The organism is Bowdeniella nasicola (genome assembly GCF_900107735.1).
GTDB classification, from domain to species: domain Bacteria; phylum Actinomycetota; class Actinomycetes; order Actinomycetales; family Actinomycetaceae; genus Bowdeniella; species Bowdeniella massiliensis.
Genome location: NZ_FNQV01000001.1, coordinates 55,970 through 113,640 on the forward strand (window position 1 = coordinate 55,970; position 57,671 = coordinate 113,640).

The following is a 57,671-nucleotide window of genomic DNA, read 5'->3' on the forward strand; positions in this document are numbered from 1 at the left end:
TTGTCCGATCGCTCACGCTTTCCGTGCGCAACGCTGAGTACGTTACGGCAGCCAAGTACATGTCGGTGCCTCCGATGACCATCATTTTTCGGCACATCTTGCCGAATATCTCGTCGCTCCTCATCATCGATGCGACGCTCGGAGTGGCCTCTGCCGTGCTTTCTGAAACGGCGCTGTCCTACTTCGGGTTTGGTGTTCAGTCACCGAACGTCTCGCTCGGTACGTTGATCGCGGAAGGCCAGCGTGCTGCTCTGACCTTCCCCTGGATCTTCCTTGCTCCAGCCACCGTGCTGACGTTGATGTTGATTTCTGTGAACTTTATTGGCGATGGCGTGCGCGATGCGCTTGATCCTTCGTCCAAGTCGGGAGGCAAGGCATGAGCCGCGAAGACCGCAAGACCAAGGGAATCCCGAAGGACATCCCTACCCCGAAGACCGGAGTGCCGGTCCTCGAGGTCAGTGATCTGAACGTTACGTTCCCCTCGGAAGATGGACTTGTCCACGCCGTACGTGGCGTCAACCTCACGGTTAATCGTGGCGAAGTCCTTGGCATCGTCGGTGAATCTGGTTCCGGTAAGTCGGTCACCTCAACTGCGGTGATTGGTCTGCTGGAAGAATCCGCTCGGGTCAGTGGATCGGTGCGCCTGCACGGGGAAGAACTTCTCGGTCGCTCTGATGGCTGGATGTCCCACGTTCGAGGCAACCAGATGGCAATGGTCTTCCAGGACCCGCTATCCGCACTCACCCCGGTGTACACCATCGGTGATCAGCTCGTCGAAGCGCTCAAGGTCCACCGCAATATCTCCGATAAAGCGGCCTGGCAGCGAGCCGTCGAGCTGTTGGATCTCGTGGGTATCCCCAACCCAGATATTCGAGTCAAAGCCTTCCCGCACGAATTCTCCGGCGGTATGCGCCAGCGAGCGATGATCGCTATGGCCATGGCTAATGAGCCGGACCTCATCATCGCCGACGAGCCGACCACTGCGCTGGACGTGACCATTCAGGCGCAGATCCTCGACGTCCTGCGCACTGCGCAGAAGGAAACGGGCGCCGGCGTCATCATGATCACGCACGACCTTGGTGTGGTCGCGGGTCTCGCCGATCGAGTGGCCGTGATGTACGCGGGCCGGATCATCGAGCAGGGTGCGGTCGATGACATCTTCTACAACTCGAAGATGCCCTACACGATCGGACTTCTCGGATCACTGCCGCGTCCGGACCAGTCGCGAAACGAACCGCTCGCGCCGGTAGAAGGCAACCCGCCATCCCTGCTGGATCTTCCCCCGGGCTGCCCATTTGAACCTCGCTGCCCGATCTCTATTCCCGAGTGCTCCCAAGCCGAGCCGGAGCTCATGCGGGTCGACGAGATCCCGGGGCACCTTGCAGCCTGTATTCGTTCGGATTATGTGGCTGAGCAAGGCTCCCACTACTCCGCGATCTACCCGGTGCCAGAGGTCCCAGATCGTGTCTTTGCCGAGGTCCCGCGCGAAGAGCGTGACGTGATCCTGCAGGTCGAGAACATGAAGAAGTACTTCCCCCTCACCAAGGGTGCGGTCTTCAAGCGCCGGGTGGGCACTGTCCACGCGGTCGACGACATCAGCCTGGAAGTTCGCACTGGCGAAACACTTGGACTGGTAGGGGAGTCGGGCTGTGGCAAGTCCACCACGCTCCTGGAAGTCCTGGACCTCAAGGCGCCGCAAGAGGGCCGCATTGTCGTCCTGGGTCGCGATACGAAGGACATCAAGCGTAAGGAGCGCAAGGAGATCCGTGGCGATCTCCAGGTAGTGTTCCAGGATCCGATGGCCTCACTCGATCCCCGCATGCCGGTCTACGACATCATTGCGGAGCCGCTGAAGTACGGCGGTTGGCCGAAGAAGGATATCTCTAACCGCATCGAGGAGCTCATGGCCCTGGTCGGGTTGGAGCCGTCGCACGCGAACCGCTATCCGCGACACTTCTCCGGTGGCCAGCGCCAGCGCATCGGCATCGCACGAGCACTAGCACTCGAACCGAAGCTGCTCGTGCTGGACGAGCCGGTGTCCGCGCTCGACGTGTCCATCCAGGCGGGCGTGATCAATCTGCTGGATGAGCTTCGCGCAACGATGGGCCTGTCCTATCTGTTTGTGGCGCACGATCTGTCTGTGGTGCGACACATCGCCGATCGAGTCGCCGTGATGTATCTCGGCAAGATCGTCGAGATTGGTGATGTCCAGGATGTCTTCGACAATCCCCATCACCCCTATACGCAGGCACTCCTGTCCGCGATCCCGGTGCCGGACCCCCACGTCGAGCGGGCTCGCGAACGAATCGTGCTGAAGGGCGACATGCCGTCACCGGCGAATCCGCCCTCCGGCTGCAGATTCCGTACACGGTGCCAGAAGTTCCCCCTCCTTACCGAGGATGAACAACGCAAATGCATCGAGGTCATTCCGGAGCAGCAAGTTCTGGAAAACGACCACGCAGCAGCCTGTCATTACCCTGAGAGCACACGAGTGTTCTAAGACGCATCGCGCAAAGCGGCGGTGAAACGGGATTCCCTAGAGATCTGTTTCACCGCCGCTTTCGTCTCACTCGGTTGCATAACGTTTTCAAGTCGAAAGTTCCCCAAAGGTAACAAAATGATTCCAAAAGGGCTTTTGCGTTGATCTTGCCGTTCTCGGCGATCCGAAATGTGGTTAGGTAAATGTGTCATCGACCTCAATTGTGAGGTCCCCCCAATCAGGAGGTAACCCTGTGCGAAAGATTACTCGCGCAATGACCGCCATGGCAGCAGCGGGCGTCATCGCCCTGGCTGGCTGCTCCGGCGGCTCCGGCGGCAGCGGCGGCGGTGGAACCGGCGGCGGCTCGGGCACCGGAGCCCCGGCCGACGACACCAGCACTCAGATCAACGCTAAGGATCGCAGCGAGCTCCAAGAGGGCGGCACCCTTAAGCTGTCGTTCGGTGAGATGCCGCCAAACTGGAACCCGATGAACCTTGAGGGCAACCTCGTGGACGTCTCCAACATCATGGGCTTCACCATGCCCAGCAACTGGATCTACCAGCCGGATGGCACCTTCGAGATCAACAAGAACTTCCTCGAGTCCTATGACGTCACCGACGCGACCGACGATTCCCCCCAGGTTGTGACGCTGAAGCTGAACAAGGATGCGAAGTGGAACAACGGCGACCCGATCACCTGGGAAGACTACGCACAGACTGCTATCCCGTGTAACGGCGAAAACGCCACGTCAGACCCGGAGTCCACCGACGCCTACATCTGCCCGTCCACCGACGGCTGGAGCGAAATCGCTTCCGTTGAACAGGGTGCCGATGAGTTCGAAGTTAAGGTGACCTTCAAGTCCGCTTACCCGGACTGGTCGAGCGTCCTCAGCGGCCCCATGAAGAAGGACTCGATCATCGACGTCGAGACCTTCAACAAGGCGTGGAAGACCGAAGCTCCGAACAATGACTGGATGGCCGGCCCGTTCAAGATCGACAAGGTCGATAAGGCTGCGCAGCGCATCTACATGGTTCCGAACGAGAACTGGTGGGGCGACAAGCCGATGCTCGAGAGCGTTGAGTGGCGCGGCCTGAAGTCGGACGCTATCCCGAACGCCTTCGCCAACAAGGAAATTGACGTCGTCTCCTACATCATCGACGCCAACACCTACCAGACGGTTCTGAAGCGCGACGACGCCGAGGTCCGCATGGGCACCGGCAAGCAGTGGCGTCACTACACCTTCAACTCCAAGGCCCCCGTGCTGAGCGACGTGAAGGTTCGCCAGGCGATCGCCATGGGTCTGGATCGCGTCCAGACCACCAAGTCCGACCTCGCCGGCATTGACATGATCAAGGCCGACGAGCTGGTTCTTGGTAACCACTTCTTCATGCCCGGCCAGGAAGGCTACGTCGACAACTCCGTTGACACCACGCCGTTCGACCCGGAGAAGGCGGCTGCGCAGCTGGATGAAGCCGGCTGGAAGCTGGAAGACGGTAAGGAATACCGCACCAACGAAGAGGGCGAAGAGCTCAACGTCAACTACCTCGCTATCACCGGTGTTGCCACCTCGGAAAACGAGGGCAAGATGATGCAGGATCAGATGAAGAAGATCGGCGTGAAGGTCACGATGGTTCCGTCGTCCTCCGCCGAGTTCTTCGACAAGATCTTCGCGGGTGAGTTCGAAGTTGCGACCTTCACCTGGCAGGGTACGAACTACCCGATGGCCAACGTGGACCAGATCTACGGCTCGAAGGGCGGCTCCAACTTCGCGAAGCTGGAGATCCCGAAGGTTGACGAGCTTGTTCCTCAGATCGCCGTTGAGATGGACCACCAGAAGCGCATCGACATGACCAATGAAGCCGACAAGGCTATTTGGGAAGCCGTGCACACGGTGCCGATCTACCAGCGCGCGGAGCTCACCGCGGTTCCGAAGAACCTCGCCAACTACGGCGCCTTCGGTCTCGCCTCCGGCAAGCCGGAAGACATCGGTTTCGTCAAGTAAGGCCTAGCCTTACCTGAAGCCACAAGCGGGCCTCGCCTTCGGGCGGGGCCCGCTTTCATGCAAGAATGGCGATCATGCGCCCCACGATTATCGTCCGATCCAAACTTGGTCGGGTCGGGTTTTATGCCGTAGCCGCGCTGTGCCTTTTCCTCGTTGGGCAAGCGTTTTGGGTGGCGGGGTTCTCCGCTGCGCTACGCCTTGCCGCATACCCGGTACTGGTCCTCGTCATCGTTTGGCTCCTGTGGTTCCATCCTCGAGTCCAGATCTCCGATACGGGTGTTGCTATCGCCAACCCGTTGCGTTCTGCTTCGATTCCCTTCTCGGCTATCACGGAGACAACCTCGCGCGGAGCGCTACGTGTTGTGACGGAACGCCAGAAGTACACCGCATGGGCAGCCCCCGCACGTGGCGGATATCGGGAATCCACTCGCCCACCGGCAGCTTCGCCCACTATCGCCGAGGGGACAGACCTCCTTTCGATCTCGGCTGATGCCGCAACGACGGCACGACTGATCGATGAAGAAAAGCTTGAGCGCACGACGTCGATTTATCGCCGCGAAGCAGTATCGAGGGGTGGCGAGAACATCGGGCAGGAAACTGGCTGGCGTTGGAACGTCCCGATCCTTGGCCTCCTCTTGGCTGCCGTGAGTTGGGTAGTGTTTTCCGCTACTTACTGAGCCGCAGCTCTTGTCTCGGGCGAGCCAGGCGATAGGATGGACCGTTGCCCGCCTCTTCGCGGCCACCTTCGAAATCCACGACCGGAAGTAACCTCTATGCCGCAGCGCCTAGATTTGCGCAATGTCGCCATCGTCGCCCACGTCGACCATGGCAAGACCACTCTCGTTGATGCCCTGCTGTGGGCATCCGGGTCGTTCGGTGAGCACGAGCATGTCGACGAACGGGCGATGGACTCCGGTGACCTCGAACGCGAAAAAGGCATCACCATCCTCGCGAAGAACACCGCGGTACGCTATCGCGGACCCGCCGCAGAAAAAGCCGGCGCTTCCGAAGGCGTGACGATCAACGTTATCGATACTCCCGGACACGCCGACTTTGGCGGGGAAGTTGAGCGTGGCCTGTCCATGGTCGACGGTGTTGTGCTCCTCGTTGACTCCTCCGAGGGCCCGCTTCCGCAGACTCGTTTCGTGCTGCGTAAGGCGCTCGCCGCATCGCTGCCCGTAATCGTGGTGGTAAACAAGGTTGACCGACCGGATGCCCGGATCGATGAGGTCGTCTCCGAAACCACCGACCTCTTGCTCTCGCTTGCCTCGGACCTTGCCGAAGACCATCCGGATCTCGACCTCGACGCGGTCTTAGATGTGCCGGTGATCTATGCATCCGCCAAGGCTGGTCGGGCTTCGCTCACGCAGCCCGCCGACGGTTCCTTGCCCGATGAAACCGATATGGAGGCCGTCTTCCAGACGATTCTCGAGCGGATCCCGGCGCCCACCTACGATGAGGGCGCTCCGTTGCAGGCTCATGTCACGAACCTCGATGCCTCTCCGTTCCTTGGCCGCCTTGCGCTGTTGCGCGTGCACAACGGCACCATCGCCAAGGGCCAGCAGGTCGGGTGGGCCAAGCGTGATGGCACGGTTGCGCCGGTAAAGATCTCCGAGCTGTTGAAGACCGAGGCCCTGACCCGCGTTCCCGCCGAATACGCTGGACCCGGCGAGATTGTCGCCGTCGCGGGCATCGAGAACATCATGATTGGCGAATCGCTCGTCGACCTTGAGGATCCGCGGCCGCTGCCCCTCATTACCGTTGATGAGCCAGCGATCGCGATGACCATCGGGATCAACACCTCGCCGCTAGCCGGCCGCGTTCGCGGTGCCAAGGTCACCGCGCGCCAGGTCAAGGAGCGCCTGGAGCGAGAGCTTATCGGCAACGTCTCGTTGAAGGTCTTGCCGACAGAGCGCCCCGACGCCTGGGAGGTTCAAGGACGCGGCGAACTCGCACTCGCCATCCTCGTCGAACAGATGCGCCGGGAAGGATTCGAGCTCACGGTCGGCAAACCACAGGTGCTGACCCGGAAGGAAAACGGTCAGGTGCTCGAACCCATGGAGCGCATGACGATTGATATTCCTGATGAGCACCTGGGCGCCGTCACCCAACTGATGGCCGCGCGCAAGGGCCGCATGGAGACCATGACGAACCATGGCACCGGGTGGATTCGCCTCGAGTTCCTCGTGCCGGCGCGCGGGCTGATCGGATTCCGCACCCGCTTCCTCACCGAAACACGTGGCACCGGCATCGCAGCCTCGATCTTCGAAGGCTGGGAGCCGTGGGCCGGAACGATCGCCGCCCGTACGACCGGTTCACTCGTTGCCGACCGCGCCGGGGCCGTGACGCCCTACGCGATGATCAACCTCCAAGAGCGCGGTTCGTTCTTCGTGCAGCCGACTTCGGAGGTTTACGAGGGGCAGGTCGTAGGCGAGAACTCGCGCGGTGAGGACATGGACGTGAATGTCACGCGCGAGAAGAAGCAGACCAACATGCGCTCTGCCAGCGCGGACGCCTTCGAAAACCTCGTCCCGCCGCGTCAGCTGACCCTGGAAGAATCCCTCGAATTCGCGGCCGCGGACGAGTGCGTTGAAGTCACGCCACATGATGTGCGGATCCGCAAGGTCGTCCTGCCGGCTACGGAACGCTTCAAGATTGCCGCGGCGCGGCGCCGCGCCGAGAAACAGGCGGACTCGTGAAGTCGCTCGCGATACGAGCCCTAGCCTGGGCACTCTTCCTTGGTCTCGTCATCGGCTATATGGCGCTTATTGTGCACCGTGGGCGCAGCGGACAGGTGCCCTGGGGAATTGGCCTGAGCTGGCTCCTCGCCGCCGCTGGCGGTATCAACGTGGGGGCGGGCAAGGGGTCGATACCGGGGATCGTCTACAGCGTCACGGTCGTCGCGGTTCCCGCGCTCTTCCAGCTCTTCGGCTCGACCTCGGTCATGTTGACGGCCAACGATTGGCGCAGCCTGACCTGGTACATCGGGCTCATCGTCGTGGTCACCCTCACGGCGCTATTTAGCTCGCGGGTAAGGCCGGCGAAAGAAAAACCGGAACTGCCGCCGTATGATGAGAAAAGCCAGAACTGATTCTATGCGAGTGACTATAGGTACGGGGGCACCATGACCTCATCGGAGTTCGACCAGACAGCAGGGGACTACCCGCCACCACCGGCAGCAAAGCCGTGGTATCGACGGACGCCGGTCATCATCGGCGCCATCGTCGCAGTCTTGGTCGCCGCCTACCTCATCCTCGCCGCAGTCATGGGCGACCGCGTACCGCAGGGCACCAAGGTTGCCGGCGTTGACGTCGGCGGCATGACGAGCAGCGAAGCCGATGCTGCGCTGCATCAGGCCTTCGATTCCCGTCTCGCCGAACCCCTCAAGGTCACGATGGGGGACAAGGACGGGGAACTCGTGCCCGCGGATGCGGGCCTAGGGGTCGATATTGACGCGACGGTCAAGAAGCTCACCGGCTTCACCCTCGACCCGCGCATGGTCTTTGCCCACTTCGTCGGCGGCGCCACGATCGATCCGCGGCTCGCCATTGACGACGAGAAACTCTCCTCAACCCTGACCGCCATCGGGGACTCACTCGCGACGGCCCCGGTGGATGCCAACGTCGTATTCACCGATGGCAAGGCCGAGATCACCGTGCCGAAGGCCGGAACCAAGCTCGATGTGGAAGCGGCAAGCTCGACAGTCCGAGATAACTTCCTGTCCGCGAGCGAATCCATCGATCTACCGACGACGGCGATCGAGCCCGAGATCGGCGCCGACCAGCTGGATGCGGTCAAGCGAGACATCATTGACCCCCTGACCGCCGGCCCCGTTACGGTTAGCGTTGGAGACATCAAGGTCGAGCTCGCCGTCCCCGAGCTCACCGCGCTCGCATCGGTCGACATGGTGGGCAACAAACTGACGCTCGACAGCGACGCGCTCAAGGAGCTCGTGATCGAGAAATCGCCCGAGCTGGGCTCCTCCGGCAAGGACGCCCAGATCATCATGGAGGGCGGCAAGCCCGTCGTCGTGCCCTCCCAGCCCGGCCGCGCCCTGAACAGCGATGATCTCACCGCTAAGGTGACGACGGCCGCGCAGTCGACGGAAAAGACAGCGAACGTCGAACTCACCGAGGCTGAAGCCGAGTTCACGACGGAAGACGCGAACAAGCTGGGCGTGAAGGAAATTATCGGCGAGTTTGATACGCCGCTGACCGCCGATCGGGTCCGCACGAAGAACCTCATCGTGGGTTCCAAGATCATCTCGAACACGCTGATCAAACCGGGCGAGACCTTCTCGTTGCTCAATGCGCTGGGGCCCGTGACCTACGAACGCGGCTTCGTCGACTCCGGCGTCGTCGAGTCGGGCTTTGCCACGAAGGCGCTCGGTGGCGGCCTCTCGCAGCTGTCGACGACGACCTTCAATGCGGCCTTCTTCGGCGGCATGGATCTCGTCGAGTTCCGTCAGCACACCCGCTACTTCTCGCGTTACCCCGAGGGCCGCGAGGCCACGCTGTGGGGACCGAGCCTGGACATGAAGTGGAAGAATCCCACCAACTATGGCGTCCTCGTCGATGCCTACGTCGCGGATAACCGGGTCCACGTGCGCCTCTGGTCCACTAAGACCTTCGAGGTCAAGAGCTGGACGTCGCCGCGCCGCAACCTGACCAGCCCGCAGGTCGTGTACAACCAGCGGCCGGACTGCAAGCCGGAATACGGCACCACCCCGGGCTTCACCGTCGACTTCGGTCGGGAGCGTTACAAGGGTGGCCAATTGCACGACAAGAAGTCGTGGACCTGGACCTACAACGCCTGGCCGATCGTCAAGTGCGGCAAGCCGGAATAGGATAGAGCCACGACCGTTCGGTTCTAAGGAGGACCAGTGACCTACATCATTGCCCAGCCGTGTATCGACATCAAGGATCGCGCGTGCGTCGATGAGTGTCCGGTCGACTGTATCTACGAGGGCGAGCGGATGCTCTACATCCACCCCGACGAATGCGTCGACTGCGGTGCCTGCGAGCCCGTGTGCCCGGTGGAAGCGATCTTCTACGAAGATGACGTGCCGGAAAAGTGGAGCGAATACTACGACGCCAACGTCCAGTTCTTCGACGACATCGGATCGCCCGGTGGCGCCGCCAAGCTCGGCGTCATTCCGAAGGATCACAAGATCATCGCGGACCTGCCGCCCCAAAACCAGGACTAGCGGGTGACCCTGTACGGGGATAGCCTGCCGGACTTCCCCTGGGACAGCCTGGCACCCGCTAAGGAGCGGGCAAGCGCGCACGGATTGATCGACCTATCGATCGGTACGCCCGTCGACCCTACCCCCGAGATCGCCCAGCGCGCCCTCATCGCCGCTGCCGATGCCCCCGGATACCCGACGACCATCGGCACCAGCGAGCTTCGCGAGGCCATCGTCTCCTGGTGGGCTCGGCGGCGCGGAGCCAGCCATCTCAGTGCGGACAATGTCCTACCGACGATCGGCAGCAAAGAGATGGTGGCGCTGCTGCCCGCCCTCCTCGGGCTCGGGAAAGGCGACGTCATCGTCCACCCGGCAACGGCCTATCCTACCTACGACGTGGGCGCACGCCTTGCGGGCGCAACCCCGCACCCGAGCGACGGTGGGCCGGAGACCTGGCCCGCCGCAACACGGCTCGTATGGGTCAATTCCCCGGGAAACCCGCACGGCCACGTTCTTGCGGTCGAGGAACTGCGCGGCATCCTGCGCGTGGCCCGCGAGCGCGGCATCATCGTCGCGTCCGATGAATGCTACGCGGAGCTCGCGATGGCCGAGCCCTACCTGAGCGCCGGCGTACCATCGATCCTTGCCGACGAGGTGTGCGGCGCAGATGCGAGCGGCCTCCTTGCCCTATATTCGCTGTCGAAGCAGTCCAACCTCGCCGGCTACCGCGCCGCCTTCATCTCCGGGGATCGCGGCCTCATCGCCCGTCTCACCCACATTCGCAAGCACGCCGGCTTCCTCGTGCCCGCCCCCGTGCAGCACGCGATGAGCGCGGTCTTGCGCGATGATGCGCACGTCGAAGCCCAGCGCGAAACCTACCGCCGGCGCCGCGAACTGCTCGCGCCAGCAATCGAGAATGCGGGCCTTGCGATCGATCCCGACTGCGTTGCGGGACTCTACCTGTGGGCCCGCCGCCCCGAGGCGGAACCCACCGAGCGCGCGAGCCTGGATCTCGTCAACGAGTTTGCGGATCGCGGGATCCTCGTAGCGCCCGGCTCGTTTTACGGCGCGGCCGGTTTCGGATTCGTCCGAATCGCCCTAAGCGCAAGCGATGAGCAGCTCGCAACCGCCGTCGAACGCTTGAGGTGAGATAGCCCACGGTTTACGTTCCCAGATAGTGGAGCCTCAGCATTACAGACTAGGACTTCTGGCCTACGCTAGAAGGGTGAAGTTGCGCCGAAACCTGGGCGCTGAGCTGTTCCGAGGAGGGAACTGAATGACTGACTCCGAGCTGACACCGGCTACTTTCTCGGTGGACGATAAGACGCTGGAGTTTCCACGTATGAAAGCCACCGAGGGCAACGACGGGGTTTTGATCAGCAACTTGCTGAAGGACACCGGCCTCGTCACCCTCGACAGCGGCTTCGTAAACACCGCATCGTGCGAATCGAAGATCACCTACATCGACGGCGCCGAAGGCATCCTGCGCTACCGCGGTTATCCGATCGACGAGCTGGCGAACAACTCCCGCTTCCTCGAGGTCGCCTACCTGCTGATCTACGGCGACCTGCCGGACATGGACACCTACGCCGCCGTCGTGCGTCGCATCAAGCGCCACCGGCTCCTGCATGAGGACTTCAAGGCCTTCTTCACTGCGTTCCCGTCCAACGGCCACCCCATGGCAATCCTGCAGGCTGGCATCTCGGGCCTGGCCACCTACTACCAGCACACCTTGGACCCGAAGGATCCCTACCAGATCGAGCTCTCGACGGTCCTGCTCATGGCCAAGGTCCCGACGATGATCTCCTACATCTCCCGGCGCGCCCAGGGCCTGCCGCTGATGTACCCGGATTCCTCGCTGCAGTACATCGAGGACTTCATCCGCATGACCTTCGGCATGCCGTATGCCAACCACGATGTGGATCCGATCCTCACCGACGCGCTGAACAAGCTCCTCATCCTGCACGCCGATCACGAGCAGAACTGCTCGACCTCGACGGTGCGCATGGTGGGTTCCTCCGAGGCCAACATTTACGCTTCGGTAGCCGCGGGCGTCGGCGCCCTGTCCGGCCCGCTGCACGGCGGCGCAAACGAAGCCGTGCTGCGCATGCTCTCGAAGATCCAGGAATCGGATATGACCGTCCAGGACTTCGTGAACAAGGTCAAGAACAAGGAAGACGGCGTCCGCCTCATGGGCTTCGGACACCGCGTCTACAAGTCCTACGACCCGCGCGCCTCGATCGCCAAGCAGTCGGCGCACGACGTGCTGGAAAAGCTCGGCAAGTCGAACGAGCAGCTTGACATCGCGATGGAGCTGGAAGAGATTGCGTTGAAGGATGACTACTTCATCGAGCGCAACCTCTACCCGAACGTCGACTTCTACACCGGCCTGATCTACAAGGCGATGGGCTTCCCCGAGGAGATGTTCACCCCGCTGTTCGCGCTGGGCCGCCTGCCCGGCTGGATCGCGCAGTACCGCGAGATGATCACCGACCCGGCCACGAAGATCGGCCGCCCGCGTCAGGTCTACACCGGCGAGACCGAACGCCACTGGATCCCGCGCTCCGAGCGCTAATCCGAGAAAAACCGGGCCACCGTATGCGGTGGCCCGGTTTTTTCGTGCCACACTGAATCCATGCCCGCCATTCTCGTCGTCGATGATGAAGCGACCCTCGCGCAACTGCTTGCGGCAGCGCTGCGCTATGAGGGGTGGGAGGTGGCTACTGCCGCCGACGGATATGAAGCCCTGCGGGTCTTTGACGCGGGCCAGTTCGATGCCGTCGTCCTCGACGTGATGATGCCCAACCTCGACGGGATGCAAACCCTTGCCCGGCTGCGCACACGCGATCCGGCACTACCGGTCTTATTCTTGACCGCGCGCGATGCCGTCGCCGACCGTGTGGCAGGCCTGCGCGCGGGCGCCGATGACTACGTGACCAAACCCTTCGATCTGGATGAGGTTGTCGCTCGAATTGAAGCGCTCCTACGCCGCGCGGGACGGGCGCCAGGTGCTGACGCGAGTCTCATCGTCGGTGAGCTTCGGCTCGAGACCGACTCCCGTGAGGTGTTCGTTGATGGGCAGCTCCTGACGCTCACCCACACCGAATTTGAACTCTTGCGCTATCTCATGGTGAATGAGGGAATTGTGGTGTCCAAGGCGCAGATTCTTGACGCCGTGTGGGAATACGATTTCGGGGGCAGCGGTAACATTGTCGAGCTTTATATTTCCTATTTACGAAAAAAGCTCGCTGGCCATGACTCCTATATCCGTACGGTGCGCGGGGACGGATACATGCTGCGGGCCCCACGATGAAGCGGCGCACGTTGACGAGCCAGCTCGTTGCCGCCGTGCTCGTCCTCATTGCGCTCACTGCCCTTCTCATGGCAGGAGCCGCTCGCGGATCGGTGTCCTTCCTGTTGCAGCGCGAACTGGACGCGAGCGTGCGTCTCGAATTGGCGACGGCGCTCGCCACCCCCGAGGCCGCCGTGGGGCTCGATCGTGGGCCCGGATCGGGTGCGCTGCGCGCGGTGGTGACGGAGACTGGCGGATCTGGGAGCTATGTTGAAGGGCGACGCACTGGCGACCTGACCCCCGCGCAGATCGAGGAGCTGAAAACGAAGCTCAGAGAACCCCAGCGAGGGCGCGACGGGCTGCGCACAATCAGCCTTGCCCAGCTGGGTGACTACCGCATCGCATCCGCTCCGACGGCCACGGGTACCCTCGTCGTCGGCGAATCGCTAGCTCGCATGACACAGGTCGTCACCCGCCTGACGGTTGCGATCCTTGGCATCGGATGTGCTGTGACACTGCTGGCTGGCGGCGGTGGCACGTGGTGGCTGCGACGGCGACTCAGCCCACTGCGCGATGTCGCCGCGGCTGCCCGGGCTGTCGCGCCCGAAGACCTGCTTCGGCCGGATGCTGGGATAACGCGCGCACCCGATCCGGGCCCACGTACCGGTTCCGAGATCGCGGATGTCAGTCATGCACTCAACGAATTGCTCGACACCGTCGAGGAATCGATGAGTGAGCGCGACCGTATCGAGGCGCAACTGCGACAGTTTATCGCCGATGCTTCGCATGAGCTGCGAACGCCGCTCGCCGCAATGTCTGGCTGGACGCAGCTGCTAGCCAAGGATGCGTCAAGTCGCGATGAAGCGCTTACGCATATGCACCTCGAGTCGGAGCGGATGACGAAACTCGTCACCGAGCTGCTCGCGCTCGCGCGCCTCGATCAGTGTGCAGGGGCGGAAACGACCGATCTGACTCCCATCGTGGCCGAAGCTGTGGCGAGATGGAGCGCACCCGCCCATCACCTTGATGTCGACCTTGATCCCAGTGCTGCCATCATTGCGACCAGTGAGGAAACAGCTACTCGACTTGTCACCAACCTGCTGACTAATGCGCACGTCCACACGCCGCCCGGCGCGCGCATCACGGTGAGCCTCGCGCGAGCGGGCACGGATGTTGTCCTCACCGTTACCGACAACGGCCCTGGAGTGCCGGCCGACCTAGCCGGGCGCGTCTTCGATCGCTTCGTCCGGGGGGATGCCTCGCGGGCGCGGATGCACGGCGGCTCAACGGGGTTGGGCCTCGCTATCGCCAAGGCCGCGGCGGCCGACGCCGGGGGAGAACTCACGCTGAGCCCGACCCCGGGTGGCGGCGCGACTTTCACCGCCCGCCTGCCGATCCATAGCTGATTCTTAACTTTGCCACAGCCCGTCCATGGCGGCGCCGGTCATGGTTAAACCATGAACAGATCGATCGCTCAGCTCCTGCGGTTTGCAGGCGTGGGAACCGGCGCGACTGTTCTGCAGGGCCTGATCTATTCAGCCCTAAGCACCATGACAAGCGGGGCTCTCGCGCTCTCCCTTGTGATCTCTACCCTGGCTGCCACGGCCACGCACGCGCGGGTGACCTTTGACGCGCAGCGAGCGAGCCTGAAGCAGCATGCGTTCTCCTTGGTGCTGCTGGTCTTGACCTATCTCACGCAAGATCGTGCGCTCCAGGCTGGCGCAGCCTTAGGTCTCACCTCGGCGACGCAGCATGCCGTCCTCCTCGTTTTCATCTCCGCACTCATTGGAATCGCGCGCTTTTTCACGATGCGCGCCTGGTTTACCGAAGGATCATCATGACTAACACCTCCGAAAACTCCCGCTCGTTAAGCATCTGGTACACCCTGGGTGCCATCGCCATGGGGCTCACCGGCCTGCTCTTCGCCGTGCTGCTGTGTCGAGGCGGCCTGCCCACCCTGATGGCCGGGGCGCTCGTGCTGATCGCCGCCATCATGGCCGTTGTCAGCCTCATCATGCTCGCTGCCAGTGGCCGCCGCCGCAAGCTGCTGACCGCCCTGGCGGCTATTGGAGCTGGCTTCGCCCTAGTCGTCACACCCATTGCCCTCGCAGCCGGTACCGCTGGGCATGAGCGTGGCCCGCGAATCGGCTTCGAGCGCGAATCCCACCGCAGCGGGTGCCCGGTGGATCGCCCCAACCCAACCGAGACCTCGATACGATAGCGACATGCTAGAAATCGCCGTACAAGACCCAGCTGGCGCCCGCACCGCCCATGCCGGCGGTGCGGATCGCGTCGAAGTCTGCAGCGCCCTGGTCACGGGCGGCCTCACCCCATCGCTCGCCATCATCGAAGCGAGCGTCGCGACCGGCATCGACGCCGTCGTCCTCATCCGCCCGCGCCCGGGCGACTTCGAGCTGAGCGATGAGGAAATCGAGGTGTGCACCCGCGATATCATGCTCGCCCTTCAAGCCGGAGCGCGCGGCGTCGTCATCGGGGCCCTGCGCGACGGCGGCCTCAATGCCGCGGCGATCCGAACCTGGCGCGACGCGGCGCTTACCGTCACGCCCGATGCGCAGATCGTTGTGCACCGGTGCGTCGATGTCCTGCTAGGTGAGGGGCTGCAGCCGGAGCGCTTGCTCGATCAGTTGGCGGATATCGGCGGGATTACGCGCATCCTTACTTCGGGTGGGGCGCAGTCCTGCCGCGAGGGCATCGATGCGCTGGCCGCTCTCGCTGCCGGCAGTGACATCGAGATCCTGGCCGGCGGCGGCCTGAGGCCCGAGGACATTCCCGCGCTCGCGAGCCGAGGGATTTCGCAGTTCCACCTCTCGGCCCGTCGTAGCCGCACGGGTGGCCCATCAGGACCCGGCGGGGGAGCGGCCTCCTATGACGTGACGGACGAGGAGCTCGTGCGCGCGGCCGTTAGTCGTGCAGCGCTGAATTAAGTTCGACGCGGCCCTCGCGCGGCAGCGCCCGCACCTGTCCGGTCAGGGAATGGCGCAGGTAGAGCAGTCCGCTCGCGCCGGAAAGCTCTCGAGCCGAGCACACCGTTTCGTCGGCGAGCCGCACCTTGGTGCCCGGCGTGACGTACAGGCCGGCCTCGACGACGCAGTCATCGCCCAGCGAGATCCCGACTCCAGCGTTCGCGCCGATGAGGCATCGCTTGCCGATGGTGATGCGCTCCTTGCCGCCGCCGGAGAGCGTCCCCATGATGGAGGCGCCGCCACCAATATCGCTTCCGTCATCGACGGTCGCGCCCTGGGAGATCCGGCCCTCAACCATCGAGCGGCCCAGCGTTCCCGCGTTGTAGTTGACGAAACCCTCGTGCATGACCGTCGTGCCGGCCGCTAGGTGAGCCCCGAGGCGCACCCGATCCGCATCGGCGATCCGCACCCCGTCCGGCAGCACATAATCGACCATGCGCGGAATCTTGTCGACGCAGTGCACTCGGGGAGCGACCCCGCGATTGCGCACCCGCAGCCGCGCCCGCAGGGATTCGAAATCCTCCCGGCGGCACGGGCCAGCATCCGTGAACACGACCGTCGGCAGGATGTCGAACAGCCCATCGAGGTTGACCTCATTGGGGGCGAGCAAGCGGCGCGAGAGCAGATGGAGCCGCAAGTAGACGTCCGGGACGTCGCTCGGGGCGAGCTCGAGATCGGAAAACGTCGCGATGCGCCTCGTGCGCACCCGCCGGATCGGATCCTCCGACTCATCGATGCCGACGTGATCGGAGGCGTGCGGTCCCAGCTTTGGCTCGGGAAACCACACGTCGAGGACCTGATCATCGTCCGTGATCGTCGCCAGTCCCGTACCCGATGCCACACGCGTGCCGCCAATAAGCGGCGAAGAACTCTCCATGAACCAAGCGTAGTGCGCCTCACAGCGCGCGTGGAAGGGCCGTTAGTCCAGTTCTCGCCGAAGGCTGCCCGAGCCCGCGACGGCCAGCACCCAGGGCGCCAGGCGTTCGGTCAGTTCCCGGTCGCTCGTGACCGCGAGGACGATGTCACCCGCCTCGGCCGCAGCGCGGGCCTGCGCCACGATCTCGTCATCGCCCGAACCGCTTGCCGCAACGATCCGCACACCCTGAACGTCAACGCCGCGCGCTTGGCCTTCGACGACGGCGAGGACCTCGGGGAACAGGCGGCTGAGTTCGCTCGTGAACGGCGCCGCGGCAACCGAGTCGAGCTCGCTTAAGGAGCGGGCCAGGCGCTGCGTCGCCCCGGCGCGGTCGCGCCACCAGCCATCGGGCCGCGAGCCGAGCAGGTTTGCCATATCGACAATCAGCGTGATCGGCCGCAGGTAGCGCCGCAGCAGCGGCCACGCGTCCTCGAAGGCCGGAAGCAGCGCCAGGTGCGATACGGATTCCATCGGCACCCAGCGCACATCGAGCGATTCGCCATCGCCGATCCCGCCCGCTTGCTGCGCGATGTCCTCGGCGATGACCGTCGTATAGCTCCAATCGGGGTGAGTCAGCTCGTGGGTGGCCCACACGCGGCAGCCGTGCGGCGAGATGAGTGCTTCCTCCGCGGCCTCGCGCAGTGCCGCGCCGATCGCGTCCTCCTGGCTTGCCCGCGCACCTCCGGGCAGCCCCCACGTCCCACCGAAGTGCGAGAAGGGCGCGCGATGCTGCAGCAGCACCTCGGTACCCGCCGCGCGCCACAGCAACAGGCCAGCTGCCCCGTTCGCGCCCCAGTGTTTGGCGCCGCAGCCGCACTGCACCCAGCGGTCGGCGTCGTGATGGTGGATATCCCCGGGAACGTCAGCCATATCTCCAGCATGTCACGCAAGCGCTGGCGGGGCCGGGCAATTAGTCGGCCCGCGAGGTCGAGCGGGAAAACGCGTCGACGTCGATCGGCTGCCAGTGATCCATCAGCTCGGCGATATAGCGGGCCGTAGCGAGCGCGTTATCGACGACCGGCTCGGTGGCCGCCCACTGCTCGAGCGTGAGCCAGCGCAGCTCCTCGGATTCGCCCTCGGCGGGCGCGCCGGCCGGCTCACCATCGGCAAGCAGCGCGTAGGCGAGGTCGGAATGGAAGTGATCGCCCGAGATCTGATGCGTATTGACGAGCGCGGGCAGCGGGTGGACGGTGAACCCGGGCAGCTCGATTTGTGGCGGCGGGCCGGGCTGCAGCACCCGCAGCTGACGCGCGCGGTAGCCGGTTTCTTCCTTCACCTCGCGGATCAGCGCCTGCCAGGGGTTTTCGATCGGCTCGATGTGGCCGCCCGGCTGCAAGAGCGAGCGAAACCGCCGATGGCGATGGAGCAGGATTTCGCGCGTGGACGGGCGAAAGATGAACGCCGAGACCGTCTGATCGTGCCCGCCGGGCATCGTGAAAATGTGCGGCATTATTCGATCGTTGCCAGGACTTGGCCGCCGGAGACCTGCTCGCCCGGCGCCACGGATAGCCCTGTGACGACGCCATCGCAGGGGGCGGTGAGCGGCTGCTCCATCTTCATCGCTTCCACGACGACGATGAGGTCACCGGCCGCGACACTCTCGCCATTGGCGACGGCCAAGCGAACGACGGAGGCCTGCATGGGCGCTGAGATCGCATTGCCGGAGGCCGCCGCGGGCGCTGCCGAGCGCCGCCGCCGCTTGCCGCGCTGCAGGCCCGCGGCCGTGCGCGAAATGCCGAGCCCCGCGGGCAGCACGACCTCCAGGCGCTTGCCGCCGACCTCGACGACGACGCGCTCGGTCTCGGCGAGCTCCTCTGCCGCCGGCTCCGGCATGACGCCCGGAAGGCGGGAAAGCGTCTCGGCAAACTCGGTTTCGATCCACGTCGTGTAGACGCCGAACTCGCCGCCCTCGGCGGTGAACTCGGGCGCATGCAGCACCGCGTTATGGAACGGCAGCACCGTCGGAATGCCTTCGACGACGGCCTCCGCGACGGCCCGCCGCGCCTTGGCGAGGGCGGCTTCGCGATCCGCGCCGTGCACGATGATCTTGGCGATCATCGAATCGAAATTGCCGGAGACGACCGAACCGGCCTTCACGCCCGCATCGATGCGAACGCCCGGCCCGCCCGGCCACAGCAGCTCGGTGATGGTGCCCGGCGCCGGTATGAAGGAACGTGCCGGATCCTCGCCATTGATCCGCAGCTCGATCGCGTGCCCGCGCGTGGGCACCTCCTCATAGCCCAGTTCTTGGCCGTCGGCGATGCGCAGCTGTTCGGCGACGAGATCCAGCCCGGTGATCTCCTCGGTCGCGGGATGCTCGACCTGCAGGCGCGTGTTGACCTCCAGGAAGGACAGCGTCCCGTCGGCGCCGATGAGGAACTCGCACGTGCCCGCGCCCACGTAGCCCGCCTCACGCAGGATCGCGCGGGAGGCCGCAGCCAGCCGCTCGCGCTGCTCGGCCGTAAGGAAGGGCGCCGGTGCCTCTTCGATGAGTTTTTGGTGGCGACGCTGCAGCGAGCAGTCGCGCGTGGAGAGCACGGCGACGGTGCCGTGCATATCGGCCAGGCACTGCGTCTCGACGTGGCGGGGCTTATCGAGGAAGCGCTCGACGAAGCATTCGCCGCGGCCGAAGGCCGCCGTCGCCTCCCGCACCGCGGAGTCGAATAGCTCGGGGATTTCCGCCAGTGTGCGTGCTACTTTCAGCCCGCGTCCGCCGCCGCCATAGGCAGCCTTGATCGCCACCGGCAGGCCGTGTTCGCGCGCGAAGTCGACGACCTCATCGGCGCTCGCCACCGGATCGGGCGTGCCGGGCACGAGGGGCGCGCCGACCTTCTCGGCGATGTGGCGCGCCGAGACTTTATCGCCGAGCGCCTCGATAGCCTCCGGCGGCGGGCCGATCCACGTCAGGCCCGCCTCGATGACGGTCCGCGCGAAGTCCGCCCGCTCGGAGAGGAAGCCGTAGCCCGGGTGGATCGCGCTCGCACCGGCGCGCCGCGCGATCTCAAGGATCCGATCGGCGTTCAGGTACGTCTCAGCGGCGCTCACTCCGCCGAGCGCGTAGGCGTCATCGGCCATGAGCGTATGCATGGCGCCGCGGTCGCCGTCGGAGTAGACAGCGATGGTGCGAATACCGAGCTCACGGCAGGTGCGAATGATGCGCACCGCGATCTCGCCGCGATTAGCGATCAGGATCATCTGGGCCTCCTCAACCTAACTTGCCTACGGTATCGCCCTATCTCGCTCGCGACGCCCTCAGCACGGGGGCGCTCGGCAGTTTCTCGATAAGCCGAGGCCGAGCGCGCGTGAGTTTGTAGGTAATCACGAAGCCCATAGCTCGGTGATGTCCGTGCCGGCCTGCGCGAGGAGGCTGCGCAGCGCGGGCAGCGAAAGCCCGAGGACGTTGTGGTGATCGCCCTCGATGCGCTCGATGAACGGACCGCCATAACCCTCGAGCGTGAAGGAACCCGCGACGGCGAGCGGCTCACCGGTGGCGACGTAGGCGTCGATCTCGGCGGGCGTGAGCTTCGCGACGACGACGCTCGAGGCGCGCGGCTCCTCAAAGATCCGCCTTTCGCCGTCGATGACGACGAGGCAGTGGCCCGTGTGGAGCGTACCGGTGCGCTCCGACATCGCGGCGAGGCGCTTGCGCGCCCGCGCCCGGGTATGGGGCTTACCGAGCGCTTTGCCGTCGAGCTCGAAGAGCGAATCGCAGCCGAGGACCGCGACGGGCCCGTCGCCGCGCACGCGTTCGGCCACATCGAGCGCCTTCGCGCGCGCGAGCACGCTGACCTTTGCCGGCAGATCGAGCTCGGCGCGCCGGGTGGCGGCCTCCAGCTCCGCGCGCGCGAGCACCGCATCCTCGTTCACGGTGGAGGGCAGCACCTCGTGCACGATGTGTGCAGCCTCAAGCACCGCGCGCCGAGAGGGGGAGGTGGAGGCGAGGATCAGCCGCATAGCTCAGCTCGCAGCAGGTCGAGCCCGATGGAACCGAGGCTCAACGCCCGGCGGTGGAAATCGCGCAGCTCGCCCGAGCGTGCCTGCAGCCACAGCCGTTCACCGATCTTGTAGCTGGGTGCCTGGCCGGGCCAGCCGAGGTAGCGATCGAGCTCGAAGGCCAGGATCTGCTTGTCCATATTCGCGTTGGCGACAAGGAAATGCCAGGCCTTTTCGGCGTCCCAGGTTCCGCCCTGCGGGAAGGGCTTACCCAGGTGTACGCCGATATCAAGGACGACGCGCGCCGCCCGCAGCCGCTGCGCGTCGAGCATCCCCATGCGTTCGCCCGGCTCCGAGAGGAACCCGAGATCGGCCATGAGCCGTTCGGCATACAGCGCCCAGCCCTCGCCGTGGCCCGAAATCCAGCAGTATTGGCGGCGCCAGAGGTTGAGTTCTTCCTTGCGCAGCACCGTCTGCGCGATCTGCAGGTGATGGCCGGGCACGCCCTCGTGGTAGACGGTCGTCTTTTCTCGCCACGTCGTAAACTCCGTGACGCCCGCGGGCACGGACCACCACATGCGTCCGGGGCGGGAGAAATCGTCCGACGGGCCGGTGTAGTAGATGCCGCCGGTCTGCGTCGGCGCGATCTTGCATTCCAGGGTGCGGATCTCATCGGGAATCTCGAACTGCTCGGCGCCGAGCGCCGCGATCGCCTCATCGGAAGTCTGCTGCATCCAGGCCTGCAGCGCATCGGTGCCGTGCAGCAGCCGGTCCGGCTCCTTATCGAGCTGCGCCATCGCCTGCGCGATCGTCGTGCCCGGGCCGTAGAGTTCGGCCGCGCACGCCTCCTGCTGCGCGATGATCTGCTCGAGTTCGCTCAGCCCCCACTCATACGTCTCATCGAGGTCGACGCTCGCTCCGAGGAAGTAGCGCGAAAACCGCTCGTAGCGCTCGCGGCCCACGCCATCGTCCTCGGGGGCGCGCAGCGCGAGGTGCTCGGATAGGTACTGTGCGAGATCGGCGTAGGCCTGGCGGGCGTCCTTCGCCCCGATTTCCAGGGCGCGCCGGGTGGGCTCGCTCGCGTCCGCACCGCGCACGAGGTTCGTCACCATCGAGTGATCCAAATCGGCGAGATCGTCGGCCTGCTTGATGACGGCCTCGATCTGGCGCAGCGGCGCGATCCGGCCGGCGGCGGCCGCCTCGCTCAGGGATTGCTGATAGGACTCCAGCGCTGCGGGGATGGCGCTTAGGCGTTCGGCGATCGCTTGCCAATGCTCCTCGGTCTCGGTTGGCATGAGGGCGAAGACGTCGCGCATCTCCTGGGCGGGCGAGGCGATGACGTTGAGCTCACCGAGCCGCTCCGTAGCGAGCTCGAGCTCGATGGTGAGCCGCTCGGTCATCGCCGCTTTCGTCACGCGGTCGACGTCGTCTTCCGGCTCGATTTTGGAAATGCGCGATAGCACGTCGCGGCGCAGCTGGGCGCGCGCCTCGTGCCCGGCGGGGGAGTAATCAGGCATCAGGTGGTCATGGCCCGGGATACCGAGCGCGGTGGCCTCCGTGGGCGCGAGCGCTACGGCGTCGTAAACGAAGGCATCGGCGATCTCATCGAGGCGAGTTCTTTGGCGTGTTCTCACGCCCACAGTTTAGTCGCGCCAGCGCCAGGCTTCGGAAGTGTCTCGCGCGCCCGGGCGTGCGCGGCGCTGCCATTCGCTCGTGCGTTGCTGCTCAGGTGCTGGCACGCTCGCGATACCGGCGATGAGGGCGGCGAGCTCTGCGCTGTCGGGGGTGCCGGAAACGACCTTGATCATAGCGGGATGTTCCCGTGCTTGCGGTCGGGCCGGGCGACGCGCTTGGTGCGCAGCGCCCGCAGCGCCTTGGCGACCTCGACGCGCGTTTCGGCGGGCTCGATGACGGCGTCGATGAAGCCGCGAGCGGCCGCCTCCCACGGGTTGATGAGGGCGTCTTCGTATTCGGCGACGAGGCGGGCGCGCTCGGCCTCGACGTCGCCACCGGCCTGCTCGACCTGCTTCAGCGCCCCGCGCTGGACGATGTTGACCGCGCCGGCCGCGCCCATGACCGCGACCTGCGCCGTCGGCCACGCGAGGTTGACGTCGGCCCCGAGGAGCTTGGAGCCCATGACGATATAGGCGCCGCCGTAGGCCTTGCGGGTAATGACGGTCACGAGCGGGACGGTCGCCTCAGCGTAGGCGTAAATGAGTTTCGCGCCGCGCCGGATGATGCCGTTCCACTCCTGATCGGTGCCTGGCAGGAAGCCCGGGACGTCGACGAAGGTGAGGACCGGGATGTTGAAGGCGTCGCACGTGCGCACAAACCGCGCGGCCTTTTCCGCCGCGTCGATATCGAGCGTGCCGGCCATCTGGCTCGGCTGGTTGGCGACGACGCCGACGGGGTTGCCCTCGATATGGGTGAAGGCGCACACGATGTTCGGCGCGAAGTCCTCCTGCACGAGGAGCATGTCGCCGTCGTCGACGACAGATGCGATCACCTCGCACATGTCATAGGGGGCGTTATCCGAATCCGGCACGATCGTATTGAGCGCGGCATCGCCCTCGGTATCGGCGGTGGCGGCGGGCCAGGCGGGCGGATCGCTCAGGTTGTTCGATGGGAGGTAGGTGAGCAGGTCGCGCACGAGATCGAAGGCGTCGGACTCGTCCTCGGCCCGGAAGTGGGAGACGCCGGAGCGCGTCGTGTGGGCGCTCGCGCCGCCGAGCTCATCGAAGCCGACGTCCTCGCCGGTGACGGCGCGGATGACGTCCGGGCCGGTGATGAACATGTGCGAGGTTTTGTCCACCATGACGATGAAGTCGGTGAGCGCGGGGGAGTAGACGGCGCCCCCGGCCGAGGGGCCCATGATGAGCGAGATCTGCGGGATGACGCCGGAAGCCGCGACGTTGCGGCGGAAGATCTCGGCGAACTGCGTCAGGGAGGCGACGCCCTCCTGGATGCGCGCGCCGCCGCCATCGGAAATGCCGATGCACGGCACGCCGGTGCGCACCGCGAGGTCCATGACCTTCGTGATTTTTTGGCCGTGCACCTCGCCAAGCGAGCCCCCGAAGGCGGAAAAGTCCTGGCTCCACACGCACACATTGCGGCCATCGATCGTGCCGTAGCCCGCGACGACGCCGTCGCCCGGGATGACCTTCTTGTCTAGGCCGAACTGGTGGCAGCGGTGGGTGGCGAACGCATCGAGCTCGACGAAACTGCCCGGATCGAGCAGCTCCTCGATGCGCGAGCGGGCGCTGCCCTTGCCGCGCGCCGACTGCTTGGCAAGCGCCGCGGCGGCGAGCTCCTCGCTGCGATCGCGGCGGGCCCGCAGCTCGGCGAGCTTTTCGGCGGTGGTGGCGGGTTTAGTACTCACCTTGGCAGCCTACGGCGAGGATCCGGGCCTGCCTATCACCAACGTGACCGAGTCACGCGATCGGAATTGTAGACTGCCCACAAAGGCGGGAGCGAAATGATTACTTTTGTGGCGCAGGCCGGTTCGACGAATACCGACGTGGCGGCGCTGTTGCAGGCCGGGGAGCGGGCGCTGCCCTTTGCCCTTGCCACCTTCGACCAGCGGGCGGGCCGCGGGCGCGCCGGCGCCCCCTGGGTAAGTGCGCCCGGGCGCGGGCTCGCGATGTCGATCGCGCTGGCGGCGCCCCAGGTGCAGCCGAGCGTCGTGCATCCCGTGGGCCTTGCGGTGCGCGATGCGCTGCGCGCCCGCACGGGCGCACCCGTGGGCTTGGCGTGGCCCAACGACATCGTCATCGCCGCCGAGCAGGAGGTCGAAGGCTGGGGGCGATGGCGTAAAATCGCCGGGATCCTGTGCGAGTGGCACGCCGGGGCGATCATCGCCGGCATCGGCGTGAACCTCGCCTATCCGCCCGAGCAACAGCCCTCGCCGTGGGCGACGTCGCTGTACCCGCCGGACGCCGACGCCGAGCTCCTGGGGCGCGAGCTCGCGAGCGATATCGCGGACCGCGCCGTCGCCGCCGTCGAGACCTGGCGCGCGCACGATGGCGACCTTACCTATCTGCTCGAAGACATCGACGCCGCGAGCGCCTGGCGCGGGCAGCAGGTGCGCGCCAGGCAGGGGGAGACCGAGCTCGCGGGCGTCTTCCTTGGCGTCGAGCCCGATGGTGCGGCGCGGATCGGCACGCCGAGCGGCATCGAGCGCTGGATCTCGGGCGAGGTGCGGCACGTGCGCGTGTGACGGCCACTACACTGGTGACGTGACATCAGAGAACCTGGACACCGTCGAATATCACGTCAACCGGCTGCTCGGCGGCGCACCGTCGCTCACCATCACCGAGGTGGCCGAGCGCGTCGGCGTCGACGTGAGTTTCGTGCGCACCTTCTGGCGCGCCATGGGGTTCGCGACCGTCACGGAGGCCGACGTCGTCTTCACCGAGGCGGACGTGCAGGCCGTGCGCACCTGGCGCGAGCTGCTCGCGCGCGGGCGCGTGGACGAGCGCACCGCCGTCTCGCTGCTGCGCGCCGAATCGCACATCACCGATCGGCTCGTGCTGTGGCAGGTCGAGGCCCTCATCGACGACGTCGCGCGCCGGCTCAACCTCGATGACACCTCGGCCAGGCTCGTCGTCCTCGATCACATCAGCGACGATTTCGAGTTGCTTAGCGAACAGCTCGCCTACTCCTGGCGGCGCCAACTCGCCGCGCTCGCCACCCGCATCAACGCCGAGGTCGCCCAGCGCAGCGCCGACGATGACCTGTCCAAGCTGCCGCTGAAGCGCGCGCTCGGTTTCGTCGACATGGTGGAATACACCCGCCGCTCGCGCACGCTCGATGTCACGCAGCTGACCGAGCTCATCCAGGGATTCGAATTCATCGCCCGCGACGTCATCACCTCCGAGGGCGGGCGGATCGTGAAGACCATCGGCGATGCGGTGCTCTATATCGCCGACGACCTCGACACCGGGGCGCGGATCGTCCTCAGCCTCATCGAGGCGCTGAAGGCCGATCCGCGCCTGCCCCCGGTGCGGGCCTCGCTTGTGCAGGGCCGCGTCGTCTCGCATTCGGGCGATATTTTCGGGCCCGTCGTCAACGTCGCCTCGCGGCTCGCCGATATCGCGCTGCCCGGTACGGTGCTCATGGATGAGACGACGGCGGCGCTGCTGCAGGCAAGCGAGACCGGCCACGAATACGACCTGTCGCCGCGGCCCGTGGTCGAGGTCCAGGGGCTGGGCGAAATTCGGCCCGTAGAACTGCGGAAAAAGCCCGAATACGAGTCGGACGATTAACGCGAGACGCGTCAGACTTGACCAATTCTTGAACTTTGGCGTTACCATGGTGACGTGACTAACGTTCTGCTTGTTGAAGATGATCCGGCGATCGCCGAGCCGCTGGCTCGCGCCTTCGGCCGAGAGGGTTACGATGTGCGCCACCACGGCACCGGCCAGGGCGCCATCGACGATATTGCTGACACGGATCTCGTCGTCCTGGATCTCGGGCTGCCGGACATGGACGGCCTGGACGTTGCGCGCTGGATCCGCAACCAGGGGCTCGCCACGCCGATCCTCGTGCTGACCGCCCGCGCCGATGAGGTCGACCTCGTCGTCGGGCTCGACGCCGGCGCTGATGACTACGTGACCAAGCCCTTCCGGCTGGCAGAACTGCTGGCGCGCGTGCGGGCGCTGCTGCGCCGCTCGCACGGCGATCTGACCGACGAGGACGAGCTGAGCGCGCAGGACGTGCGCGTCGACGTCGGGGCGCATCGCGCCTTCCAGGGCAAGCGCGAACTGCAGCTGACCGCCAAGGAATTCGAACTGCTGCGCGTGCTCGTGCGCGATGCGGGCGTCGTCGTCGAACGCGATGCGCTCATGCGAGAGGTCTGGGGCACCGACCCGTCGGGCTCGACCAAGACGCTCGATATGCACGTCTCGTGGCTGCGCCGCAAGCTCGGCGATGACGCGAACGATCCCACGTACATTTCCACCGTGCGCGGGATGGGCTTTAGGTTCGAAACGGCCGCGGGCTAAGGCATGCAACGCCGCGCGGTCATCATGACCGTGCTGGCAGTGCTGGTAGCCGTCACGCTGATCGGACTGCCGCTTGCCATCATCGGTCCGCTAGCCGTCTACAACTCCGAGCAGTCGGCGCTGGAGTTGCGGGCGGCTTCGCTCATGCGCACCGTCGAACGCCGGATCGCGCATTCGGAGGACATTACCGACGGCCTGCTGCACCCGTGGGTGGGGCGCGAGGGGCAAAACCCGGCCTATATCGAGCTGCGGCTCGACGATGGGCGCGTGCTCGCGGCCGGGGACCCGATCGCCGGCAATGTGCTGCGCGCGACGCAGTCCTCGCCCTCGGGCGTCGACCTGCTCATGGAGGTCTCCACCGGGCGCGTCATCCTGCACTCGCTCTACGTCGAAGGCTTCATCCTGTTCGGGACCTCGATCGCCTTCCTCATTGCCGTCATGGTGGCGCGGCGGCAAGCCCGCAAGATCGCGGCGCCGCTCATCTACCTGGCGGCGAGCGCCGAACAGCTCGGCAGCGGCCAGGCGCGCCCGCGGCTGCGGCCGAGCGGCATTGAGGAGATCGACCTCATTCAGGCCGAGCTCGTGCGCACCGCCGAGCGGATGGCCGGCCGGCTCGCGGCCGAGCGCCAATTCGCGGCCGACGCCTCCCACCAGCTGCGCACCCCGCTGACGGCGCTGTCGATGCGGCTGGAAGAAATCGAACTGCTCGCTACCGACGATGAGGTGCGCGAGGAGGCGGGCGTGTGCCTGGAACAGGTCGAACGCCTGACCGGCGTCGTCGAAGAACTGCTGAAGACCTCGCGCTCCTCTTCGGGCGGGACGACGGAGGCGATCTCGCTCGCGGACGTCTTCGACCAACAGCGCGATGAATGGGAGCGGCCCTTTGCCAAGGCCGGCCGCGAGCTCGTCTTTACGCACGGCACCGATCGGCTGGCGCTCGCGACCCCCGGTTCGGTCGCCCAGGTGCTAGCAACCCTGCTGGAAAACTCGCTCAAGTACGGCGGTGGCACGACGACGGTGAGCTCGCGCGCGGCCTCGGGCAAGGGCGTCTTTATCGATGTGGCCGATGAGGGCGAAGGGGTCAGCGACGAGCTCGCGCCCGATATTTTCTCCAAGCACGTGTCGGGCAAGGGCGGCACCGGTCTCGGGCTCGCGCTCGCTAAGGACCTGGCGTCATCGGATGGCGGGCGCCTCGAGCTTTCGCAGCGTCGGCCGCCCATTTTCACGCTGTTTCTTAACGGCGTACCGGCCTCGCTCAATCCTGATGCGGTACTGCCGCAGGGCTCGTTTGTTTCGGTGGGGCGTCGTCGGCGTCGCCGGTAAAAACCACGTAGCGGTAGCACACGTAGCGAAAAATCGTGCCAAGGCCCACGCCGATGATGTTGCCAGCGATGTTGTCGGCGAGCTGCGAGGTGTAGCCAAGGACGTAGCGGGAGGTCCACAGTGTCGCGGCGGCGACGAGGATGCCGCCCGCGTTGACGAGCAGGAACATGACGAGTTCGCGCCCGGGCGTGGAGCGTTTGGCGTCGGCGAAGGTCCAGTATCGGTTGCCGACCCACGCGAAGAGGGTGGCGACGCAGGCGGACAGGATTTTAGCGGTGACGGGGTGCGGGCCAAGGACTTCGCCGGGGCCGTAGACGAGGAGGTTAAAGCCGCCCGCGTCGATAATGTAGGCGAGACCGCCGACAGCGCCGAATTTTGCGAGTTCCACGAACCACTGACGCAAGGTCTGTCGCCGGCGCGGCCGGGCGGGGGTGGTGGAAGTCGGCACGAAGGCAGCCTAGCGCGGTATCTTACAAAGCGTGAAGTCCAATGTCGTCGCCGTGATCGGGGGCGGGCAACTCGCCCGCATGATGCAGCAGGCCGCCGGCCCGCTCGATGTGCGCCTGCGGGCGCTCGTCGAGGCCGCCGATGGCGCCACCGCGCAGGTGGTTCCGGAGTCCTTTGTCGGTGATCCGAGCGATGAGGAGGCCGTGCGCGCGCTGCTTGCGGCCGATGGGGCATCGCGCCTCGCGCTGACGTTCGAGCACGAGCATCAAGACACCGACTTGCTGCAGCGCCTTGCCGCCGAGGGGGTTTCCGTCCAGCCACCCCCGGACGCGCTGCTGTACGCGCGCGACAAGCTGAAGATGCGCGAGCGCCTCAGCGCGCTCGGCGCGCCCGTTCCGGACTGGGCGATCATCAGCTCGGCAAGCGATCTTGATGAGTTCCTCGCGGGCCACGACGGCGAAGCGATCGTGAAGACCGCACGCGGCGGATATGACGGCAAGGGCGTGCGCCTCGTGACCGACGTGGAGGACATCGCCGATTGGCTCGCGGGCGATATCGAGCTCATTGCCGAGGAGAAGGTCCCCTTCGATATGGAGGTCGCGGCCCTGCTCGCGCGCCGGCCATCGGGCGAGATGCGGCACTGGGAGCTGACGCAAACGATCCAGGAAGACGGCGTGTGCGCCGTCGCGATCGCGCCCGCGCCCGAGGTGAGTGGCGAACTACGAGCCGAAGCACGCCGCATCGCCGAACTCATCGCCGAGGGGCTCGGCGTCACGGGTGTGCTCGCCGTCGAAATGTTCGTCACGGGCTCGCGCCTGCTCGTCAACGAGCTCGCCATGCGCCCGCACAATTCCGGCCACTGGACGATCGAGGGTGCGACGACGAGCCAGTTCGAACAGCACCTGCGCGCAGTGCTCGATTTGCCGCTCGGCGCCACCGGCATGCGCGCCCCGCACGCCGTCATGACCAACGTGCTCGGCTCGGAGCTTTCCGACCCGGCCGAGGCCTACCCCGAGGTCATGGCGCACCTGAGCGAGGTCAAGGTGCACCTGTACGGCAAGGGCGTGCGGCCCGGGCGCAAGCTTGGGCACGTCAGCGCCATCGGCGATGATCTTGCCGTCCTGACCGAGCGCACCGCAGCTGCCGCCGCCTTGCTGCGCGGCGAAAGGAGAGACAAATGAGCGTTGGCATCATCATGGGGTCCGACTCGGATTGGCCGACGATGAAGGACGCCGCCGACGTCCTGGCAGACTTCGGCATCGAGTATGAGGCGCGCGTCGTCTCGGCGCACCGCATGCCCGAGGACATGATCGCCTATGGCAAGCAGGCCGCCGAGCGTGGCCTGAAGGTCATCATCGCGGGCGCCGGGGGAGCGGCCCACCTGCCGGGCATGATCGCCTCCGTCACGACACTGCCGGTCATCGGAGTGCCGGTGCCGCTGAAATACCTGGACGGGATGGACTCCTTGCTGTCTATCGTCCAGATGCCGGGCGGCGTGCCCGTTGCCACCGTCTCGATCGGCGGCGCGAAGAACGCGGGCCTGCTCGCCGCGCGCATCATCGGTGCCTTCGACGAGACCGTCGCTCGCGCGATGGCCGACTACCAGGTCGGACTGCGGGAAGTAGCGATCGAGAAGGGCCGCAAACTCGACGAACACCATCAATCAAAAACGCACAATTACTAACAAATAAGCCGCGGGTGCGCTACGCTGAAGCTATGACAGTTCTCGTAGCAGGAGGCGCCGGCTACATCGGCGCGCACGTCGTCGATCTTCTTCTCAAGCGCGGTGAAAAGGTCGTCATCGTCGATGACTTTTCCACCTCCACCCGCGATCGGGTGGCCGACCTCGACTACGTCGAGATGGACCTGGCCGTAGGCGACGCGGAAGACCGCCTCGTGGGCATCATGACCGAGCGCGGCGTCGATTCCGTCATCCACTTTGCCGCCCGCAAGCAGGTCGGCGAATCCGTGGAAAAGCCCGCGTGGTACTACCAGCAAAACGTCGGCGGCCTCGCCAACATGCTCGCCGCGATGGAACGCGCGAAGGTCGACGTCATGATCTTTTCCTCCTCCGCGGCCGTCTACGGCATGCCCGAAGCCGAGATGGTCTCTGAGGACGTCACGTGCCGCCCGATCAACCCCTATGGCGAAACCAAGCTCATCGGCGAATGGATGATGGCCGACTGCGAGCGCGCCTGGGGCCTGAAGTGGGCGGGGCTGCGCTACTTCAACGTCGCGGGTGCCGGCAGCGAAAAGCTCGGCGACCCGGCGGTCTTGAACCTCATCCCGATGGTCTTCGAGCGGCTCGAGGCCGGCAAGACCCCGCTGATCTTCGGCGACGACTACCCGACGGAGGACGGTACCTGCATCCGCGACTACATCCACGTCGTGGACCTCGCCGATGCCCACATCACCGCGCTCGATGCCCTGCGCAGCGAGACCCCGCCCGCTGAGCACGTCTTCAACGTCGGTACCGGCGAAGGCTCCTCGGTCGCCGAGGTCATTGAGATGGTCGGCGAGGTCACCGGACTGGACGCCACCCCCGAGATCAAGCCGCGCCGCGCCGGCGATCCGCCCAAGCTCATCGCCAAGGCCGACCGCATTCGCGAGCACCTCGGCTGGGCCGCAACCCACGATCTGAAGGACATGGTGGACTCGGCCTGGCAGGCATGGCGCGCCCAGCACTGACATAATCGGGGCGTGAAAAACTTCGATCTCGCCATCATCGGCACCGGCTCCGGAAACGCCCTCCCGCCCGAATTCGACGATCTCGAAATCGCGCTGATCGAAGAAGGCCGCTTCGGTGGCACCTGCCTGAACGTCGGGTGCATCCCGACGAAGATGTTCGTCTACCCGGCCGACGTCATCGCGAACGCGAAAGACGCCGCACGCCTCGGCGTGAGCCTGTCCTACGAAGGAATCGATCTGCCCGCGCTACAGGATCGCACCTTCACCCGGCGCATCGATGTGATCGCCGACGACGGAGAGCGCTTCCGCCGCGAGGACTGCCCGAACATCACCGTCTATGACTCCCACGCGCGTTTCGTCGCGCCCAAGACGATCGAGGTCGGCGGTGAACGCATCACCGCCGATCAGATCATCATCGCCGCCGGCTCCCGCCCGGCGATCCCGGACCTCGTCGCCGAGTCGGGCGTGCGCTACCACACCAACGACACGATCATGCGGATCGATAAGGTTCCCGAACGTCTGCTGATCCTCGGCTCGGGCTACATCGCCTGCGAATTCGCGCACGTGTTTTCCTCCTTCGGTTCGGAGGTTTCGATCATTGGGCGCAGCGACGTCCTCATCAAACACCAGGACGCCGACGTCGCCCGCCGCTTCACGCGTACCGTGCGCGAGCACTGGGACGTCCGCCTCGGCCAGCCCGTGACCGCCATCGAGTCCGAGGGCGATCTCATCACGATCACCTTCGCCGACGGCACCTCCGTCACCGGCGACATGCTGCTCGTTGCCACCGGTCGCGTCCCGAACGGCGACCGCATGAACCTCGCCGCCGCCGGTATCCAGACCCACGACGATGGCCGCATCAAGGTCGACGAGCATGGCCGCACGAGCGCGCAACACGTGTGGGCCCTTGGCGATGTCTCGAGCCCCTACCAGCTCAAACACGTCGCCAACCATGAGGCGAAGGTCGTTTTCCACAATGTCCTGAATCCTGCCTCGCTGCGCTCCTTCCGTCACGACGCCGTGCCCGCGGCAATCTTTACCCACCCCCAGGTCGCGACGGTGGGACTCACCGAGCAGCAGGCACTCGATCGCGGCTACGAGATCGCCGTCAACGTTCAAGATTTCGGGGGCACCGCCTACGGTTGGGCGCTCGAAGACAATATCGGCATCTGCAAGATCATCGCCGACAAGAAAACCGGCCTGATCCTCGGCGCGCACATCCTCGGACACGAAGCCGCCATGCTCATCCAGGGCCTCATTCAAGCGATGGCCTTCGGCACCACGGCGCGCGACATGGCCGAAGGCCAGCTGTGGATCCATCCGGCTTTGAATGAGGTCGTCGAAAACTGCCTCCTCGGCCTCGAGCTATAGCGATTCGGTAAGGATCATCAGCTCCTACCACATCCCCTGTCCCTACCCCGATCGGCGATCTTAGTACCAGGGGGAAGGAACGCCATCATGAGAGTTATCTGGCGAGGCCTTGCGGGCCTTACCATTGGCCAACCGGATTAATTCGTCGCACGACGCCAGGGGGGAATCATGACGACGTCACGACGCCGTGAGCTCGATCGTCGAGAACGTCGTCGGCGAGCGGGAAGACGTCTACGCGGAACTGAAAACAGCCGTCGGAGCGGACTTCGACGACCTCGTGCGAGTCGTGATCAGCAACCACTCGATGGATGACCTCCTTTCTGCAATCAGCCAGCTCACGCCTGAGGATGATCCCCAGATCACCGGCGTCGGACCCGACATCATCAACGACGGTCTCGTGGTGCGAGTCCTGCCAGATGAGGGCGGCAAGGTCGAAAGAGCCATCCTCGCTCGCGACGAGAGCGCCCTGCGCGAACTCGTACCCGCGGTGGGCCCAATCCTCGAGCAGGCCGCTACCCAGCAGCTGAATGTGCGCTTCTAGCTAGGCGGCGGGGAAAGCCCCGCCATTTGACAGCTGAGCCGCGAGGCTTACTTCCTAGAGCCCGAGCGAGCGCTGGACAGCCAGCAGCGCGTCCGCGCTCTTGTGCAGCAAGCGGTCCTCGCGTTCATCGAAGGGGAACTCAATCGTTCGTTCCACGCCGCGGCGGCCAACGACTGACGGTACCGAGAGCGCCACACCGGAGATCCCGCGATAGTTATCGAGCATCGTGGACACCGGCAGCACCGCGTGGTGGTCGCCGAGCAGCGCCTCCACGATCCGCGCACCCGCGATGCCGATCGCGTAGTTCGTCGCGCCCTTGCCCTTAATGATGCGGTAGGCGGCGTCGGTCACCTCGTGCTCGAGCTCATCGAGGAGTTTCGGGGTGAACACCCGGCGTCCCTGCTCATCGGTCCAATCACGCAGCGGCGCCTGCCCAATCGTCGCCGAAGACCACAGCGCAAACTCGGTGTCGCCATGCTCGCCGATCATCAGCGAATGGACCGAGCGCGGTGAGATGCCGACCTTCCGCCCAACGAGCCAACGCAGGCGGGACGAATCGAGCACGGTTCCCGAGGACATGACCCGGTTCGTGGGCAGCCCCGAGATCTGCAGCGCCGCCGTTGTGAGAATGTCGCACGGGTTCGTCACAAGAACGTAAATGGCATTCGGTGCCTGCTGCAGCAGCTGGGGGAGCAGACTCGAAAGAATGTCGACGTTCGCGCCCGCCAGGTCGATGCGCGTCTGGCCGGGCTTTTGCCGCGCGCCGGCCGTAATGACGACGACGTCGGAATCTGCCACGCACTCGATATCGGAGCCGCCCGTGACGTGAGACGCCTGGAAGAATTGCGTGCCGTGCGCGAGATCCAGCACCTCGGCATCGACCTTTTCCGTATTGAGGTCATATAGCGCGATGGTGTTAGCCGAGCCTCGGATCGCCGCGGCATAGGCGAGGGAGGAACCGACGGAGCCGGCACCGACGACAGCGAGCTTGGTCAGGGGCGAAAGCGTCATACCTCTATCTAACAGGCATCACCGCCCCGAATACTAGGACCGATGGCAGCTGCTGGGCGAGTAGACTTGATACTCGATTCCCATGGTGACAAAGCTGCGAACTTTCTGGCGTTGGCTCATCGCAGATTTTGGCGATGTGGCCCCTCGAGCGCTGAAATACCAGATCTTTACCAAGCTGCTCATGGCAGCTTTCATCATCCCGCTCTACGGCCTTCTCGCCACCTACCTCGCCTCCGAAATGGGGGCCGTCACCAACGCGACGATCATGCAGTTCCTGTTGTCCTGGCGCGGCGCCGTCTTCGCTGCCCTCACCCTCGCGCTGCTGCTCGTCGGGTTCGTCATCGAAATGAACGGCTACATCGTGCTGAGCGCTCGGGCGCAGCACGGGCAAAGTGAAACCAGCTACCGACGGCTGCTGCGCTACGGCTTTTCGCGCTCGAAGAACCTGTGGGGACTCGGCGGAATCATCCTCATCTTCTATCTCGCCGTCATCATCCCGATCAGCGGGGTCGGCTTCAACCTAAGCTTCCTGCGCGGCATCAAACTCCCCAACTTCATTGCCTCCTTCATCGAGTTCAACACGTGGTACTCGCTCGCCTACTTCGGCGTCGTCGCCCTGTTCGCGATCGCGGGCGCGCTCTTCATCTTCACGCTGCACCTCATCGTGCTGTGCGACTTCAAAGCGGGCCGAGCGCTGAAAACGAGCGCCCGCCTCGTGCGCGAGAATTGGCGACTCGTGCTACTGCACATTGGGCTGCGCCTCGCGCTATCTGCGGTCTTCGTCGCGATCACGGTCGGCCTATGGTGGGGCCTTGTCGAAGCGCTACTCGATACCTACGGCGCCGATACCTGGCTGCCGCGAGTCTTCTTCTCCTTCCTGCTGCTCGTCCAATACCTCGCGACGTTCGTCTTCCTGCTGATCGAAATTCCCTACGTCGTCAACGTCGTGACCACGACGTTCTATACCGTCATCAAGCGCGACGACAGGCTCTGGCACTACGCCGAGAGTTACCCGCGCCTGCCCACCAAGCACCGGCAATCGATCATTGACCGCCTTGTGCGCCAGTGGCGCAAGATCGCCGCCGTCCTCATGATCGCCATGACGGCGCTCGCGCTCGTCACCGGAACCTTCTTCGAGGAAGTCTTCCGGCCGGACTACGACGTCAAGGTCGCAGCCCACCGTGCCGGCGGCTACGGGACGCCCGAGAACTCCCTGAGCGGGCTCGCCTACGCGATCGACGTTGGCGCGGCCTTCACCGAGATCGACGTGCAGCGCACCTCCGATGGCCATTACGTCTTGAACCACGACGAGTCCTTCTCGCGCGTGGCGCGCGATTCGCGAAGCGCCCGGGTCATGACCCTCGCCGAGGTCCGCGCGCTCGATATCAGCCTGGATCGCGACGGCTCGGAACACCCTCCCACGCTGGAAGAATTCCTCCTCGCGGCCAAGGGCAAGATCAAGGTCATCATCGAGCTCAAGGGCAAAACCGCCGATACGACGATGGCCGACGACGTCGTCGCGATGGTGAAGAAGCTTGGCATGACGAACAACGTCATCATCATGGGCCTCGACTACGACCTCGTGCGTTACACCGAGACCACCTACCCCGAGATCGACACCGGCTACGTCTACTTCATTTCGATCGGCGACGTCACGCGCCTGACCGGGGATTACATCATCTTGGAGGAGGGCGAAGCGACCTCAGCGCGCCTGACCGCCCTGCAGATCGCCGGAAAAAAGACGATGGTGTGGACCGTCAATGACCGTAAGGGGATGGACAAACTCGCAACCGAGGATATCCAGGCGATTATCACCGACCTGCCGAAGGAAGCGATCGAGGAACTCGCGACGACGCGCGAGCTCACCGACACCGAGTGGTTCTACCGGATCTTCTTCGACCGCTAAAGCTCGAACGTCTCATCCTTGCGGATCGCCCGAACCAGATCCGGCAGCATGATGAGGGCGGTGCACACAATCGCGAGCCACCAGTAGCGCGGCGAGCGCGTGATGGCCACCGTGAGCAGAAAAATGAGGAAGGAGACGACGAGGAGATTCCTCACGTACGTGCGCCACATGGTTAGCCCGCCGGCGCAATCGTCATGTCCGCCTCGGTGAGCGTCCCGTCGGTCATCTTGGTAAAGAATGCCGTCGCCCGCTCCGTATCGAGCTTGACCGCTGCCCCGATCTTGCCCGGCCGGAAGCTATAGGAAGCAATCGGCGGATGGCCGGTCAGGCCACCCTCGCCCGACGCGGACTTAAAGTACCAGGCGAGGTAGGCGAGGTCGATGATCCCCGTATCCGTATCCACCTGCAGGGCCCCCGTGCCGGCATTGACCGCCGACAGCTGGGAGAACGGGTTGATGATGAACGACGGCGACGCCGCTTTTTTCACCACCGACGAGATGACCTGGCGCTGGCGATCCTGCCGCCCCATGTCACCGCGCGGATCGGAATAGCGCATCCGGGAAAACGCCAGCGCCGTCGCGCCGTCAGCCTCATGGCAACCGGCCTTCCACACGAGCTCCGACTTCGGATCATTAACGTCGTAATCGAGGCAGAGATTGACGCCGCCGACGGCGTCGACGATTTGGCGCACGCCGCCCATCCCGATCTCCACGTAGTGATCGATCGTGATGCCGGTCAGGCCTTCGACGGTCTGCACGAGCAGGGGAGCGCCGCCGATCGCATAGGCCGCGTTGAGCTTGTTGTTGCCGTGCCCGGGAATCGCGACGTACGTATCGCGCGGGAGCGAGACGAGGGACGTTTGGCCGTTGGGGGCGCGGTTGAGCAGGATGATCGTATCAGTGCGCTGGCCCTGCGTGCCATCAGGAATCTCGCCGTCATCGCGCGAATCCGAACCCGCGAGCAGGTAGGTGGTTCCGGGCGTATCGCCGGCGCCCGAGAGCGCCTCGACCCGATCGAGCTTGGAATTCGCCCAGAGCAACAGCCCGATCGGCCAGGCGAGCAGCAGCACGAGAATCAGTACGGCGATCTTCTTGCCGCGGCCTTTCCGTCGGCGACGAGGCGGCCGAGAAACCGGGGACGCCGTCTGGCCGGCAGGCGCCGCCTGACGTTCTGCCTCACGAGTGTGAACGGGCCGGCTTACTGCGGGCCGCTCGGTCGCGGGCCGCTCGGCAGCGGGGCGGCGGGCGGCCGCCGGGGGCTGCTTAGGCGGAAACTGCGGCGGCGCGTCGCTCGCCTGCTCCTCGCGCCGCGGGCTAGTCGCGCGGCGTTCCGGCTGGATGGACTTGCGGACAGGTTCAAAGCGCGGGCGCGGCGCCGAGCCGGAATCGCCTACGCGCCGGGCGCCCTCGACCCCAGGAGCCTCGGAGCGTTTCTTTGGTTGAAACCGCGGAGGAAGATCACTCATTGGGCTCTGCATTCGCTCGGGTACACGTGGGGAACTCATCGTCTTGCTCGGCCGTGGTGCCGTGCTCCAGCGTGGGGCTCGGCGTCGGCGTTGGTGAGCTCGTCGTTGCTGACGCCGACGGGGTCGGGCTCGCAGTGTCGGGCGAGGCAGTCTCGCTCGGGCTGGGGCTCGCCGAGGCGGTGGCAGCTGAAGGATCATACGTGAGCGGACGATCCATGATGATGTTCGTCCAGATGCGTTCCGCGTCCTTGCCCATGTATATCTCGCTGCCGGCCCAGTCGAAGGGCGCCGTCATGAACGTGATGTGAGCAGGGTCGATGTTGCGCACCGAGTAGGCCAAGCCAGCCATGGTCGACAGCGATCCAATCTGCGGCCCCGTCGAGAGCGACTGCGTCGCAGCATCCAGGAACGTATAGAGCGAGGGCATATTCGTCAGCAGATTACGGCTGAGCGCCTCGCGGATGATCGCCGCGACGAGCTGCTGCTGACGGTCGATACGGCCGATGTCAGAGCCATCGCCCTGCGCATAGCGCGAGCGAGCCGCCGCCAGGGCATCGTGCCCGTCGAGGAGGCGGCAGCCCTTCTTGATGTGCAGATCGGCGCGACGATCATCGACGTCCTTCGGGAAGTACAGTGGCACGCCCCCCAGCGCATCCACCATCGTTTGGAAGCCCTGGAAATCGACGACGACGTAATCGTCGATGTAGATGCCGGTGAGAGATTCGACGGTCTTGATCGTGCAGGCCGCAGCCTCCGAGACGTTGCCCTTCTCACCGCCGCGAGCAAACGCATCATTGAACTTTCGGTTCTTTCCAGGCTTCGTTGTCGTGCCATCGTGCAGGGTGCAGGAGGGAATGTCGATGCGAAGATCGCGCGGAATGGAGACGGCATCAATGCGCGAGCGGTCGGCGGCGATGTGGATGAGCATCGTCGCATCCGAGCGCATGCCCTCCACATTTGAATCGGCAAAGTCGCCCGTCCGGACATCGGATCCCATGACGAGCAGGTTGATGGGGTTGCCCGCGTTCGGGTCGATCGGCGGTTGCGAGGACTGCGACGGGCGATCTCCAATGATCGAATCGATGTCCTCGACGTTGACGTTGCCCTGGAGTCGAACCCAGGCCAATCCAAAGGCTGTCGCAAGGAATAGCAGAACCCCGAGCACGCCGGCAATAGCGATATGCCATCGCGGATTCATGCCGCGGACACTGCCCACCCGGCGCGCATGAGCCTTGCGGTGGGAGAGTTGTCGAAGATTCTGCACGGTAACCGATCATACGGCGTTGTCATCGCAGAAACGAGGAAGCGCGCGAAAAAGCACAAGAAACCATCTTTGAGGTTCATGGGGGATCAATCTCAAGTAGGAGGACACGTGACACACTAGTGCCGTGCTCTCACTGCTATCCGTCGCTGCCCTGGTGTTTGTTCCGGGCGCACTTGTACTCGGGTGTGCGCGGGTCCCGTGGCGTTGGGGGTTTGGGCTAGCTCCGGGTGTAAGCCTGCTACTGGCGGAAGCGGGAGCCACGACGGTGTATTTCTCCGGAGTTCCCTACACCGGGTGGACCATGGCGCTCGGCCTGACGTTAGTGTGCCTCGCGACATTAGCTATTGGACATTTCAGGCCGCTCGGAGAATCAACGGCGGGATTGCCTACACCGTGGCCGTGGCGAACTTACATCGGCATGTGTGCCGGATTGGGGTTGTTAGCCGCACCCCTCATCATCGGAATGGGCGGAGTCTCGATGCTGCTTCAGCAGTGGGACGGCGTATTCCACTTGTCGGCCCTTCGCGCGATTCGCGAGCATGACATTGCTAGTTCGCTATGGGCACTTGCACCGTTGTATCAAAGCGGTGCTTCACCGTCCTATTACCCCTCGGCCTACCATGCGCTGATCTCGCTTTCGCCAACCGATGGTGTCTCGACTTTGAACGCGAGCATCTATATTTTCGCGACGCTGGTCTGGGGATCGGGTCTCGCCATGCTGGCGGCATCGATTGAGAAGCGGTGGGGGACCGAGCTAGGGATTCGAACTGGCTCACTCGTGGGCTGGATTCTCCCTATCGCAGCTGCCTTCGTTTCGGTCCCCTCAGTCCTGTTCCCGCTACTATCAGCGCTCCCCTATGCGGTTTCGGTGGTCCTGGTTCCTGGCATAATTGCGGCGTTACTGACGGGCGAACGGCGAATTGTGCTAGCCGCGAGTCTCGCCAGTCTTGGAATGATCGTCACACACCCAATCTCAGTCGCATCTTTAGCATTGATCATTGGCCCGACGATGGTCATGCGGTTCGTCCCGCAGCTGATGGTCAGCTGGCGGGGGCTAACCTCGTGGCGTGACCGATTGCGAGTGCTCATCCTCATCATCGTCGCAGTGACCGGAAGCTTCATCTATTGGAAGCTGCTTTCGGCAGTGCGCGGCTACGAAAGGAAGACCGGGGCCAACCCCTTCGGGGAGTTTTTTGGCGGACTCATTGACCTAACAAGCCTATGGCGAGCACACGACTGGTATCTGGGAGGCGTCGCGTTGGCCATGCTCGCCGTCTTCGGCGCAGTCGTGATGTGGCGGAGTCTGCCACGGTGGATTTCGGTGGGAGCGACTACCACGTGGCTCATTGCGTTGCTCGTCCGAGCAGTCGCGCGCAGCGATGTGTGGTGGCTGCAGCAGCTAGCTTCTCCGTGGTATTCGCAAGCAGCTCGAGTAGCGCCAATTATCACCATGATTATGGCACTCTTCACGGCGCTCGCGGTCGCTCACTTGCTTCGCCAGGCGTCCGCTACAACAGTTGTCACGACGGTGATGCTATTCGGCTTGGTAACGGGCGGTTGGCGTACATTGCCCCGGACGGAGCTCGTCCGGGCGGCATATCAGCCAGGAGAGATTGCCTACGGCACCATGGCGGATAGTGATGATTTTGCAGTCCTGACCTGGCTCAGAGACAACGGTTTGCCTCAGAAGGGAGCTCTGATTGGAGATCCAGCAAATGGTGCCGCGTTCGCATACGGGTTTTCGGGCGTCGATTCTCAGGTTCGTCAGCTGACACTTGCCACCCTGCCGCCCTACGTATGGTCGGCTGTCATGGGCTTGTCGGACCGGAAGGACGATCTGTGCTCGGAACTTCGAGAAAATGGCGTGCGCTATATCTACCTGGACGCGGATACCTCGACGGAGGGAGCAAAAGTGAGCCTGGATGCGACGGGTATGTACGACGTGGACACCACAGGGTGGAGCCGTGTGACGTCCTCGGGGTCGGTCAGTGTGTGGGAGCTTCCGGATCAATGTCATCGTCAGTAATCGGCTGGCGATGCGGAGCATTTTGGCGCGGTTCTGGAGCTCGCGCAATTGCTAACTGTCTGGACAACTCGGTGATACGGCGTTCCAAAGCCGAAAAACGCTTGAAGGTCGTGGCGACGAAACTGAAGAATGCGACAACGAGGGCGTAGAGGAGGAGGTCAGCGCCACGACCGACTCCAACAAGACGTGCTATCTGGCTTGCCGCGGAGGGGAAGATGATGAAATAAACCGCGATTGCGGCAAATAATGCCATGAGCAATCGCCGAATTGCTTGGTGGCGGGCACCCGCGGATGAACGGGTCAGAATTACTCCTGCGATGACTACACCAACGATGAGGAGTAGCTGAATCCAAAACCGATTCGAAGTGGCGAACGCTGTGAGAGACAGTGGGGCGGTTACGGTGGCGGTAGCAACATTCACAGTAATAGATTCCTTGTTCTCTAGCGCATGATGAGGTCGACGAGGATGTTGACCGAGTTCAAGAGTGACTGTCCCTTCGAACGGGAGTAGTCGGTGTAGCGAATATGTACGGGCATCTCAGCCCACGGCAACTTGGTGTGGGCGAGCTGAGAGACGATTTCCGATGCGTGAGCCATGCCGTCCTGACGAATTCTGATCCCCGAGAGGGCATCTCGTCGCAGACACCGCAGTCCGTTATGGGCATCGGTCAGCTTGAGCCCCGTGGTGAGTCGGGTCATGAGGGCCGCGGTTTTGAGAACGATGCGCTTCAGTAAGCCAGGCTTCGTTCGCTTATCCAGAAACCGAGATCCGTAGATGATAGCGAGATCGTCCTTCTTGGCACGCTCCACCATCGCTACGGCTTCCAAGGGATCGTGCTGACCATCGGCGTCGAAGGTCACGACGTATGCGCCATCGGTCTTGATGAGAACGTAGTCGAAACCCGTTTGCAGCGCGGCGCCCTGACCGAGGTTGACGGGATGCTGAACGACGATCGCGCCCGCTTGCGCTGCCAGTTCCGCGGAGTTGTCTCGAGACCCATCATCGATGCACACAATGTTTGGAAAGAAGCGCAGGGCTTCGGTGATGACATCGCCGATGACCTCCGCCTCGTTGTACAGGGGTACGACAAGCCAGGCATCGTCTACGGGTGTGGGACTCATAGGGGTATTGTTGCAGGAGTTAGCGGTAAAGTCCGCAACCGGCCGCATGCCCTAGGAGGATTAATGGCCAGCAGAATCGTAGATTCCGCAGATGTCTCCGAGGAAGCCGTCATTGGCGATGGCTCTTCGGTGTGGCACCTAGCACAGGTGCGAGAGGGGGTGACGATGGGCAAGAACTGCATCGTGGGGCGAGGTGCCTACATTGGCACGGGCGTCACGATGGGGGATAACTGCAAAGTCCAGAACTATGCACTAGTCTACGAACCTGCCGAGTTAGGCCACGGCGTCTTTATCGGTCCCGCGGTCGTCCTGACGAACGATCACAACCCGCGGGCAATCAATCCGGACGGATCGATTAAGTCCGGTGAGGATTGGGAGCCGGTCGGCGTGACCATTAAGGAAGGTGCGGCAATCGGTGCGCGTGCCGTCTGCGTGGCGCCGGTAACCATCGGCAAGTGGGCCACCGTTGCTGCGGGGGCCGTCGTTGTCAAGGATGTGCCCGACTTCGCACTCGTGGCGGGAGTTCCCGCGCGTCAAATCGGATGGGTCTCGAAGGCTGGCGTCAAACTAGAAGAGACGGCCCCAGGGATCTTTACCTGCCCCAAGACCGGCATCCGCTACGAACTCGTCAATGGAAAGCTGAAGGAAGAGAAGAGCAAATGACCAAGGAGTTCATTCCGCCCGCAAAGCCGATCATCGGCGACGAAGAGCGCGCAGCCGTAGACGAAGTTCTGCGCTCTGGCATGGTCGCTCAGGGACCGCAGGTCGCGGCCTTTGAACAAGAATTCGCCGATCATATGGTTTCCGGTCGCGAGTGTGTTGCCGTCAACTCCGGAACTTCTGGCCTGCACCTTGGGCTGCTTGCCGCGGGCATTGGCGAAGGCGACGAGGTGATCGTCCCGTCCTTCACCTTCGCTGCCACCGGTAACTCCGTTGCGCTGACGGGCGCGACTCCGGTTTTCGCCGACATTGAATTGGACTACTTCTGCCTCGACCCGAAGAGTGTCGAAGCGGCCATCACGGACAAGACCAAGGCCATCATGCCGGTCCATCTGTATGGTCACCCGGCAAATATGCCGGCACTGAAAGAGCTCGCCGACAAGCACGATCTGATGCTCTTCGAAGACGCTGCCCAGGCACATAACGCGTCCCTGAACGGTGAAAAGGTTGGTACCTTCGGCACCTTCGCAATGTTCTCGCTCTACCCGACGAAGAACATGACATCGGGTGAAGGTGGCATGGTCTCGTGCGGCGACGCCGAAACCGCCCGCCGCGTCCGCCTGCTGCGCAACCAAGGAATGGAACGGCAGTACGCCAACGAATTGGTCGGCTTGAACAACCGCATGACCGACATTCACGCCTCGATTGGCCGTGTTCAGTTGACGAAGGTCGATGGCTGGACACGCAAGCGCCAGGACAACGCCAAGTTCCTGAACGAGAACCTCGAAGGCGTCATTGTTCCGCCCGTCGCTGACGGTGCGGAGCATGTCTACCACCAGTACACGATCCGTGTGGAAAGCGGCGATCGCGACGCCTTCGTCACGACGCTCAAGGAGGAATATCAGGTTGGCTCGGGGGTCTACTACCCCATCCCGAACCACCGCCTCGAGTCGCTTGCGCCGTACGCGCCCGGACTTGGGCTTCCCGTCACCGAAGAAGCCGCCAAGTCCGTGATCTCGCTGCCCGTCCACCCCTCGCTCAGCGAAGAGGACCTTGAGCGGATCGTCGAAGCGGTCAACGCTGTCGCGAAGGCGGGAGCGTAACCATGGCGAACCTACGAGTAGGTCTTCTCGGCATCGGTTCTATGGGGCGCCACCACGCGCGCGTCATCCGCGAGACCGAGGGAATGGACCTCGTTGCCGTCGCCGATCCGGCCGGCGACAAATTTGGTGTGGCAAAGGACCTTGAGGTCCTGCCCGACGTGCATGCGCTCATCGATCAGGGCCTCGACGCAGCGATGGTTGCCGTTCCGACGGTCTACCACGAAGAAGCTGCGCTCGCGCTTGCCGAGGCCGGCGTCCACACGATGGTCGAAAAGCCGATCGCGGCTGATGTGGAATCTGGTCGACGCGTGGCAGAAGCATTCGATAAGGCGGGGCTCGTCGGCGCCGTCGGATACGTCGAGCGTTGCAACCCTGCCCTGCTAGAAATGCGCAAGCGCATTCAAGACGGCGAGCTCGGTCAGATCTACCAGATCGTCACCCGCCGCCAGTCCCCGTTCCCGGCCCGGATTTCCGATGTCGGGGTCGTCAAGGACCTGGCGACGCACGACGTCGACCTGGCGGCCTGGGTTGCGGGCTCGACCTACGAAGTGCTCTTCGCGCAAACGGCATTCAAGTCCGGGCGTGAACACGAGGATATGGTCAGCGTTGCGGGCCGTATGGCCAACGGCGTGCTCGTCAACCACCTGGTCAACTGGCTTTCGCCGTTTAAGGACCGCACGACGATCGTCACCGGTGAAAAGGGCGCCCTCGTTGCGGACACCGCGCTCGGCGATCTGACCTTCTACCGCAACGGCACGATCCCGATCGAGTGGACGCAGATCGCGAACTTCCGCGGCGTCACCGAGGGCGAGGTCACCCGCTTCGCGCTGGAAAAGCGCGAGCCGCTGCGCGTCGAGCAGGAAAACTTCCGCGACGCGATCCTCGGCAAGCGCAACGACCACGTCACGATGGCCGAGGGCGTGCGCACGCTCGAGGTCGTTGAGGCGATCCTCAAGTCCGCCGCCGAAGGTGAGGCCGTTCGCCTCTAATCGCGCACCGCGATAGACCAAGGCCGCCGAGGGAGTCTCGGCGGCCTTGTCGCATGTCAGAGGCGATCGAGAAGCACGACGTCGCCGCCCTCGCTCCACCGCCCACGGGTGAAGGCCGAGGTCCAAAAGCCGAGGAGCTGGCGGCCCCGCATGAGGTCGTAGGCGGCGCGCATCCGCGAATCGTCGGTGATGTACATGTCGAGGCGGAGCGAATCATTGAGACTCGCCCACGCGGAGTAGGCACGGTTAGCGAGATTGAGGAGTCCGACGCTCGCGAGCATCGTCTTGAGGCGATTGCGCGCTTCGGCATCAACCTGGATCGGCTGGTAGACGGGCACGTCATCCGCGCGATCACCCAGGCACGTGCGGAACAGCCGCTCGACGTAGGTGCCGTACCACGTGCGGTTGGACGTGAGCCGAACCGAACCGGTGCTCCACGCGTCCCACAGGGGCTTTTCGAGCATCGGTAGTGCCCAGCGCAGCCCGTAATACTCGTAGCCGCGCATGGAATTGTTAATGTATTTCGCCTGCCGCTCTCGCATGTTGTAGCCGACGATGGCGGACTGGGCCGATGGGCCGGTGCCGTCGAAGCCCATCTCGCGCAGGAAGTCCGCAATCTTCATCCGATAGCGCTCATTGGCCTCTGGCGGATCGTACGGGCCCTGGAGGCAATAGTGCTTGTCGGCGATCGCCTTGGCGATCTCCCCGCAGCTGGTGTTGGCTTGCGTCACGAGGTTCTCGTCGTGCATCTTGCCGACGATCGTGTGGCCGGGGGCGACGATGTCACCGCGTTGGATAATCCCGCGTTCTATCAGCACCTCGAGGGCGTACCAGTCCTGGACGTGGGGCAGGGAGACGCCCCCATAGCAGTAGCGGAGAAAATCGGCACGGTTAGGGGCGTGCCAGCGGCGGATCATCTCGGGTGTGCCGTATTCGACGAAATGCCACGGATACCCCGCCGCCGCGGCGATACGACTCGAAATATGGGACTCGCGTGAGTCCTTGACGCCGTAGGTGAACGTCACGACGTTGCGGACATCGTGGGAGACAAACCAGGCGATGAGCAGTCGCGAGTCAAACCCTCCAGATAGCGGCACGACGATCTGGTGCGAGCCCGCTTCATCCACGAGCCGGCCGAGCACCTCGTCCAGTGCTGCCGAGAATGATGCCTCGAATTCGTCCGTGTCATTGGTGCGCTCGCGCGCAAAGGCGAAACGCCCCCAGTCATCGACGCTGACCTCACGAGTCGCGACGTCGATCGTCGTCCGCGTTCCCTGCAGCGTCTGGGCGAGGCCCTCGTACAGGGTGTCAGTTCCGGACACGAAACCCATCGCATCGAACTCGCGGACCGAGTCCTTCGCCAGCCGCAGCGGAACATGCCGCGCAATCGCATGCGGGTCGTCACCGATGACGAGCTCGCCGGTCGTCGTGTACAGGACGGGGTAGGAACGGATCCGGTCCTGGAAGATCTCGACACGTTCGTCGGTGACGACGACGAGGGCCCCACCCAGGTCCTCGATCGCGCCTGCCGGGTCATCGAGGACCTCTTCGCGAGCCACGCGCCCCCGCGCGTAGATCGTCGCCCCCTCCTGGTCGATCACGGTCCAGCTCGAGACATCGAACGTCACATGGGGTTTCATCGATCTCCATCACATTCCGGAGCAAAACTCCACCAACTCCTGCGCAGTATCCCGTCTATCGTACGACCTGACGGTAGTCTGGACAGACAGCCTGCCTGGTTTTGCGGGACAAGCACTGGAGGACAAAAAGAATGCGCGTCGTCATTGTGAGCCCCTGGTTCCCAACGAAGAAAAACCCCAGCTCGGGGGCCTTCGTCGTCAAGGATGCGGTGGCGCTAAGCGACGCCGGGCACGATATCCGGATCGTGCATTTTGTGCCCTCGCACGAGGACGACGGGACACTCCGCGTCCACCACGAGGGGCTGCCGGTGATCCGCATCCCCATGGATACCAATAATCCTCTTTCGATCCTGCGCGCCTCCCGCGAGCTGCCCGCGCTGTTGAAGGGCGCCGACGTCGTTCACACCCAGGCGCTGAGCGCGATCGAGCCGTTCGTTTTTGCCCGGACTTCCCTGCCGTGGGTCCATACGGAACACTGGTCGGCGATCACCTCGCCGGAGACGCTGCCGAGCGCGGCCCGCATGATGTTGCCTGGTCTGCTGAAAATGGAAAAGCTCCCCGACGTTGTCGTCGCGGTCTGTGAATTCCTGGCCCGGCCGATCCGCGAGGTGCGCGGGGAGCGGCCCGTCGAGATCATCCCATGCCAGGTGCCGGCGCCGCCGCGGCTCATCGAACGCCCCAAGCCCGCCGATGTCCTGCGCCTCATTTCGACCGGCGCGATTGTTGAGCGCAAGGATCCCCTCGTGGCCGTGCGAACCGTCAAGGAGTTGAACGATCGCGGCATTGCTACCCGGCTCACCTGGCTGGGGGAGGGGCCCTTGCGGGCAGAAGCGACCGAGCTCGCCGCAATTCTCGGTGTCGATGTCGAGTTCCCCGGGACGAAGTCAGCCCAGGAAGTACGGGACTTCATCGGAGAATCGGACATGTTCTTTGGGCCTACCCGGGCCGATAACTTCTTTGTTGCCGCTGCCGAATCTATCGTCAACGGCCGGCCCCTGGTCGTTGGTGCGAACGGCGGGCAAGGCGAATACATCGACCCAGCTGTGGGCCAGACCGTCGACCGGCAGGATCCGCAGGCCTATGCCGATGCCATCGTCGCGGTGCGTGATCGCGCCGCTCATCTGTCAGCGCGCGACATTGCCGATACGGTAGGGAATCGATTCGATCCGGAAACGATCGCCCAGGCCTACACGGACCTGTACAAGCGGGTTGTTGCCGCGAAGCACGTATGAGAGGAGACGCCATGCCCACGATGATTTACCACGCACCGTATGCGCTGAATCCCGATTCGGTGTCTGCCTCAGCTATTCGCCCCATCAAGATGCTCCAGGCATTCCGCGATTCGGGCTTTGAAGTGCTCGACATTACGGGCCACGCGGCAGAGCGGCGCAAGAGATTTGCTGCGCTGCGTCGGCGAGTGGAAAACGGCCAGAAGATCGATTTCATGTATTCCGAGAATGCAACGATCCCGCCGTCGGTCACGGAGCCCCGTCACATTCCTCCGCACCCATTCCTCGACGCGGAAATATTCCGGTTTGCGAAAAAGCACGGTATTCCATCGGGAGTGTTCTATCGCGATCTGTACTGGAAATTTGAAGAGTACGACAATCGCGTGGGACAGCCGCTGGCATCCATCATGAAGGTCCTCTACCGCGCGGAGCTTCGCACGTATAACCGCTACTGCCACACCATTTTTCTTCCGTCGTTGGAAATGGGGGAGTACCTTCCGGAATTTGATCGTCCGAATACCGTTGCGCTACCGCCGGGCGGCGATACCATCGACTCGCCTGGACCGCAGGATGGTGTATCGATTTTTTATGTCGGTGGCGTTGGCGATCACTATCGGATGCACAACTTGGTTCGTGCTGTCAGTGAACTCGACGGTGTTCGACTGACGATCTGTACGGATGCGAAACGGTGGGAATCTGTCGCGCACGAGTATCCCGAGGCAGGCTCCCACGGCATCACCGTTGTTCATAAGTCCGGCCCCGAACTCGATGTGTTGTATCGGGACGCGAATCTTTGCTCCGTGGCCTTCGAACAGCTTGACTATCGAGAGTTCGCCTCGCCTTTCAAGTTCTATGAGTACATCGGGCGCGGGAAACCGATCATTGGAACGGACGGGGCACTAACAGGCAAGCTCGTCAACGAGATGGGAATCGGATGGACTACCGATAATTCGGTTGCTGCGATCAAGGACGTGCTCACTCGGTTGCGCGATAATCCGCAGGAGCTCGCACGTGTGACCCAGCACTGTGAAAGTGTTCGTGACCAGCACAGCTGGCCCGCACGTGCCCAGAAGGTTGCTCGCACGCTAACCGAAAGCAGGAGCTAAATCGATGCATGTTCTGTGGACTCCATCGTGGTTTCCGACCACCGACCAGCCGCTTAACGGGAGCTTTTTTGCCGAGCAGGTAAAGATGCTGCGGCAGGATGGTCTCACCGTCGGGGTCATCGCCTTGAACCCCAGGACCGCATGGCACCACCGCCCGGGGAGTTTTTCCATCGATCGGGAAGATCAGGTGGTTCACCAAGATCTTCCAATGGTCCCCAAGGGGATCGTTCCCGGTGATGGAAAGATTATCGAGGTTTATGCGAAACGCCTGGCGAAGATTTACGAGCGAGAATTTGGAATCCCCGATGTCATTCACGCCCACTCCGTCTTTCCCGGGATTCTGGTAGCCAGGGCACTCGCTAATTACTGGAACGTTCCGTACGGTTTGACGGAACATCGCCCATCAAGCCTTACTCGTAATCCGAAAGGCTTCCGCTATGCGATGATCCGGGATGCCGTTGTCGGGGCAAATTTCCGGTACGCGGTGTCACCCGATTTCGCTGCCCGACTTTCGGAGTATTACGACTCCCCGGAATTCGGCGTCATGAGTCTTCCCGTACCGGCTGCCTTTTTTGAACAGCCTCTACACCACACATCGGATGACGTTTTCACGTTCGTTCACGTTTCCCACCTCGATCGCAACAAACGCGTTGAAGAGACCATCGCGGCCTTTAATGAGGTACATAAGAAGTTCCCGCACACCCGTTTACTCATCGTGGGCGGGCGCCCGGAACGCATGGCGGAGCTCCGCGCATTTACCTCCATCCTGGACTGCCAGGATGCTGTCGAATTTGCGGGTCGGGTAAGCCGCGACGAGATGCCCGCGCAGATGAATCGGGGAGACTGCCTCCTGCTCTTCTCCGCTCGCGAAGCCGGCGGAACCGTGTTCGCAGAGGCTCAAAGCATGGGCATCCCTTGTATCGCGACGGCCACCCCCGGTGGACGCCACATGGCATCCGATGGTGTGGGAATGGTTGTTCCGATCGACGACCGGCCCTCCTTCATCCTGGCGATGGAAACGATGGTGGAAGATGCCCGCGAAGGCAATATTCTTCCCGCCGCTGAAATCCGGCAGCGTGCCTGGGAACGCTCATCATCGAGTGTGTTCATTGAGCGTCATGAGAAGGCTTATGACGATGCCATGAACCATCGCGGGCGCCAGGCGGATGTTCTTTTTGTCTCGCGAATCCACCTTCCCGAGGCAGCCGCAGCATCGCTACGGATCGATGCCGTCGAACGCGCGGTCCGTGCGGCGGGAGCGCGGGTCCGGGTGCTAACTTCCCGCCCGCCGAAGAACAGTCCGGCTCTCGCCCACGAAGTGGATGTTGAACGCGTGCCGGTGCTGCGCGATAAGGAAGACTACGTCCGCGGATATGTCCCGTACATGTCGTTCGATATTCAGGCGATGCTGCGCAGTCTCGTCAGGGCGAAGCCCGATATCGCCGTCATCGAGCCGCCGCCAACGACGGGAACCGTCATGCGGCTCGTCTCGATGATCAAACGCTTCCCCTACATCTGGTACGCCGCCGACGTCTGGTCCGACGCATCCGAGAGTACGGGAGCCCCCGACATCGTCGTGAAGGCCGTGCGGGCGATGGAGCGGTTCACGATTTCGGGTGCGGCCGGTGTCGTCGCGGTATCGGAAGGCGTTGCGGATCGCGTCCGCGAGCTTGGTGGAAAGAACATCCAAGTAAGCCCCAATGGTGCTGACACATCGATCTTCCGTCCGGACGGCCCTGTTGTCCCGGATGAGGAACGCGCCGAATTGGGAGTCGTGCATCCGTATTTCATCTACGCGGGAACTGCATCCGAGTGGCAGGGCGCGGAGCTCTTCGTTGAAGCTTTCGACGATGTCTTGCGTTCCCACCCAGAGGTCCAGATGGTCTTCCTGGCACGCGGATCGAGCCTGGCGCGAATCAATGAACTGGCAACCGAGCTCGTCGATCGACACGGCGAAAAGCCGGTTGTGGTCGTTGATCCGGTAACACCAGAGAAGGCGGCACAGTGGCAGCGCGGCGCGATTGGTGCACTCGTATCTATCGTTCCGGGCCTCGGCTACGACTTCGCCTACCCCACAAAGGTCCTGACGGCCCTCGCCTGTGGCACTCCGGTGGTTTACGCCGGACCGGGTCCAGCGCGGGACGACATCACGGTACACGACCTGGGATTGGTTGCGGATTACACCCGGGAGTCTGTGGCCAATGCCCTGCAGGATTGCCTTGCCCTGTCCGAGGACTCAGAGGGTAGACTCCATCGGGCTGCCTGGGTTGAAGACAAACGATCGATGGCAGCAATGGGTCAGGATGTGGCACGGTTTGTGCTCGACCTCGCGCAACCGGAAAGGTAACAACGGAATTTGGCTTCGTCGTGGGTTGGGCTCGCACCTGAAATTATTTCGATCCTTCTGGTGGTCCTGCTTCCAGGAGTATTGATCGTCATCGCGGCGATGCCGCGAACCCGCCCAGTCTTTGCGGTAGCCCAAGCACCCGCGTGGACGCTTGGCGTCGTTGCGGTCCTGTCTTTCCTCGAACCGCTCCTACCGTTTACGTGGGGACTCATCCCCTTTATCGGGGCAACACTGCTGGTTGCCGGGATTGCTTGGACTATCCGCCGGGCAGTGGAAGGGACCTGGCACACCTCGTGGGACGCATGGAAGAACGCTCGCGACTACCGCTACGTCGGCTTTGCAGCGGTGGTCTGGCTTATCGTTATTCTTCCCATCGTTCTTACCTCGGATGCCACGCTTCCCGTGCAGGGTGGGGACTCGAATTATCACTACAACCAACTCTGGTTGATGGAGAAAACGGGCGAAGCCTCCCCGCTGCTCTCTAATGCCACCATGGCCGGGGTCGATCCGACCCCGTGGTTCTACCCCAATACGTGGCATGCGTTGCTGTCACTCGTCACGGTTGGGCCGATGGATGCTCTGTCGGTTGTCAACGCCATGTTGGTGGTGACGCCAGCGCTTTTCCTCCTCGGTACCGCCGCCTTTACAGTCGTCGTTGCGGATACTGGCCGCGCATATGTCTGGGGCCTCGTTGCGGCGACCTTCGCGCCGCTGGCGCTTCTGCGCCTCCAACTCGCCACGACCCTGTGGCCGTTCGTGCTCGCATTTTCGGTTATCCCGGGCCTGTTGGCGGCGATAGTGCCCGAGCTCCAGCCACTGCAGAGCCGTCGCGTCCTACGAACGCTCGCAATATTTGCGCTTCCGCTATTCGGGATTTTCGCCGTGCATCCGTCGGTGCTTTTGGTGATATCCCTCCCGATCTTCGTGATCGTCGTCGCGACCCTCCTACGCAGGGGATATGTCGGCATCCACCGCGGTGAGAAAAAGCGGAGCATCGGTGCCGTTCTCCTAGCGGCGGCCCTCGTGGCGGCAGCGTATCTGTTCATCATTCTGCCGGGACCCCAGCGCTACTACTTTGGCCGCTTCCCCAACGTCGACTGGAGTGGGATTCCGCGGAAACTGTTCGTCTCGACGGCAATGTTCCTGCCCGGCGGCGGAGCCTATGCGGTGCTCTTCTATCTCGGCGTCTGCATTATTACGGCCGCGGGTATCGTCCTGCTGTGGAAGAAGCGTAAGTATGCGCTCCTGCTCGCGTGGTTTTCGCAGTGGCTGATCGTCGTCGCCAGCTATCTGCCGATCAAGGGCGTTTCGAATCTCACGGCGCTGTATTACAACCATCCCAACCGGGCCGAATTCGCCGCGGCAATCTACTTCGTCCCGATGGCTGGTTATCTCTTCTACGAGATTGCTGGGTGGGCCGGGGAGCGCTGGTCATGGAAGAACGCCCCGCGGGTCGAGTCTGTGCTTGCCATGGTGCTCGTACTTTGCACGACGATCTATGGTTTTAAGGGCGTAGGCAACGACACGGAGACGACCTTCCACCCCAAGGAAGACAATGTCCGCTACCTAGCTTCGCCGGAAGAAATTGCCATGATTCGGGCAGCTGGGAACGTTCTCCCGGCCGATGCCTATGTGATTGGTGACCCAGCAGCTGGCGCGGCTCTCCTCCAGCCACTGTCGAATATCGACGTCGTCTGGCCATATCCGAATTATCCGACGAAGGGCGATGACGCTTTCCTCCTTCAGCGCTTCCGCCTGATCGACTCCGATCCGTTCGTGTGCGATCTGCTGAACGAGTACGACATCGCATATTTCTATGACGATGAGGCCCGGTATTACAACGGTGGATACACCGATGCTCTACGCCCGGGGCTGTATGGCGTCGACACATCGGAAGGGTTCACGGAAATCGCTCGCGGCGGGACGGCAGTGCTCTACCGCATCGACGCCTGCAATGATTAGGGCTGATCGGCTCTCAGTTGATCCGCTTGGAGAGAAAACTCCCACTTTCCCGTCGTGCGGGCCAGTACCCCGAGTTGATGGATGACGCCGGTGTGGTAAGTCCCGGGGCGCATGTCCTGATCTTTGCAGTATTCTGCAGCGCAATAGTATGAAGCACCGTTCTCGAACCGATAGTCATTGAATGCCCTCGAGACGGTTTGAGCCGCAGAACTGAATAGTTTCGCTGCCTCCACGTTGTGAGTGATCCTGTAGTAGTCGATAAGTCCGAAGGCCGCGTAGATATGGCCGTTGATGACATGAGACGGCTCACCGGTTCCCGGATATTCTTCGAACCAAACAGTCTCGGAATCGGGGGAATATACGAACCAAGGGGATTCTGTTGATACTTCGCTCACCGAGTGATCAAACGATTTGAACGCTGCGTCCGCCAGTTTCCTCCAGGAATTCTCTCCCGTGATTTCGTGTAGCCAGCTAAAGACTGATAGTGCCATTCCTTGAGCCATGCCTGAGTACCAGGGGTTCGGTAGCGCCATTGCAGGATCGTGGTTCATTGCGTAGTCGAACCGATAGGGAAACCACAATGCACCCTCGTGATACTCGCCTACGTCTGCCAACTTATTCGCATGTCGAATCGCAGAATCGAGATACATCTGATCATGGTTCTGCTCAAATGACCCCAATAGAGCTAGAACTTCCCAGCAGAGTGATACCGGATGGTAAAACTTTTCACCCGATTTCTTATCCAGATACATGACGATTCCGTCAGCATCTCGAGGTTTCTCAGCTGGTGTCAATGCCCTGATGTTTCCGGGCTGCCGGGAGTACGGGTGTGTCGCTTCAACATTGATCCGATACGAAGGGGAGTCTTCTTCGCTGCTGCAAGCGGTGAGGACACTGAGAGAGAAGATTATGGCAGCGAGGGGGGGATCCAGCGTAAGCGCATACTACTGATTCATATCCTTGTCGAGAATCTCCTCAACGACGCGCTCGGCCGCATGCCCGTCACCATAGGGCTGAGCATCGGTGTCAGCGGGTCGGGGGCGCATGGCAGCGGCGGTCAGTGCTTCGCCCGGCTCGACGAGAATGTTCCAGCCGAGGTCAACGGTCTCCACCCACTCGGTTTCCGGGCGAACCGTCGTTGCCGGAACCCGCAGCAGGAAAGCCTCCTTCTGCAGCCCGCCAGAATCGGTGATGATTCCGCGAGATGCCAAGCACGATGCCACGAGATCGGGATAGGCGAGCGGAGCGTGCGACAGCAGGTTCCCGCGAGTGAGCTCCAGACCGTGATCCTTCGCCTTCGCCACAAGTCGCGGATGCGCGAGCAGGACCACTGGGTGATCGACGGCGGCGAGGGAATCGAGAATCGCCGACAAGCGCTCCGGATCGTCAGTGTTATCGGGGCGGTGAATCGTCGCCAGCGAGTAGCTGCCAGCGCTCAAGTCCAACTCGGTAGCGATGGGGGAGGGGCGTCCCTGCACCGCATCGCGCACCTGGTAGAGAACATCCGTCATGACATCGCCCACGACGACGGTACGATCGCCCAGACCTTCATGCGTCAAGTGCTCGGCCGCGACCGTCGTGGGGGCGAGGAGAAGATCGGCGCAGTGATCGGTAAGAACGCGGTTGTGTTCCTCGGGCATGCGGCGGTTAAACGACCGCAGCCCCGCCTCGAGGTGGGCCACCCGAATATGCTGCTTGACCGCGGCAAGGGCAGCCGCGACGGTGGAGTTCGTGTCCCCGTAGACAAGGACCCAGTCCGGCTGGTGCTCCGCCAGGACATCGTCCATGGCGGCCAGGATGGCACCTGTCTGCTTTCCATGACTGGCAGAGCCAACTCCGAGGTGGACATCGGGCTTCGGGATACCGAGATCGTCGAAGAAGACATCCGACAGCATCGGATCGTAGTGCTGGCCAGTATGGCAAATAAGGTGGTCAACTCCTGCCGCCGTCATGGCCTTGGCAATTGGGGCCAGTTTGACGAATTGGGGGCGAGCTCCAACAACGGAAAGAATCTTCATAAGGCTCATCCTAAGCGTCCAAATAGGTTTGGGCCCCGTGGTCGAATCGCCTGGCGACCCACAGGGTGAGCAGCGCGAGCAGGATCAACATCACGCTCATGGCGGCGGACAGTGTCTGGACCATCGGCACAATATCGAGAGTGGGGCCGAGGGTGTAAATGAGGGCGATCGGCACGATGGCGTAGGCGATCGAGAACATCAACATGTACTGCTGGCTATTGACGACGACGAAAACCGTCGAGATCGGAGACGTCACGACCATGACGAAAAGCCACGGTATGAGGGATTGGCTGATGAGGCCCGCGAGCTCCCACTTCGGCCCGATGTAGGTGGGGATCAGCCACGGTGTGATAAAAAACAAGATCGCGAACGGAATGACGCCCGCACCGAGGGCCACCATGACCGAGGTGCGCACCAACTTGGTGAGCTCGCCGCGCTTGGCCGTTGCAAACTTTTGGTAGAAGACCTGCGAAATCGCCCCCGAAATGAGGGATACGGGCGCCATCATGAGGGCCCACGATTTGCTGAACTGGCCGACGGTGGCAGACGAGTAGGCAACGCCCAGAAGCACGATGACGCCGTTGAGTCGGAATGCGTCAATGAGGGCGTTGGGCGCATTCAGGAGCGGCATTTTCTTGTAGCGCTTCAGGAGCGTCGAAAGGGGAGTGGGACTTTCGGAGCGAGAAAAAATAGCTTCCCGGACGCGGTACACGAGCAGCGACAGGGCAGCGCCTTGCGCCAAGATTTGGCTCCACACCAGGCCAAAGGTGCCCCCCAACCCCACGTAGTGGGCTCCGATACGCGAACCGGCGAGCCCTCCGGCAGCAATGACGCGGTTGCGGGAAATAGCGCCGTAATCGACCGTCCGATTAAGCCAAAAGGTCACGGCATTAATCGATCCCAAAATAAAGACGACGAGTCCCGTCAGCGGCAGCCAACGCGCCACCTCGGGCACGTGCATGGCAGTGGCGATCTGCTCACGAAATGCCCACGTCGTCAGCGACGTGAGTGCCCCGAGAATCGCGATGATGCTTAGGGAGGCGCGCAGCAGGAGGCGGGCTTCGCGCTCATCGCGCGGGAGCATGATCGCCATGTCATAGCGCAGCGCGGCGACGGCTGCGATCGTCAGCGGGATGACGAGGAATGACTGAAAAATGCCGGTCTGTTCGGGCGTATAAATACGGCCGACGATCGGCTCCGAAAGCAAACTAATGATTTGGGCGACGACAGTGCCGGAAAGCAACGTCGTAATGGAGACAAGTAGCGGGTACTTGCCGGTCAGTGCCTGCCAGCGCTCGCGCACACCAACTCCATCCTCGATTCCTAGTGCTTTCTAGACCTTACCGCTCACGGACGTATGTCCGGCTACACTGGCAATGATCGCCATACCTATGTTGAGGAGAAACGCAGATGCGTATTGCCGTAGTTGCGATGGGAAAGATCGGCCTGCCGCTGGCAGTGCAGTTCGCGGACACGGGACACGAAGTCATCGGTGTTGATGTCAACGAACAGACCGTAGCCTCAATCAACGATGCGAAGGAGCCTTTTCCGGGCGAAGCGCACCTGCAGGAAAAGCTCTCCGAGCTCGTCCCCGCCGGAAAACTCCGCGCGACGACGGACTACGCCGACGCTATTCCCGGCGCAGACGCCATCGTCATCGTGGTTCCCCTGTTTGTCGACGACGCATCCTGGAAGCCCGATTTCGGCTGGATGGATGCCGCCACGCGATCCTTCGCCGAGCACATGACGCCGGGCACGCTCGTCTCCTACGAGACCACGCTTCCCGTCGGCACTACCCGTAACCGCTGGCGCCCGCTCATCGAAGAGGGCTCGGGCCTGAAGGAAGGCGCGGACTTCCACCTTGTCTTCTCACCGGAGCGCGTCCTTACCGGGCGAGTCTTTGAAGACCTTCGCAAGTACCCCAAGCTCGTTGGCGGGCTCAGCGAGGAAGGCACGAAGAAGGCGATCGAGTTCTACGAAGCAGTCCTGAGCTTCGACGAGCGTGATGACCTGCCTCGTCCCAACGGCGTGTGGGACATGGGAAGCGCGGAAGCCGCCGAAATGGCAAAGCTCGCCGAAACTACCTACCGCGATGTCAATATTGGCCTCGCGAACCAGTTCGCGGTGTACGCAGACAAGGTTGGCATCGACGTCAACAAGGTCATCGAGGCCTGCAACTCGCAGCCGTACTCGCACATCCACCTGCCCGGAATCGCCGTCGGTGGACACTGCATCCCGGTCTACCCCCGGCTCTACCTCTCGACGGATCCCGACGCCTCAGTGGTTCGCACGGCTCGCCAGTTCAACGCGGAGATGCCGCTCTACGTCGTCCGCCGTATGGACGACGTGCTGGGAGATCTCTCGAATCTTCGCGTGGCTGTGCTCGGCGCCTCCTACCGAGGAAAGGTAAAGGAGACCGCGTTTTCTGGCGTCTTCCGCACCGTGCGCGAGCTCAGCGATCGCGGCGCCGAGGTATCCGTGCACGATCCGATGTACTCCGACGAGGAGCTCGAAGGCTTCGGCTGGCAGCCCTACCACCTCGGCGAAGAGATCGACGCCGTCGTTGTTCAGGCAGACCATCCGGAATACCGCGAGATCTCGGCAGCCGACTTCCCGGGCGTCAAGCTGCTGTTTGACGGCCGTCGCGTGACCGATCCCGA

Annotated in this window: 53 protein-coding genes (2 of these 53 running past the window's edge); 34 read left to right on the forward strand and 19 right to left on the reverse strand. The window is 63.4% G+C overall.

The annotated features are described in order from the left end of the window. From BLU67_RS00305 to BLU67_RS00375, 15 genes are all read left to right on the forward strand, one after another. A protein-coding gene (locus tag BLU67_RS00305; protein WP_261976978.1) for an ABC transporter permease crosses the window boundary here: on the forward strand, positions 1–380 show its 3' portion. 757 nt of this gene lie to the left of the window's left edge; the window shows 380 of its 1,137 coding nt (coding positions 758–1,137); its start codon lies off the left edge, out of view; it ends in the stop codon at positions 378–380. Next, positions 377–2,500, forward strand: coding sequence for an ABC transporter ATP-binding protein (locus BLU67_RS00310; protein WP_092560837.1), 2,124 nt, complete (start codon positions 377–379; stop codon positions 2,498–2,500). Before BLU67_RS00305 ends, BLU67_RS00310 begins: the two co-directional genes overlap by 4 nt. A gap of 232 nt (positions 2,501–2,732) precedes the next feature. Continuing rightward, entirely contained in the window at positions 2,733–4,481 is a 1,749-nt protein-coding gene (locus BLU67_RS00315; RefSeq protein ID WP_092560839.1) for an ABC transporter family substrate-binding protein, read from the forward strand. Between the two features lie 74 nt (positions 4,482–4,555). After that, complete coding sequence (locus tag BLU67_RS00320; protein ID WP_143027282.1) at positions 4,556–5,158, forward strand: hypothetical protein; 603 nt, start codon at positions 4,556–4,558, stop codon at positions 5,156–5,158. A 96-nt stretch (positions 5,159–5,254) separates the two neighbouring features. Continuing rightward, the gene (gene typA / locus BLU67_RS00325) at positions 5,255–7,180 is read left to right on the forward strand and encodes a translational GTPase TypA (RefSeq protein ID WP_092560843.1); all 1,926 of its coding nucleotides are present in this window, start codon (positions 5,255–5,257) and stop codon (positions 7,178–7,180) included. After that, positions 7,177–7,572, forward strand: coding sequence for a hypothetical protein (locus BLU67_RS00330; protein ID WP_092560845.1), 396 nt, complete (start codon positions 7,177–7,179; stop codon positions 7,570–7,572). The genes typA and BLU67_RS00330 overlap by 4 nt, the downstream gene beginning before the upstream one ends. A gap of 33 nt (positions 7,573–7,605) precedes the next feature. Further along, positions 7,606–9,327, forward strand: a complete 1,722-nt coding sequence (locus BLU67_RS00335) for a VanW family protein (RefSeq protein WP_092560847.1) — start codon at positions 7,606–7,608, stop codon at positions 9,325–9,327. 36 nt (positions 9,328–9,363) lie between these two features. Further along, complete coding sequence (fdxA, locus tag BLU67_RS00340) at positions 9,364–9,687, forward strand: ferredoxin (protein ID WP_092560849.1); 324 nt, start codon at positions 9,364–9,366, stop codon at positions 9,685–9,687. A 3-nt stretch (positions 9,688–9,690) separates the two neighbouring features. Beyond that, positions 9,691–10,815 carry a succinyldiaminopimelate transaminase gene (gene dapC / locus BLU67_RS00345; protein WP_222842304.1) on the forward strand — a complete coding sequence of 375 codons (1,125 nt, stop codon included), beginning with the start codon at positions 9,691–9,693 and terminating at the stop codon, positions 10,813–10,815. Positions 10,816–10,942: 127 nt separating this feature from the next. Beyond that, the gene (locus tag BLU67_RS00350) at positions 10,943–12,241 is read left to right on the forward strand and encodes a citrate synthase (protein WP_092560851.1); all 1,299 of its coding nucleotides are present in this window, start codon (positions 10,943–10,945) and stop codon (positions 12,239–12,241) included. Between the two features lie 60 nt (positions 12,242–12,301). Next, the gene (locus BLU67_RS00355) at positions 12,302–12,979 is read left to right on the forward strand and encodes a response regulator transcription factor (protein ID WP_092560852.1); all 678 of its coding nucleotides are present in this window, start codon (positions 12,302–12,304) and stop codon (positions 12,977–12,979) included. Beyond that, positions 12,976–14,364, forward strand: a complete 1,389-nt coding sequence (locus BLU67_RS00360) for a sensor histidine kinase (protein ID WP_092560854.1) — start codon at positions 12,976–12,978, stop codon at positions 14,362–14,364. Before BLU67_RS00355 ends, BLU67_RS00360 begins: the two co-directional genes overlap by 4 nt. Before the next feature lie 51 nt (positions 14,365–14,415). Next, positions 14,416–14,799: a hypothetical protein gene (locus tag BLU67_RS00365; protein WP_092560856.1), complete on the forward strand. Its 384-nt coding sequence runs from the start codon at positions 14,416–14,418 to the stop codon at positions 14,797–14,799. Then, complete coding sequence (locus tag BLU67_RS00370) at positions 14,796–15,179, forward strand: hypothetical protein (RefSeq protein WP_092560858.1); 384 nt, start codon at positions 14,796–14,798, stop codon at positions 15,177–15,179. The genes BLU67_RS00365 and BLU67_RS00370 overlap by 4 nt, the downstream gene beginning before the upstream one ends. 4 nt (positions 15,180–15,183) lie before the next feature. Next, a complete protein-coding gene (locus tag BLU67_RS00375) occupies positions 15,184–15,903 on the forward strand; it encodes a copper homeostasis protein CutC (RefSeq protein WP_092560860.1) in 720 nt (239 codons plus the stop codon). Here BLU67_RS00375 and dapD read toward each other — a convergent pair. The 8 genes from dapD to BLU67_RS00410 all read right to left on the reverse strand — a co-directional run bounded on the left by dapD (position 15,881) and on the right by BLU67_RS00410 (position 24,170). Continuing rightward, positions 15,881–16,819 (reverse strand): 2,3,4,5-tetrahydropyridine-2,6-dicarboxylate N-succinyltransferase, encoded by a 939-nt coding sequence (dapD, locus tag BLU67_RS00380; protein ID WP_092560862.1) that lies wholly within the window; start codon positions 16,817–16,819, stop codon positions 15,881–15,883. The genes BLU67_RS00375 and dapD overlap by 23 nt on opposite strands. Before the next feature lie 42 nt (positions 16,820–16,861). Further along, positions 16,862–17,728 (reverse strand): NUDIX domain-containing protein, encoded by an 867-nt coding sequence (locus BLU67_RS00385; protein WP_092560864.1) that lies wholly within the window; start codon positions 17,726–17,728, stop codon positions 16,862–16,864. 40 nt (positions 17,729–17,768) lie between these two features. Then, a complete protein-coding gene (locus BLU67_RS00390; RefSeq protein ID WP_092560866.1) occupies positions 17,769–18,308 on the reverse strand; it encodes an NUDIX hydrolase in 540 nt (179 codons plus the stop codon). Continuing rightward, the gene (locus BLU67_RS00395; RefSeq protein ID WP_092560868.1) at positions 18,308–20,053 is read right to left on the reverse strand and encodes an acetyl/propionyl/methylcrotonyl-CoA carboxylase subunit alpha; all 1,746 of its coding nucleotides are present in this window, start codon (positions 20,051–20,053) and stop codon (positions 18,308–18,310) included. Before BLU67_RS00395 ends, BLU67_RS00390 begins: the two co-directional genes overlap by 1 nt. A gap of 123 nt (positions 20,054–20,176) precedes the next feature. Further along, the gene (locus BLU67_RS00400; RefSeq protein ID WP_092560870.1) at positions 20,177–20,812 is read right to left on the reverse strand and encodes a Maf family protein; all 636 of its coding nucleotides are present in this window, start codon (positions 20,810–20,812) and stop codon (positions 20,177–20,179) included. Continuing rightward, the gene (locus BLU67_RS00405; protein ID WP_222842305.1) at positions 20,803–22,425 is read right to left on the reverse strand and encodes a DUF885 domain-containing protein; all 1,623 of its coding nucleotides are present in this window, start codon (positions 22,423–22,425) and stop codon (positions 20,803–20,805) included. The genes BLU67_RS00400 and BLU67_RS00405 overlap by 10 nt, the downstream gene beginning before the upstream one ends. A 9-nt stretch (positions 22,426–22,434) precedes the next feature. Continuing rightward, positions 22,435–22,599, reverse strand: a complete 165-nt coding sequence (locus BLU67_RS12000; protein ID WP_143027283.1) for an acyl-CoA carboxylase subunit epsilon — start codon at positions 22,597–22,599, stop codon at positions 22,435–22,437. Beyond that, the gene (locus BLU67_RS00410) at positions 22,596–24,170 is read right to left on the reverse strand and encodes an acyl-CoA carboxylase subunit beta (protein WP_092560874.1); all 1,575 of its coding nucleotides are present in this window, start codon (positions 24,168–24,170) and stop codon (positions 22,596–22,598) included. The genes BLU67_RS12000 and BLU67_RS00410 overlap by 4 nt, the downstream gene beginning before the upstream one ends. Positions 24,171–24,266: 96 nt before the next feature. Here BLU67_RS00410 and BLU67_RS00415 point away from each other — a divergent pair, with 96 nt between their 5' ends. The 4 genes from BLU67_RS00415 to BLU67_RS00430 are packed head-to-tail and all read left to right on the forward strand — an operon-like array spanning position 24,267 to position 28,116. Next, positions 24,267–25,007, forward strand: a complete 741-nt coding sequence (locus BLU67_RS00415; RefSeq protein WP_092560876.1) for a biotin--[acetyl-CoA-carboxylase] ligase — start codon at positions 24,267–24,269, stop codon at positions 25,005–25,007. A 19-nt stretch (positions 25,008–25,026) separates the two neighbouring features. Continuing rightward, entirely contained in the window at positions 25,027–26,055 is a 1,029-nt protein-coding gene (locus tag BLU67_RS00420; protein ID WP_261976979.1) for an adenylate/guanylate cyclase domain-containing protein, read from the forward strand. A 54-nt stretch (positions 26,056–26,109) separates the two neighbouring features. Further along, positions 26,110–26,793: a response regulator transcription factor gene (locus BLU67_RS00425; protein ID WP_092560880.1), complete on the forward strand. Its 684-nt coding sequence runs from the start codon at positions 26,110–26,112 to the stop codon at positions 26,791–26,793. Positions 26,794–26,796: 3 nt separating this feature from the next. Further along, positions 26,797–28,116 carry an ATP-binding protein gene (locus BLU67_RS00430; protein ID WP_092560883.1) on the forward strand — a complete coding sequence of 440 codons (1,320 nt, stop codon included), beginning with the start codon at positions 26,797–26,799 and terminating at the stop codon, positions 28,114–28,116. Here BLU67_RS00430 and BLU67_RS00435 read toward each other — a convergent pair. After that, on the reverse strand, positions 28,049–28,564 hold the full coding sequence (locus BLU67_RS00435) for a GtrA family protein (RefSeq protein ID WP_222842306.1): 516 nt from the start codon (positions 28,562–28,564) through the stop codon (positions 28,049–28,051). The genes BLU67_RS00430 and BLU67_RS00435 overlap by 68 nt on opposite strands. A 31-nt stretch (positions 28,565–28,595) precedes the next feature. Here BLU67_RS00435 and BLU67_RS00440 point away from each other — a divergent pair, with 31 nt between their 5' ends. The 5 genes from BLU67_RS00440 (at position 28,596) to BLU67_RS00460 (ending at position 33,163) form a co-directional block, all read left to right on the forward strand. Beyond that, the gene (locus tag BLU67_RS00440) at positions 28,596–29,744 is read left to right on the forward strand and encodes a 5-(carboxyamino)imidazole ribonucleotide synthase (RefSeq protein WP_092560885.1); all 1,149 of its coding nucleotides are present in this window, start codon (positions 28,596–28,598) and stop codon (positions 29,742–29,744) included. Further along, positions 29,741–30,247, forward strand: a complete 507-nt coding sequence (gene purE / locus BLU67_RS00445) for a 5-(carboxyamino)imidazole ribonucleotide mutase (RefSeq protein ID WP_092560887.1) — start codon at positions 29,741–29,743, stop codon at positions 30,245–30,247. Before BLU67_RS00440 ends, purE begins: the two co-directional genes overlap by 4 nt. A 32-nt stretch (positions 30,248–30,279) precedes the next feature. Continuing rightward, positions 30,280–31,251, forward strand: a complete 972-nt coding sequence (gene galE, locus BLU67_RS00450; RefSeq protein WP_092560889.1) for a UDP-glucose 4-epimerase GalE — start codon at positions 30,280–30,282, stop codon at positions 31,249–31,251. A 12-nt stretch (positions 31,252–31,263) separates the two neighbouring features. Beyond that, the gene (locus BLU67_RS00455) at positions 31,264–32,622 is read left to right on the forward strand and encodes a mycothione reductase (protein WP_092560891.1); all 1,359 of its coding nucleotides are present in this window, start codon (positions 31,264–31,266) and stop codon (positions 32,620–32,622) included. Between the two features lie 187 nt (positions 32,623–32,809). Further along, positions 32,810–33,163, forward strand: coding sequence for a hypothetical protein (locus tag BLU67_RS00460; RefSeq protein ID WP_092560893.1), 354 nt, complete (start codon positions 32,810–32,812; stop codon positions 33,161–33,163). A 54-nt stretch (positions 33,164–33,217) separates the two neighbouring features. Here BLU67_RS00460 and BLU67_RS00465 read toward each other — a convergent pair whose 3' ends face one another. Further along, positions 33,218–34,174: an L-lactate dehydrogenase gene (locus BLU67_RS00465; RefSeq protein ID WP_092560895.1), complete on the reverse strand. Its 957-nt coding sequence runs from the start codon at positions 34,172–34,174 to the stop codon at positions 33,218–33,220. A 136-nt stretch (positions 34,175–34,310) separates the two neighbouring features. Here BLU67_RS00465 and BLU67_RS00470 point away from each other — a divergent pair, with 136 nt between their 5' ends. Continuing rightward, entirely contained in the window at positions 34,311–36,080 is a 1,770-nt protein-coding gene (locus BLU67_RS00470; protein ID WP_176780636.1) for a glycerophosphoryl diester phosphodiesterase membrane domain-containing protein, read from the forward strand. Here the strand turns inward: BLU67_RS00470 and BLU67_RS12200 are convergent. Genes BLU67_RS12200 through BLU67_RS00480 form a run of 3 tightly spaced genes read right to left on the reverse strand, consistent with a single transcriptional unit; the run spans position 36,077 to position 38,809 of the window. Continuing rightward, complete coding sequence (locus BLU67_RS12200; protein WP_176780637.1) at positions 36,077–36,235, reverse strand: hypothetical protein; 159 nt, start codon at positions 36,233–36,235, stop codon at positions 36,077–36,079. The two genes, BLU67_RS00470 and BLU67_RS12200, sit on opposite strands and share 4 nt — an antisense overlap. A gap of 17 nt (positions 36,236–36,252) precedes the next feature. Next, positions 36,253–37,545 carry an LCP family protein gene (locus BLU67_RS00475; protein ID WP_092560899.1) on the reverse strand — a complete coding sequence of 431 codons (1,293 nt, stop codon included), beginning with the start codon at positions 37,543–37,545 and terminating at the stop codon, positions 36,253–36,255. Then, complete coding sequence (locus BLU67_RS00480) at positions 37,538–38,809, reverse strand: LCP family protein (protein WP_143027284.1); 1,272 nt, start codon at positions 38,807–38,809, stop codon at positions 37,538–37,540. Before BLU67_RS00480 ends, BLU67_RS00475 begins: the two co-directional genes overlap by 8 nt. A gap of 154 nt (positions 38,810–38,963) precedes the next feature. On the opposite strand from BLU67_RS00480, the gene BLU67_RS00485 reads away from it, so the two are divergent. Next, the gene (locus BLU67_RS00485; protein ID WP_315971767.1) at positions 38,964–40,835 is read left to right on the forward strand and encodes a DUF6541 family protein; all 1,872 of its coding nucleotides are present in this window, start codon (positions 38,964–38,966) and stop codon (positions 40,833–40,835) included. Here the strand turns inward: BLU67_RS00485 and BLU67_RS00490 are convergent. Both BLU67_RS00490 and BLU67_RS00495 read right to left on the reverse strand, forming a co-directional pair. Continuing rightward, a complete protein-coding gene (locus BLU67_RS00490) occupies positions 40,795–41,256 on the reverse strand; it encodes a DUF2304 domain-containing protein (RefSeq protein ID WP_261976980.1) in 462 nt (153 codons plus the stop codon). The genes BLU67_RS00485 and BLU67_RS00490 overlap by 41 nt on opposite strands. Positions 41,257–41,276: 20 nt before the next feature. Further along, entirely contained in the window at positions 41,277–41,957 is a 681-nt protein-coding gene (locus tag BLU67_RS00495; RefSeq protein WP_092560905.1) for a glycosyltransferase family 2 protein, read from the reverse strand. 63 nt (positions 41,958–42,020) lie between these two features. Between BLU67_RS00495 and BLU67_RS00500 the strand changes: the two genes are divergently transcribed. The 3 genes from BLU67_RS00500 to BLU67_RS00510 are packed head-to-tail and all read left to right on the forward strand — an operon-like array spanning position 42,021 to position 44,709. Continuing rightward, positions 42,021–42,620 carry an acyltransferase gene (locus tag BLU67_RS00500; protein WP_092560907.1) on the forward strand — a complete coding sequence of 200 codons (600 nt, stop codon included), beginning with the start codon at positions 42,021–42,023 and terminating at the stop codon, positions 42,618–42,620. Next, positions 42,617–43,720 carry a DegT/DnrJ/EryC1/StrS family aminotransferase gene (locus BLU67_RS00505; protein ID WP_092560909.1) on the forward strand — a complete coding sequence of 368 codons (1,104 nt, stop codon included), beginning with the start codon at positions 42,617–42,619 and terminating at the stop codon, positions 43,718–43,720. The genes BLU67_RS00500 and BLU67_RS00505 overlap by 4 nt, the downstream gene beginning before the upstream one ends. Before the next feature lie 2 nt (positions 43,721–43,722). After that, a complete protein-coding gene (locus BLU67_RS00510) occupies positions 43,723–44,709 on the forward strand; it encodes a Gfo/Idh/MocA family protein (protein WP_092560911.1) in 987 nt (328 codons plus the stop codon). Positions 44,710–44,765: 56 nt separating this feature from the next. On the opposite strand, the gene BLU67_RS00515 is transcribed toward BLU67_RS00510, so the two are convergent. Beyond that, positions 44,766–46,349, reverse strand: a complete 1,584-nt coding sequence (locus tag BLU67_RS00515) for an asparagine synthetase B family protein (protein WP_092560913.1) — start codon at positions 46,347–46,349, stop codon at positions 44,766–44,768. A 131-nt stretch (positions 46,350–46,480) separates the two neighbouring features. Here BLU67_RS00515 and BLU67_RS00520 point away from each other — a divergent pair, with 131 nt between their 5' ends. From BLU67_RS00520 to BLU67_RS00535, 4 genes are read left to right on the forward strand one after another with little or no spacing between them, the layout of a single operon-like run. After that, positions 46,481–47,581, forward strand: a complete 1,101-nt coding sequence (locus tag BLU67_RS00520) for a glycosyltransferase family 4 protein (RefSeq protein ID WP_092560915.1) — start codon at positions 46,481–46,483, stop codon at positions 47,579–47,581. Between the two features lie 11 nt (positions 47,582–47,592). Next, complete coding sequence (locus BLU67_RS00525) at positions 47,593–48,684, forward strand: glycosyltransferase family protein (RefSeq protein ID WP_092560917.1); 1,092 nt, start codon at positions 47,593–47,595, stop codon at positions 48,682–48,684. Positions 48,685–48,688: 4 nt separating this feature from the next. After that, on the forward strand, positions 48,689–51,031 hold the full coding sequence (locus BLU67_RS00530; protein WP_092560919.1) for a glycosyltransferase: 2,343 nt from the start codon (positions 48,689–48,691) through the stop codon (positions 51,029–51,031). A gap of 60 nt (positions 51,032–51,091) precedes the next feature. Beyond that, positions 51,092–52,993: a DUF6541 family protein gene (locus BLU67_RS00535; RefSeq protein WP_315971766.1), complete on the forward strand. Its 1,902-nt coding sequence runs from the start codon at positions 51,092–51,094 to the stop codon at positions 52,991–52,993. Here BLU67_RS00535 and BLU67_RS00540 read toward each other — a convergent pair. The 3 genes from BLU67_RS00540 to BLU67_RS00550 form a co-directional block, all read right to left on the reverse strand. Next, positions 52,990–53,745: a D-glucuronyl C5-epimerase family protein gene (locus BLU67_RS00540; RefSeq protein ID WP_092560923.1), complete on the reverse strand. Its 756-nt coding sequence runs from the start codon at positions 53,743–53,745 to the stop codon at positions 52,990–52,992. The genes BLU67_RS00535 and BLU67_RS00540 overlap by 4 nt on opposite strands. Before the next feature lie 192 nt (positions 53,746–53,937). Further along, positions 53,938–55,011 carry a non-hydrolyzing UDP-N-acetylglucosamine 2-epimerase gene (gene wecB / locus BLU67_RS00545; RefSeq protein ID WP_092560925.1) on the reverse strand — a complete coding sequence of 358 codons (1,074 nt, stop codon included), beginning with the start codon at positions 55,009–55,011 and terminating at the stop codon, positions 53,938–53,940. Positions 55,012–55,021: 10 nt separating this feature from the next. Then, positions 55,022–56,314, reverse strand: coding sequence for a lipopolysaccharide biosynthesis protein (locus BLU67_RS00550; protein WP_092560927.1), 1,293 nt, complete (start codon positions 56,312–56,314; stop codon positions 55,022–55,024). Positions 56,315–56,421: 107 nt separating this feature from the next. On the opposite strand from BLU67_RS00550, the gene BLU67_RS00555 reads away from it, so the two are divergent. Beyond that, positions 56,422–57,671, forward strand: the 5' portion of a protein-coding gene (locus BLU67_RS00555; RefSeq protein WP_092560929.1) for a nucleotide sugar dehydrogenase. The gene runs 52 nt beyond the window's last position; 1,250 of the gene's 1,302 nt are visible here — the first part of the coding sequence; it begins with the start codon at positions 56,422–56,424; its stop codon lies beyond the right edge, outside the window.

Excerpts from the sequence above, each read along its gene's own strand:
- BLU67_RS00465 (WP_092560895.1), bottom strand. The coding sequence starts at position 34,174 with ATGACGCTTTCGCCCCTGACCAAGCTCGCTGTCGTCGGTGCCGGCTCC.
- BLU67_RS00505 (WP_092560909.1), top strand. The coding sequence starts at position 42,617 with ATGACCAAGGAGTTCATTCCGCCCGCAAAGCCGATCATCGGCGACGAA.
- BLU67_RS00350 (WP_092560851.1), top strand. The coding sequence starts at position 10,943 with ATGACTGACTCCGAGCTGACACCGGCTACTTTCTCGGTGGACGATAAG.
- BLU67_RS00430 (WP_092560883.1), top strand. The coding sequence starts at position 26,797 with ATGCAACGCCGCGCGGTCATCATGACCGTGCTGGCAGTGCTGGTAGCC.
- BLU67_RS00525 (WP_092560917.1), top strand. The coding sequence starts at position 47,593 with ATGCCCACGATGATTTACCACGCACCGTATGCGCTGAATCCCGATTCG.
- BLU67_RS00415 (WP_092560876.1), top strand. The coding sequence starts at position 24,267 with ATGATTACTTTTGTGGCGCAGGCCGGTTCGACGAATACCGACGTGGCG.
- BLU67_RS00510 (WP_092560911.1), top strand. The coding sequence starts at position 43,723 with ATGGCGAACCTACGAGTAGGTCTTCTCGGCATCGGTTCTATGGGGCGC.
- BLU67_RS00320 (WP_143027282.1), top strand. The coding sequence starts at position 4,556 with ATGCGCCCCACGATTATCGTCCGATCCAAACTTGGTCGGGTCGGGTTT.
- BLU67_RS00395 (WP_092560868.1), bottom strand. The coding sequence starts at position 20,053 with ATGATCCTGATCGCTAATCGCGGCGAGATCGCGGTGCGCATCATTCGC.
- typA (WP_092560843.1), top strand. The coding sequence starts at position 5,255 with ATGCCGCAGCGCCTAGATTTGCGCAATGTCGCCATCGTCGCCCACGTC.
- BLU67_RS00370 (WP_092560858.1), top strand. The coding sequence starts at position 14,796 with ATGACTAACACCTCCGAAAACTCCCGCTCGTTAAGCATCTGGTACACC.
- BLU67_RS00495 (WP_092560905.1), bottom strand. The coding sequence starts at position 41,957 with ATGAGTCCCACACCCGTAGACGATGCCTGGCTTGTCGTACCCCTGTAC.
- BLU67_RS00520 (WP_092560915.1), top strand. The coding sequence starts at position 46,481 with ATGCGCGTCGTCATTGTGAGCCCCTGGTTCCCAACGAAGAAAAACCCC.
- BLU67_RS00360 (WP_092560854.1), top strand. The coding sequence starts at position 12,976 with ATGAAGCGGCGCACGTTGACGAGCCAGCTCGTTGCCGCCGTGCTCGTC.
- BLU67_RS12000 (WP_143027283.1), bottom strand. The coding sequence starts at position 22,599 with ATGATCAAGGTCGTTTCCGGCACCCCCGACAGCGCAGAGCTCGCCGCC.
- BLU67_RS00530 (WP_092560919.1), top strand. The coding sequence starts at position 48,689 with ATGCATGTTCTGTGGACTCCATCGTGGTTTCCGACCACCGACCAGCCG.
- BLU67_RS00335 (WP_092560847.1), top strand. The coding sequence starts at position 7,606 with ATGACCTCATCGGAGTTCGACCAGACAGCAGGGGACTACCCGCCACCA.
- BLU67_RS00355 (WP_092560852.1), top strand. The coding sequence starts at position 12,302 with ATGCCCGCCATTCTCGTCGTCGATGATGAAGCGACCCTCGCGCAACTG.
- BLU67_RS00375 (WP_092560860.1), top strand. The coding sequence starts at position 15,184 with ATGCTAGAAATCGCCGTACAAGACCCAGCTGGCGCCCGCACCGCCCAT.
- BLU67_RS00515 (WP_092560913.1), bottom strand. The coding sequence starts at position 46,349 with ATGAAACCCCATGTGACGTTCGATGTCTCGAGCTGGACCGTGATCGAC.
- BLU67_RS00365 (WP_092560856.1), top strand. The coding sequence starts at position 14,416 with ATGAACAGATCGATCGCTCAGCTCCTGCGGTTTGCAGGCGTGGGAACC.
- BLU67_RS00385 (WP_092560864.1), bottom strand. The coding sequence starts at position 17,728 with ATGGCTGACGTTCCCGGGGATATCCACCATCACGACGCCGACCGCTGG.
- galE (WP_092560889.1), top strand. The coding sequence starts at position 30,280 with ATGACAGTTCTCGTAGCAGGAGGCGCCGGCTACATCGGCGCGCACGTC.
- dapD (WP_092560862.1), bottom strand. The coding sequence starts at position 16,819 with ATGGAGAGTTCTTCGCCGCTTATTGGCGGCACGCGTGTGGCATCGGGT.
- BLU67_RS00500 (WP_092560907.1), top strand. The coding sequence starts at position 42,021 with ATGGCCAGCAGAATCGTAGATTCCGCAGATGTCTCCGAGGAAGCCGTC.
- BLU67_RS00310 (WP_092560837.1), top strand. The coding sequence starts at position 377 with ATGAGCCGCGAAGACCGCAAGACCAAGGGAATCCCGAAGGACATCCCT.
- BLU67_RS00540 (WP_092560923.1), bottom strand. The coding sequence starts at position 53,745 with ATGTATCTGGATAAGAAATCGGGTGAAAAGTTTTACCATCCGGTATCA.
- wecB (WP_092560925.1), bottom strand. The coding sequence starts at position 55,011 with ATGAAGATTCTTTCCGTTGTTGGAGCTCGCCCCCAATTCGTCAAACTG.
- purE (WP_092560887.1), top strand. The coding sequence starts at position 29,741 with ATGAGCGTTGGCATCATCATGGGGTCCGACTCGGATTGGCCGACGATG.
- BLU67_RS00475 (WP_092560899.1), bottom strand. The coding sequence starts at position 37,545 with ATGAGTGATCTTCCTCCGCGGTTTCAACCAAAGAAACGCTCCGAGGCT.
- BLU67_RS00400 (WP_092560870.1), bottom strand. The coding sequence starts at position 20,812 with ATGCGGCTGATCCTCGCCTCCACCTCCCCCTCTCGGCGCGCGGTGCTT.
- BLU67_RS00390 (WP_092560866.1), bottom strand. The coding sequence starts at position 18,308 with ATGCCGCACATTTTCACGATGCCCGGCGGGCACGATCAGACGGTCTCG.